General features: G+C 63.7%; 57 protein-coding genes. 21 read left to right on the top strand and 36 right to left on the bottom strand.

Features of this window, described 5'->3' with window-relative positions; translation table 11 throughout:
• Positions 1-368 precede the first annotated feature (368 nt).
• Positions 369-1664, top strand: coding sequence for a tyrosine-type recombinase/integrase (locus tag SKA58_RS13580; protein ID WP_050763048.1), 1296 nt, complete (start codon positions 369-371; stop codon positions 1662-1664).
• Between the two features lie 676 nt (positions 1665-2340).
• Here SKA58_RS13580 and SKA58_RS13575 read toward each other — a convergent pair.
• The 8 genes from SKA58_RS13575 to SKA58_RS13540 all read right to left on the bottom strand — a co-directional run bounded on the left by SKA58_RS13575 (position 2341) and on the right by SKA58_RS13540 (position 11334).
• Positions 2341-2733: a nuclear transport factor 2 family protein gene (locus SKA58_RS13575; RefSeq protein WP_009823020.1), complete on the bottom strand. Its 393-nt coding sequence runs from the start codon at positions 2731-2733 to the stop codon at positions 2341-2343.
• A gap of 98 nt (positions 2734-2831) precedes the next feature.
• Entirely contained in the window at positions 2832-4613 is a 1782-nt protein-coding gene (locus SKA58_RS13570) for a flavin-containing monooxygenase (RefSeq protein WP_009823019.1), read from the bottom strand.
• A gap of 649 nt (positions 4614-5262) precedes the next feature.
• Positions 5263-6165, bottom strand: coding sequence for an alpha/beta hydrolase family protein (locus tag SKA58_RS13565; RefSeq protein WP_009823017.1), 903 nt, complete (start codon positions 6163-6165; stop codon positions 5263-5265).
• Positions 6166-6295: 130 nt separating this feature from the next.
• Positions 6296-7327, bottom strand: coding sequence for an NAD(P)-dependent alcohol dehydrogenase (locus SKA58_RS13560; RefSeq protein WP_009823016.1), 1032 nt, complete (start codon positions 7325-7327; stop codon positions 6296-6298).
• Positions 7328-8866 (bottom strand): MFS transporter, encoded by a 1539-nt coding sequence (locus tag SKA58_RS13555; protein WP_198005967.1) that lies wholly within the window; start codon positions 8864-8866, stop codon positions 7328-7330.
• Positions 8863-9666: an SDR family oxidoreductase gene (locus SKA58_RS13550; protein WP_009823014.1), complete on the bottom strand. Its 804-nt coding sequence runs from the start codon at positions 9664-9666 to the stop codon at positions 8863-8865. Before SKA58_RS13550 ends, SKA58_RS13555 begins: the two co-directional genes overlap by 4 nt.
• A gap of 10 nt (positions 9667-9676) precedes the next feature.
• Complete coding sequence (locus SKA58_RS13545; RefSeq protein ID WP_198005966.1) at positions 9677-10489, bottom strand: SDR family NAD(P)-dependent oxidoreductase; 813 nt, start codon at positions 10487-10489, stop codon at positions 9677-9679.
• A gap of 5 nt (positions 10490-10494) precedes the next feature.
• Entirely contained in the window at positions 10495-11334 is an 840-nt protein-coding gene (locus SKA58_RS13540) for an SDR family NAD(P)-dependent oxidoreductase (RefSeq protein ID WP_156784237.1), read from the bottom strand.
• 265 nt (positions 11335-11599) lie between these two features.
• Between SKA58_RS13540 and SKA58_RS13535 the strand changes: the two genes are divergently transcribed.
• Positions 11600-12631, top strand: a complete 1032-nt coding sequence (locus SKA58_RS13535) for an MDR family NADP-dependent oxidoreductase (RefSeq protein ID WP_037543182.1) — start codon at positions 11600-11602, stop codon at positions 12629-12631.
• Between the two features lie 244 nt (positions 12632-12875).
• On the opposite strand, the gene SKA58_RS19180 is transcribed toward SKA58_RS13535, so the two are convergent.
• Positions 12876-13505, bottom strand: coding sequence for a TetR/AcrR family transcriptional regulator (locus SKA58_RS19180; RefSeq protein ID WP_161626753.1), 630 nt, complete (start codon positions 13503-13505; stop codon positions 12876-12878).
• Between the two features lie 618 nt (positions 13506-14123).
• Here SKA58_RS19180 and SKA58_RS13525 point away from each other — a divergent pair.
• The 8 genes from SKA58_RS13525 to SKA58_RS13490 all read left to right on the top strand — a co-directional run bounded on the left by SKA58_RS13525 (position 14124) and on the right by SKA58_RS13490 (position 22063).
• The gene (locus tag SKA58_RS13525) at positions 14124-16346 is read left to right on the top strand and encodes a TonB-dependent receptor (RefSeq protein ID WP_198005965.1); all 2223 of its coding nucleotides are present in this window, start codon (positions 14124-14126) and stop codon (positions 16344-16346) included.
• A gap of 85 nt (positions 16347-16431) precedes the next feature.
• Positions 16432-17196, top strand: a complete 765-nt coding sequence (locus SKA58_RS13520; RefSeq protein ID WP_009823008.1) for an SDR family NAD(P)-dependent oxidoreductase — start codon at positions 16432-16434, stop codon at positions 17194-17196.
• Between the two features lie 56 nt (positions 17197-17252).
• Positions 17253-18521 carry an LLM class flavin-dependent oxidoreductase gene (locus SKA58_RS13515; protein WP_009823007.1) on the top strand — a complete coding sequence of 423 codons (1269 nt, stop codon included), beginning with the start codon at positions 17253-17255 and terminating at the stop codon, positions 18519-18521.
• A gap of 12 nt (positions 18522-18533) precedes the next feature.
• The gene (locus tag SKA58_RS13510; protein ID WP_009823006.1) at positions 18534-19301 is read left to right on the top strand and encodes an alpha/beta fold hydrolase; all 768 of its coding nucleotides are present in this window, start codon (positions 18534-18536) and stop codon (positions 19299-19301) included.
• 57 nt (positions 19302-19358) lie between these two features.
• The gene (locus tag SKA58_RS13505) at positions 19359-20162 is read left to right on the top strand and encodes an alpha/beta fold hydrolase (RefSeq protein ID WP_009823005.1); all 804 of its coding nucleotides are present in this window, start codon (positions 19359-19361) and stop codon (positions 20160-20162) included.
• Positions 20159-20917 (top strand): SDR family NAD(P)-dependent oxidoreductase, encoded by a 759-nt coding sequence (locus SKA58_RS13500; protein WP_009823004.1) that lies wholly within the window; start codon positions 20159-20161, stop codon positions 20915-20917. The genes SKA58_RS13505 and SKA58_RS13500 overlap by 4 nt, the downstream gene beginning before the upstream one ends.
• Before the next feature lie 18 nt (positions 20918-20935).
• Positions 20936-21259: a DUF4286 family protein gene (locus tag SKA58_RS13495; protein ID WP_009823003.1), complete on the top strand. Its 324-nt coding sequence runs from the start codon at positions 20936-20938 to the stop codon at positions 21257-21259.
• Positions 21260-21286: 27 nt separating this feature from the next.
• A complete protein-coding gene (locus SKA58_RS13490) occupies positions 21287-22063 on the top strand; it encodes an SDR family NAD(P)-dependent oxidoreductase (RefSeq protein WP_009823002.1) in 777 nt (258 codons plus the stop codon).
• Between the two features lie 66 nt (positions 22064-22129).
• Here SKA58_RS13490 and SKA58_RS13485 read toward each other — a convergent pair whose 3' ends face one another.
• On the bottom strand, positions 22130-23200 hold the full coding sequence (locus SKA58_RS13485; RefSeq protein WP_009823001.1) for a zinc-dependent alcohol dehydrogenase: 1071 nt from the start codon (positions 23198-23200) through the stop codon (positions 22130-22132).
• A gap of 154 nt (positions 23201-23354) precedes the next feature.
• On the opposite strand from SKA58_RS13485, the gene SKA58_RS13480 reads away from it, so the two are divergent.
• From SKA58_RS13480 to SKA58_RS13435, 10 genes are all read left to right on the top strand, one after another.
• A complete protein-coding gene (locus SKA58_RS13480) occupies positions 23355-23951 on the top strand; it encodes an NADPH-dependent FMN reductase (RefSeq protein WP_009823000.1) in 597 nt (198 codons plus the stop codon).
• Positions 23952-23961: 10 nt separating this feature from the next.
• Positions 23962-24990: a 3,4-dihydroxy-2-butanone-4-phosphate synthase gene (locus tag SKA58_RS13475; protein ID WP_009822999.1), complete on the top strand. Its 1029-nt coding sequence runs from the start codon at positions 23962-23964 to the stop codon at positions 24988-24990.
• A complete protein-coding gene (locus SKA58_RS13470; RefSeq protein WP_009822998.1) occupies positions 24983-25747 on the top strand; it encodes an SDR family NAD(P)-dependent oxidoreductase in 765 nt (254 codons plus the stop codon). Before SKA58_RS13475 ends, SKA58_RS13470 begins: the two co-directional genes overlap by 8 nt.
• A gap of 16 nt (positions 25748-25763) precedes the next feature.
• Positions 25764-26471 (top strand): CoA transferase subunit A, encoded by a 708-nt coding sequence (locus SKA58_RS13465; protein WP_021227695.1) that lies wholly within the window; start codon positions 25764-25766, stop codon positions 26469-26471.
• The gene (locus SKA58_RS13460) at positions 26471-27127 is read left to right on the top strand and encodes a 3-oxoacid CoA-transferase subunit B (protein ID WP_009822996.1); all 657 of its coding nucleotides are present in this window, start codon (positions 26471-26473) and stop codon (positions 27125-27127) included. The genes SKA58_RS13465 and SKA58_RS13460 overlap by 1 nt, the downstream gene beginning before the upstream one ends.
• Entirely contained in the window at positions 27124-28284 is a 1161-nt protein-coding gene (locus tag SKA58_RS13455; protein ID WP_037543178.1) for an acyl-CoA dehydrogenase family protein, read from the top strand. The genes SKA58_RS13460 and SKA58_RS13455 overlap by 4 nt, the downstream gene beginning before the upstream one ends.
• On the top strand, positions 28281-29345 hold the full coding sequence (locus SKA58_RS13450; protein WP_037543599.1) for a phosphotransferase: 1065 nt from the start codon (positions 28281-28283) through the stop codon (positions 29343-29345). The genes SKA58_RS13455 and SKA58_RS13450 overlap by 4 nt, the downstream gene beginning before the upstream one ends.
• 136 nt (positions 29346-29481) lie before the next feature.
• The gene (bktB, locus tag SKA58_RS13445; RefSeq protein ID WP_009822993.1) at positions 29482-30675 is read left to right on the top strand and encodes a beta-ketothiolase BktB; all 1194 of its coding nucleotides are present in this window, start codon (positions 29482-29484) and stop codon (positions 30673-30675) included.
• Positions 30676-30790: 115 nt separating this feature from the next.
• Complete coding sequence (locus SKA58_RS13440; RefSeq protein ID WP_009822992.1) at positions 30791-31738, top strand: LysR family transcriptional regulator; 948 nt, start codon at positions 30791-30793, stop codon at positions 31736-31738.
• Entirely contained in the window at positions 31735-32043 is a 309-nt protein-coding gene (locus SKA58_RS13435) for a hypothetical protein (protein WP_009822991.1), read from the top strand. Before SKA58_RS13440 ends, SKA58_RS13435 begins: the two co-directional genes overlap by 4 nt.
• A gap of 17 nt (positions 32044-32060) precedes the next feature.
• On the opposite strand, the gene SKA58_RS13430 is transcribed toward SKA58_RS13435, so the two are convergent.
• The 13 genes from SKA58_RS13430 to SKA58_RS13370 all read right to left on the bottom strand — a co-directional run bounded on the left by SKA58_RS13430 (position 32061) and on the right by SKA58_RS13370 (position 44273).
• Positions 32061-32282 carry a DUF2274 domain-containing protein gene (locus tag SKA58_RS13430; protein WP_009822990.1) on the bottom strand — a complete coding sequence of 74 codons (222 nt, stop codon included), beginning with the start codon at positions 32280-32282 and terminating at the stop codon, positions 32061-32063.
• Positions 32279-33511 carry a TrbI/VirB10 family protein gene (locus SKA58_RS13425; RefSeq protein WP_009822989.1) on the bottom strand — a complete coding sequence of 411 codons (1233 nt, stop codon included), beginning with the start codon at positions 33509-33511 and terminating at the stop codon, positions 32279-32281. The genes SKA58_RS13430 and SKA58_RS13425 overlap by 4 nt, the downstream gene beginning before the upstream one ends.
• Positions 33508-34533, bottom strand: coding sequence for a P-type conjugative transfer protein TrbG (gene trbG, locus SKA58_RS13420; protein ID WP_009822988.1), 1026 nt, complete (start codon positions 34531-34533; stop codon positions 33508-33510). The genes SKA58_RS13425 and trbG overlap by 4 nt, the downstream gene beginning before the upstream one ends.
• Positions 34530-35213: a conjugal transfer protein TrbF gene (gene trbF, locus SKA58_RS13415; RefSeq protein WP_009822987.1), complete on the bottom strand. Its 684-nt coding sequence runs from the start codon at positions 35211-35213 to the stop codon at positions 34530-34532. The genes trbG and trbF overlap by 4 nt, the downstream gene beginning before the upstream one ends.
• A gap of 6 nt (positions 35214-35219) precedes the next feature.
• The gene (gene trbL, locus SKA58_RS13410; RefSeq protein ID WP_009822986.1) at positions 35220-36605 is read right to left on the bottom strand and encodes a P-type conjugative transfer protein TrbL; all 1386 of its coding nucleotides are present in this window, start codon (positions 36603-36605) and stop codon (positions 35220-35222) included.
• On the bottom strand, positions 36602-36913 hold the full coding sequence (gene trbK-alt, locus SKA58_RS13405; RefSeq protein ID WP_009822985.1) for a putative entry exclusion protein TrbK-alt: 312 nt from the start codon (positions 36911-36913) through the stop codon (positions 36602-36604). The genes trbL and trbK-alt overlap by 4 nt, the downstream gene beginning before the upstream one ends.
• Before the next feature lie 10 nt (positions 36914-36923).
• Complete coding sequence (trbJ, locus tag SKA58_RS13400) at positions 36924-37640, bottom strand: P-type conjugative transfer protein TrbJ (protein WP_009822984.1); 717 nt, start codon at positions 37638-37640, stop codon at positions 36924-36926.
• On the bottom strand, positions 37637-40093 hold the full coding sequence (gene trbE, locus SKA58_RS13395) for a conjugal transfer protein TrbE (RefSeq protein WP_037543596.1): 2457 nt from the start codon (positions 40091-40093) through the stop codon (positions 37637-37639). The genes trbJ and trbE overlap by 4 nt, the downstream gene beginning before the upstream one ends.
• On the bottom strand, positions 40090-40371 hold the full coding sequence (locus SKA58_RS13390; protein WP_009822982.1) for a VirB3 family type IV secretion system protein: 282 nt from the start codon (positions 40369-40371) through the stop codon (positions 40090-40092). Before SKA58_RS13390 ends, trbE begins: the two co-directional genes overlap by 4 nt.
• Complete coding sequence (locus SKA58_RS13385) at positions 40368-40703, bottom strand: TrbC/VirB2 family protein (RefSeq protein ID WP_009822981.1); 336 nt, start codon at positions 40701-40703, stop codon at positions 40368-40370. The genes SKA58_RS13390 and SKA58_RS13385 overlap by 4 nt, the downstream gene beginning before the upstream one ends.
• Positions 40700-41686, bottom strand: coding sequence for a P-type conjugative transfer ATPase TrbB (gene trbB / locus SKA58_RS13380; RefSeq protein WP_037543594.1), 987 nt, complete (start codon positions 41684-41686; stop codon positions 40700-40702). Before trbB ends, SKA58_RS13385 begins: the two co-directional genes overlap by 4 nt.
• 140 nt (positions 41687-41826) lie before the next feature.
• The gene (locus tag SKA58_RS13375; protein ID WP_009822979.1) at positions 41827-42246 is read right to left on the bottom strand and encodes a CopG family ribbon-helix-helix protein; all 420 of its coding nucleotides are present in this window, start codon (positions 42244-42246) and stop codon (positions 41827-41829) included.
• Entirely contained in the window at positions 42243-44273 is a 2031-nt protein-coding gene (locus SKA58_RS13370; RefSeq protein ID WP_037543591.1) for a conjugal transfer protein TraG, read from the bottom strand. Before SKA58_RS13370 ends, SKA58_RS13375 begins: the two co-directional genes overlap by 4 nt.
• 201 nt (positions 44274-44474) lie before the next feature.
• On the opposite strand from SKA58_RS13370, the gene SKA58_RS13365 reads away from it, so the two are divergent.
• Entirely contained in the window at positions 44475-45596 is a 1122-nt protein-coding gene (locus tag SKA58_RS13365) for a three-Cys-motif partner protein TcmP (protein WP_037543177.1), read from the top strand.
• A gap of 3 nt (positions 45597-45599) precedes the next feature.
• Here SKA58_RS13365 and tcmP read toward each other — a convergent pair whose 3' ends face one another.
• From tcmP to SKA58_RS13300, 13 genes are all read right to left on the bottom strand, one after another.
• A complete protein-coding gene (gene tcmP, locus SKA58_RS13360) occupies positions 45600-46523 on the bottom strand; it encodes a three-Cys-motif partner protein TcmP (protein ID WP_083784898.1) in 924 nt (307 codons plus the stop codon).
• A complete protein-coding gene (locus SKA58_RS13355) occupies positions 46490-47314 on the bottom strand; it encodes a DUF5131 family protein (RefSeq protein WP_037543585.1) in 825 nt (274 codons plus the stop codon). Before SKA58_RS13355 ends, tcmP begins: the two co-directional genes overlap by 34 nt.
• Before the next feature lie 171 nt (positions 47315-47485).
• Entirely contained in the window at positions 47486-49216 is a 1731-nt protein-coding gene (locus tag SKA58_RS13350; RefSeq protein ID WP_009822974.1) for a relaxase/mobilization nuclease domain-containing protein, read from the bottom strand.
• A 259-nt stretch (positions 49217-49475) separates the two neighbouring features.
• Positions 49476-50378, bottom strand: a complete 903-nt coding sequence (locus tag SKA58_RS13345; protein ID WP_037543175.1) for a lytic transglycosylase domain-containing protein — start codon at positions 50376-50378, stop codon at positions 49476-49478.
• Between the two features lie 3 nt (positions 50379-50381).
• A complete protein-coding gene (locus SKA58_RS13340) occupies positions 50382-50714 on the bottom strand; it encodes a DUF736 domain-containing protein (protein ID WP_009822972.1) in 333 nt (110 codons plus the stop codon).
• Positions 50695-51273: a S26 family signal peptidase gene (locus SKA58_RS13335; protein ID WP_009822971.1), complete on the bottom strand. Its 579-nt coding sequence runs from the start codon at positions 51271-51273 to the stop codon at positions 50695-50697. Before SKA58_RS13335 ends, SKA58_RS13340 begins: the two co-directional genes overlap by 20 nt.
• Positions 51270-51791, bottom strand: coding sequence for a DUF2840 domain-containing protein (locus tag SKA58_RS13330; protein ID WP_009822970.1), 522 nt, complete (start codon positions 51789-51791; stop codon positions 51270-51272). Before SKA58_RS13330 ends, SKA58_RS13335 begins: the two co-directional genes overlap by 4 nt.
• A 271-nt stretch (positions 51792-52062) precedes the next feature.
• Positions 52063-52956 (bottom strand): replication initiator protein A, encoded by an 894-nt coding sequence (locus tag SKA58_RS13325; protein WP_009822969.1) that lies wholly within the window; start codon positions 52954-52956, stop codon positions 52063-52065.
• 6 nt (positions 52957-52962) lie between these two features.
• A complete protein-coding gene (locus SKA58_RS13320; RefSeq protein WP_009822968.1) occupies positions 52963-53229 on the bottom strand; it encodes a helix-turn-helix transcriptional regulator in 267 nt (88 codons plus the stop codon).
• 119 nt (positions 53230-53348) lie between these two features.
• The gene (locus SKA58_RS13315; RefSeq protein ID WP_009822967.1) at positions 53349-54125 is read right to left on the bottom strand and encodes a DUF2285 domain-containing protein; all 777 of its coding nucleotides are present in this window, start codon (positions 54123-54125) and stop codon (positions 53349-53351) included.
• A gap of 158 nt (positions 54126-54283) precedes the next feature.
• Positions 54284-54547 (bottom strand): DNA -binding domain-containing protein, encoded by a 264-nt coding sequence (locus SKA58_RS13310; protein WP_009822966.1) that lies wholly within the window; start codon positions 54545-54547, stop codon positions 54284-54286.
• A 139-nt stretch (positions 54548-54686) separates the two neighbouring features.
• Positions 54687-54938, bottom strand: coding sequence for a helix-turn-helix domain-containing protein (locus SKA58_RS13305; RefSeq protein WP_009822965.1), 252 nt, complete (start codon positions 54936-54938; stop codon positions 54687-54689).
• A 247-nt stretch (positions 54939-55185) separates the two neighbouring features.
• Positions 55186-56031: a DUF932 domain-containing protein gene (locus tag SKA58_RS13300; protein ID WP_009822964.1), complete on the bottom strand. Its 846-nt coding sequence runs from the start codon at positions 56029-56031 to the stop codon at positions 55186-55188.
• Positions 56032-56356: the final 325 nt, after the last annotated feature.

Below are 56356 nucleotides of genomic sequence, written 5' to 3'. Positions count from 1 at the left end.
CACATTCCGCCTCTCGGCCAAACCTCGTCGCACGTACAATTTCGAATGGATACGAAATGGATATGGGCTTGCCAGATCAAAGCGCTCATATCTAACCGCAGGCCCGATCGCATGAGGCCAGAATATTGAAATTCGTCGAAAACTGGAGCGGGCGAAGGGATTCGAACCCTCGACCCCAACCTTGGCAACTTAAACGGCGGCCTACGCCAGGCTTGCCAGTTGTTGTATTTTACACGATTTTTCAGTCAGTTATTGACGTTATCCCTACGACATTGTACCCTTCGATTGGCTGCCAAACGGCGAATTCTGGAGACAATGTGGAGACAAGGCCGGCCACGTCTAGCTTTGTCTCCAATCGGAGGATGACCATGCCAACCGCGAAAGTGACCAAGCGTGCCGTCGATGCGCTGGAACTGCCAGCCGAGAAGCAAACAATCCTGTGGGACACCGAGATCAAGGGCTTCGGCGTGCGGGTGCTGCCGTCCGGACTCAAGACGTTCATCATCCAGTATCGCAACATCGAAGGCATCAAGCGCCGCCTCAATCTCGGCCGTTACGGGGTGCTGACTATCGAGCAAGCGCGCAACCAAGCGAAGATCAAGCTGGGCGCCGTGGCTCGGGGTGAAGACCCGGCCAAGGAGGTATATGAGGCTCGAAGAGACATGAACGTTGCCGAGATGTGCAACTGGTATCTTGTCGAGGCGCGCGCCGGCCGCATCCTTGGACGTAAGAATCTGCCGATCAAGGCGTCATCGCTCGATAAGGACGAGAGCCGGATCAAAACGCACATCAAACCGCTGCTCGGCAAGCGGATCGTGCGACACCTGACCCCCTCAGACATCGAACAGATGCAATCCGACGTAAAGGAGGGAAAGACCGCAAAGCCGCGCGGCCCTGGTCGTGGCGGCAGGGCGACGGGCGGCCCCTCCGCAGCCTCGGGATGCGTTGGAACGATCCAAGCGATCATCGGCCACGCCAAGCATAAGGGCCTGCTCGCCAAGCATCCTACGGAGGGCGCGAAGAAGCTCGCCGGCAGAAAGAAAACTCGGCGCTTGAGCGTCATCGAGATCGAAATGATGGGGAAGGCAATGGCCTATGCCGAGCGCAACGGCGAGAATCCAGTCGCTCTCGGTGCGCTTCGTGCGTTGCTGCTGACCGGATACCGGCGGGAGGAAGGCCAAGCCATGCAGCGCGCGTGGGTCAGTACAGCGGGCGGTTATGTAGCGTTCCCCGACACCAAGGGCGGCGCGCAGATTCGGGCGATCGGACCTGCGGCGGTCAGAGTCATCGAGAGCCAGCCGGAGATCGTCGGCAATCCCCATACCTTCCCTTCGGAACTAGGCTCAGGCGCTTTCACGGCGGTCAGCGCCTGTCTCCAGCGCGTCTGCAAGCTGGCGAGGATCGAGGGCGTTACACCTCACACGCTGCGCCATACTTTCGGCAGCGTGGCCGGCGACCTCGGCTTTTCAGAGTTAACGATCCGGGCCATGCTCGGCCATGCCTCCCAGAACGTCACGCAGGACTACATCCACATCGACGAAGCGCTGAAACTCGCCGTGCGGCGAACCTCCGATGAGATCGAGCGACTGCTCGCACTGGGTGCCGCGAGGCTGGAAACCTTGCAGATACGTCACATGAAAGAACATGAGTGTCTCGCTGCTTGAACAAGAGCGGGACCGCCACCCCGCCCTCGCCGTGGACCAAGCGACTTGCTCGAGAAGCTGTCAGGCCGCCGCTGCGGCGTTGGCACTTACGGATTGGACCGCGAAGCGCGGATGCCGAGATAGAGCAGCTACTCGGCACCGGCGATGCGCCGCGCATTGTGGAAGGCCTCGGAGCGCCTCCACACCTCGTTCCTGACGTGACCGCCAGCCCCATGCGAGGAAAGAACGTGTTATCCATCTAGGCTTCGCCGCGAAGCAGGTGAAATTCGATAAAGCCTGAGAGGCCGTCGAGATAGGGACAAGACGCCGACAGGGGAATGCCCTGGCCGGATTGTTGAAGCGCACCTTCTTTGATGCGCCGAAAGGTGCTTGGCATCAGCCAGCAGGCCTTTGCCTATGATATCGAGATAGAGGGGTTATATTTCCGTATTGTCGAGTGCGTGACCGCGAAGGAAGGATTGTGATTTCCAATCATGACTTTGAGTTGGGGGCATCCTGACGACTCCTCGCTTGTCTCAGCTTGCGGATAGGCAGGACCGCGCACAATAGATGACACCCGTCCATCTACACGCACGAGTTGGCTGATTATAGAGGCTGTACATTTGGTTGGTTGAGGATCAGCGGTTTGACACGATCCGTCTAGAAATCGGCGAGTTACTCCCAATCCTTAGCCAGACTATAGATTGTCAAAGAGCTGACCCCAGACCGCATGAGCATGTGCCGTGTCGTTATATTCCTTCATGACTCTGATCTTGCTGTCCTCAAGGTAAAAAATGAATACATATTTATTATTATATTTCTTCCCGTCTTTCAGGGTAGCGAAGCATTCAGCCTCAACGGCTACCCGATTGTCCGAACCCGTAAAGGTATTGCGATCCAGTCGCAGACCGTCCTGATCAAGGTTCTCCGCCATGATCTGGCCGATCCGCCCGACCTTGTCCTGGATTTCGCCAAGTCCCGCCGCCCACCAGGTGAAATCCTTCGCGCCGAACTTGGCGATGGCAGCTTCAAATCCTTCCGTTTGCATGACGTCAAAGAAGGAACGAATTACGTCAATGTCATTGGTCATCGTCGCTATTTCCGTAAAATTATGAGATTCACCGGGTCAGTCGATAGCTGCATCCTGGACGAGGCAGCAGAGGCCGACAGGTGCGTTCCGCAAATCGGCTACTCGATCGCAAGACCTTCTAGGTCGCCTTTGGCGCGCCACTGCTCCAGAATGGTGAGAAACGCATTCACGCCCCCACCATAGGCCCCCCCGCGTGCGGTGCGGATCGAGAGATTGCCCTCATTGTTGACCCAGCCTGGCGTGCAGTTTTCCACGTTTGCCATCCTTGTCGCGAGGCTCTCGTGGTGCGCAACCCAGGCGGCCTCCGCCGTGACGGTCACTTCAGCGCGATTGGCACCGCGACGTTCGAGTTCGCCGATCAAGTAGCCGATGTGCTTGCCCTGTTCGAGCAGCATCTGCATGAAGTTGAAACCCCATGCGCTTTGCGCGATGGAAACCATGAAGAAATTCGGGAAGCCGTGAATGTGGAAACCATGCATCGTGGTTGCCCCATCGCGCCATTTGTCTTTCAGCGTCAGTCCGTCCTTCCCAAAGACCGGAAGGGTGACGGGCGTCTCGGCATAAGGGCCGAGTTCAAAGCCTGTGGAATAGATGATGCAATCGACATCATACTGCTTGCCGTTGACGCTGAACCCTTCGGGGGTAATGCTTTCCACACCCCGCCCTCCGGTGTCGACCAGCGTCACGTTATCGCGGTTGTAGACATCGAGATAGCCATCATGGAAGCAGGGGCGCTTGCACATCCGCGGATACCATGCCTTCAGCCTTTCCGCGACGGCCGGGTCGTGAACGACTTCGCTGACCCGAGCGCGAATCCGCTCGGTGGTTTCGAGGTCGACGGCGTCCAGCACCGCCTGGACTTCCCCACTGGCCATATCCGGGCGAATCCGGCGCGCCGCCTCTACCGCTGGCCTGGTCCAGCCATCATCGACCAGATCAACAGTGAACGGCTCCATCGCGGTAACCGTATTGAAGTTGCGAATTCGCTCCATCTGCCAGCCCGGCGGTTGGGATATATACCAGTTCTTATCGGTCGGGTGTTCGTTGCGCACGTCAATGGTCGAAGGCGTGCGTTGCACGACGTAAAGATGGCCTGCGGACTGCGCGAGATGCGGTATGCACTGGATCGCGGTGGCGCCCGTCCCAATGATCGCCACCCGCTTGCCGGCCAGCCTGGACAGGCCGCCAGATGAGTCGCCGCCGGTATATTCATAGTCCCACCGACTGGTGTGGAAGCAATGCCCCGCAAAATCTTCGACCCCGTCGATGCGGGGAAGTTTCGGCGTCTGCAACGCGCCTGCGGTCACGACGAAATATTTCGTCGTGATGGCATCGCCACGGTCGGTGGTTAACCGCCAGCGATTGGCTTTCTCGTCCCAGCGCGCCTCGGTGACGCCTGTCTGCAACAGGGCATTTTCATACAGGCCGTATTTGCGCGCGATCGCCTGGGCATGGGCAAGGATTTCCGCACCGCTGGCATAGTTCGCCTTCGGCATCACGCCCATCTCTTCGAGCATCGGCATATAGATATAGGATTCCGTGTCACAGGCGACGCCCGGATAGCGGTTCCAATACCATACGCCGCCGAAATCACCGGCCTTGTCGATCACGCAGACGTCGTCGATTCCCGCAAGCTTGATATTCAATCCAGAATGAATGCCGGCCCAACCGGAACCGAGGACCACGGCTGTCACTTCCCGCTCGACGCTGGAGCGTTCGTGGTAAGGTGTGTGCGGATCGATCTGGAAGTGGGAAAATTTGCCTTCGAGCCGGGTATAGTGCCGGTCGCTCACATCGCCGCTACGCTTTGCTTTTTCAAGAGCGTAGCGCTCCAGGATTTCATCCTTGTCCAGCGCAGTGCTATTTGACCCGTCGCCCATCTCATCCACTTCCCTAGCTCAGCGGTTCGACATGACTGAGGTCACATTCTTTGGTCATGCGCATAGGCATCGGTGTCGACGCCGGCCACGCACGCCTTAAATCTACCCAATAAAGTGATCATCTTTTTGGATGATAACTTGAATTATACTTCATCAATGGTTGGATTATCGTTGATGGCGATGCCATCATCAAAAACGAACCTTTGATGCCGCATAAATCGACATTGTCGAACCGCGACTGTTTTTACTGAAACGTGTTAAAGTTTTCTATCCCCGCTTTGATGGTGCTGTCAAGTGGATGATTCGGCTCTTGTTGGATCTTTCAGCCAGCGCATCGGCGATCTGGAACGCCCAGGGATCTCCAGTGCCCCCACCTCACAGCGGAAGGGGGCATGACATGGCTGCCAACAGGATCGCGCCCATTTCGCGAGCGGCGGTGAAAACGGTGCTGAGCGGCGAAGTCGGTGCTCAGCCTACAGGTCGTTCGAGGGAATGCGGAGGGCAAAGGCCGATGGTGAATAGTGACCCAAGCAAACCTGATGCCACTTCAGGCCAGCAGCCCACCCGCGAGAGGAGCCGAGGGGCTAGGAGTCCTGTCTTCCGATTGGCGGCGCGGGCGCTATGGAACAGGCCGCATCAATGGGTCCACTCAGCAGGTGGCCAGCACATTGTTCGGCCAGGGAAGCTTGCGGTCCTTCAGCCAGTCAAGCGTATCCTTCCAGAAGCCGCTCTCATGATATGCGCGGAAGAGGTCGAAATGACCGATGGTCGCGCGCCCCAGATCGTGGGGCGAGAGCAGGACCGCGGTGCGCTCAGCGTTTCGATAGTAAGAGAGCGTTCGGCATATGGCAGGCACCGTGCCCAACGGATCGTCAGAAACGGCGACTGCCAGGATGCGTCCCCTGACCGCCGCCATTCGTTCAAGCACCGCTTCCCGATCTCCTCTGGGATGGCTGCGCTCAAAGCGCGCCCCCCGGAAACTCCATTCATTGGCGACGCCGGCGGGGAGATCCTCGAGCCAGCCGAGGCGCTTGCCCGGAAAGTAACCGAGGAGGGCCGTCAGGACGGGCATGACCAGATGCCATTTGAGAAGCAGTCCGGCGCGTTGGCGAGGGGCATAGTCGCCCCACCAGGCATATTGAGCGCCTACCGTCAGCATTCGCTCGATCTGATCGCCGGATTCTGCCAGGCCGGGGATAAAGCCGCCAATGCTGTGGCCGACAACCTTGAGGGGACTTTCCGGACGGCGCGCTCGCGTGAAGCGGAGGACGGCATCGAAGTCCAGTTCACCCCAGTCTCGCCAGCGATAACCGCAATCCTGCAACCGTTGAGGCCGTGATAGACCAATACCGCGATAATCGTAGGTAATGACGTCGAACCCATGGGATGCGAGGAACCGGGCGTATCGGTGATAATAGCGAGCCACCACGCCCGTTGCGGGATTGATGATAACGCTACCTCCTTCCTGCCGCCCCCCTGCGGTCCAGAGGTGACCGGCAATCCTGGTATCGTCCTTGCAGAGGATCTCGATGCGTTCTTCAACAGGGGTCATTCGGGCCGAATAATGTGATCGCTCGGCAATGTATATTCGACCTCGGTTGGGTGAGCCTCGCAAAATTGATACCGGCCTGAGGATGACGAGCGACAGGCGATCGCACGTCCGATGCCGCCTCCAGCCGCTTTCAGGGCAGGAGAACAGCCCGGCCTTCGATGCGGCCTTCGCGCAGCCGTTGATAGACATCCACCGCATTCTCCAGCGGGAACGTTTCGACCGCCGCCCTGATGTGGCCCGATTCGGCCAAGGCGATGACTTCGATCAGTTCCGTCCGCGAACCCCAATAGGGGATGCTGACCTCACAGCCGAAGGGCGGCATGTTAGGGGAATAATGCAGCGTCCCGCCTGCCAAGCCGACCACTGAGATCCGGCTCGCCCTTCCCACGATACGGCTGCATAGATCGATTGTCGGTTGCGCCCCTACAAAATCAAGTGCGACGGTAACGCCACGTTCCCCAACCAGGTCAGCGATCTCCTCGGCAGCGAGAGCCCCATCCTGCGTGTTTATGGTCCGCTCGACTCCCAACTGTCGTGCATGAGCGAGTTTAGCTTCATCAATGTCGCACGCGATCAAACGGGCCGACGTCAGTGCTTTCAAGATCTGAACGGCTATATGACCGAGACCGCCAATACCCAGCACGACCACGGTTGCATCGGGCGTGAGCAGTGGCAGCGCAGCCTTGATTGCATGATAGGGTGTAAGGGCAGCATCGCTTAGTGGCGCTGCCATGGCAGGGTTCAGCTTACCCAGGGGAACAAGCAGGCGGGGGGAGGGGACGATCATATATTCGGCCATGCCGCCGTCCGAACCCAGCCCTCCGCCGTAGGAGGGAATGCTGGCGTGACGCTCACAATAATTTTCGGCGGACGTCTGGCATTGGTGGCAGAGACCGCATCCCCACGGCCCATAGACTGCAACCGGCTCACCTTCCTTCCAGCCCGTCACGCCCTGGCCGAGCGCGGCCACCCATCCGGCATTCTCGTGACCCAGCGTGAAAGGACCGGGGATGCCGATGCCGTGATCCAGAACATGCAAGTCGGAATGGCACACACCGGCTCCCGCTATTTTGACGAGGATCTCTCCAGGCCCGGGCGCGGGCTTCGGCACGTCGAGAATTTCAGGCGGGCGTCCTTCCTCGATAAAGCGGACAGCTTTCATTTATCGTTCCTTGATGGAATCCAGGGATAGCGCATGGTCGATCGCCGTCGCCGGCTGCCGCAGATCCTGCGCTGTCCGATCAGCGTCCCCTCTACGGGCAATTGCATAGGCGAGAATCGTCGTCAGGCCGGACAGGATGATCATGACCAGGAACGTGAGCGAAAAGGCCGCGCCGCTTGGGAAATGCGTGGTCGGGTCCGTTGGGCTGCTGACGGTGTCACTCGCGAGCAGCACCGCTACCATTTGGGCGCCGGCCGCCGTCGCCAGAGCGCGAAGAACAGTCATCATCCCCAGCGCTTCGCTGGTGCGGTCGGTAGGCACGGCAGCAATCAGGATGGGTGGCCCGGCCGCATAGAGCATGGTGGTGCCGATGGTGATGAAGCTGAAGCCGAACGTGACGATGGCGAGGCTGTCATGCCATCGCGCCGTGAACAGAAAGCCGGCGGTCATCACAAGACCAGAAAGGATCATAACCGCTCGTCCGCCAATACGTTGAACCAGCATGCCACCTAACGGCGCTGCCGCTAGCGACAGGATTGCGGCGGGTATGGTGGCCAAGCCCGCCGCCTTGGCGGACACGCCGAGGCCGATCCCCGTGAAGGCAGGGGTCTGCATGAGCATCGACATGAGCAATATGACCTGGAATGCTCCGAACGAAGCGCAGATATAGACGATATTGATGATCAGCACCTGCTTGCGCGCGAAAAGGCGCAGGTCGATCAATGGCTGTGGCGTGCGCAAGCTGTGCCGCACCCAAAACAGGGCGAGGAGGATGCTGCCGGCCAAAATTCCGATCAGCGCGGGGTTTGTCCAACCCCAGCTCCGCAGATTGCTGACCACGAACAGCGTGCCGGCGATGGATGGAACGCTCAGCCAGATGCTGATCATGTCCACCGGGCCGCTATCCTTGCCGCGAGGCCCCGCTGGCACGAAGAGCGCCAGCGCAGACCAGGCCAGGGCGGTTCCGATCACGCCAAGGGCAAATACCGCGCGCCATCCATATAGGTCGGCGGCCCAGCCTCCCAGCAGCATGGCCGACAAGGTGCCCGATGCCACGGCTGACAAGACGATCCCTATCGACAGCGGCAGGCGCGCGGGACTGACACATTCGCGCAGGATGCCGAAGGAGAGCGCCATGGCGGCCAGGTGAAGGCCCTGGAGCGCGCGGCCCAGTAGAACGAGCGGATAGAAATCCGTCGCGGCGCCGATGGCCAACCCCAGACCGCCAATGCCCAAAACGACGAGCAGTACTCGCTTGCGACCGAACATATCGCCGAAGCGAGCGGCGACAGGGGTCGCGGCAGCACCCACCAGCAGGAACAGCGTCACCAGCCAACCGATCGAGACCGGATCGCCAAAGGCGGCGATCAACGAGCGTGTCGCCGCATAGGTCATCGAGGAGCCAAAGGCTGCGATCGTTTCCGAAAGCCAAAGGGCGCCAATGAGGGGAATGAGCGGAACACGCTTCACGGGTTCCGCTGTTCCGGTCGGTAGTGAACCTGCGTCCATGACCGTGCTGGCGTCATCTTGCGCCGTCACCACGCCGTCCATCCACCATCGACGATCAGTTCCGATCCGGTCATGAAGCTGGAATCCTCGGATGCCAGAAAGGCGGCGACGCCGGCGACTTCCTCGGGCTCCCCAAGCCGACCCATGGGGGTCTTGCCCTCGAGCGTCGCCATCAGGTCGGTGAGCGCTCCGGATTCGCCGGCTGTTTCGCGTGTTCGAGCCTCCCCCAGAGCCATTTCCGTGCGGATGAAGCCCGGATGGATGGAATTGACCCGGACCGGCCGTTGCGCGGTCGCGAATTCGACCGCGGTTGCCTTCGCGAGCAGCCGGACGGCGCCCTTGCTCGCATTGTAGGCGGCTGTCTCGGCATAGCCTACCAGCCCAAGGATCGAGGACAGGACAACGATGCTTGATCCACCGCGCCGCCCCGCTCCGCTTTCCGCAAGCAGGTTCGTCATTGACCGGATGCCAAGGAACACGCCATCCGCGTTCACCGCCATGATGCGACGCCATTCGGCCAGCTCGACGTCGGTCGTCGCGCCGCCGCTGGCGACGCCGGCGTTAAGGACAAGGATATCCAGGCCTTGCCCTGCCTCGCGCAGGCGTTGCTCGGCCGCCCGCCATTCCGTCTCGTCGGTGACGTCGAGATGGAAATAGCGCAGCTCGTTGCCGAGCCGGCCCAGGGCGGAGAGCACAGGCGGCGTGCCCTCCTGCGCGATATCCGTTACCCATACCGTGGCTCCCTCGGCGACATAGCGCTGCGCAATCGCAAGGCCGATGCCCCCTAGGCCTCCGGTGACTAGCGCGACGCGCCCTTCCAGATTTCCCATCGAATGTCCCTCAGCCGGTGAACTGGCCGCCGGCCGGGTGCAGGGTCTGGCCCGTCATGAAGCTGCTCTCATCGCAGGCAAGATACAGGCAGGCGTCGGCCTGCTCGCGGGGGGTGCCATTGCGGTTCATCGGCGTGATGCTCATGGCCCAGCGATAGGCGTCGCTGTCCTGGGGGACGTCCCACATCGGCGTTGTCGTGAAACCCGGCCCGACGGCGTTGATGCGGATGCCCGTCTGGGCAAGTTCCAGCGCCATCACCTTGGTTAGCATGATCACGCCGGCTTTGGAGACGCAGTAGGCGGAGGCCCCGGCCACCGGAATCCTCCCTGCGGTCGAGGCGATGTTGACGATCGAGCCGCCTGTGCCCTGCTTGAGGAGCTGCCGCGCGAGCGCGCGGGCACTCAGCATGACGCCGGTGACATTAATGTCGATCACCTTCTGGAACTTCGCCGTGGTGACATGGATGACATGGCCGGAATCATGGGGGTCCACGCCTTCCCTCTCATCTTCCGGGAAGGAGGCGACACCCGCGCACATCACGCCGACGTCGACATGACCGAACTGGCGCACAGCTTCGGCGATCATGTTGTCGCAGTCGGCTTCGGACGTCGTGTCGACCTTTACGGCGATGGCCTTGCGGCCAAGCTCTTCCACCAGCCGGACCGTTGCATCGCCAGGCTGGAGGTCGGCCACGACGATGTCGGCGCCTTCCTCCGCGAAGCGCACCGCACAGGCCTGGCCAATGCCGCTCGCGCCGCCGGTAATCACCGCGACCTTGCCCTTCAATCTGTCTCCAATCATTCCTCGATCCTCTTCCATCATGTTGGTTAGTCGGTGAATTGCCCCCCTGCCGGGTGCAGGATCTGGCCGGTGACAAAGCTGGACTCATCGCTCGCGAGATAGAGGCAGGCGTCGGCCACCTCTTCAGGGAGGCCCAGGCGCTTCATCGGCGTAATCGCCATGGCCATCCCGAGGGCATGGGGATCGTCTTCGATACCGGCGATAAGCGGTGTTGCCGTGTAGCCCGGACCAACCGCATTGACGCGGATACCCGTCTGCACAAGTTCGAGAGCCACGACCTTGGTCAGCATCCAGACGCCGGCTTTGGATACGCAATAGGGTGCTGCGCCGGCCAGAGGGATGCGGCCCGCGGTCGAGGCGACGAGGACGATGGCGCCGCCCGAGCCCTGGCGCAGCATCTGGCGCGCACCGGCGCGGGCAGTCTGCATCACGCCCGTAACATTGACCTCGATGACGCGACGGAAATCGGCTGCCGCGAGCCTGACCACGTCGCTGGCGCCTGATGATGCGGCGCGAGCCTGCACGTTACTGCGTCCGGCGGCGGTCGCGATGCCGGCGGACGCGACGATGATATCGACCTGGCCGAAAATCTCCGTTGCCTGGTCGATCATCGCTTCGCATTGCTCGGCGTTCGTGGTGTCGGTCGACACCGAATGGGCTGTGCCACCGATTTCCTCGACAAGGGCAACGGTTCGACGCGCATCGGCAAAGTCGGCAATAACGATGGCTGCGCCCTCGCGGGCGAAACGCACCGCGCAGGCCTGCCCGATGCCGCTCGCTCCGCCGGTGATGACGGCTACCTTTCCGGCCAATCGCCCGCCAACGCGCGCGAACCCATTGGGCCGCGCACGCACTGCGCCTTCCATGCTCATCGGCACCTCTCAGTTCCCGATCGGGCATAGCCAACGGGATACCATGCTATACTTTGACTTTAACGTGTTAAAGTTTAGTATCGAGTCTCGCCGGCCGGATCAACCCCTTTTGAGCCGCACCGGCTGCGTGGCGCGTATCCCTGATCTAAGACATGGCCGATAAGCGCGATTTCTGAAGCGTCCACGATTGGAGCCGAAAAAAATCTGAACCACGTTACAGATAAGGGCAGGAGGGTTGACCTTGAGGGATCAAATTGACGTGATAAATCGTCGTTGGCGGCTGGCGCGCCGCCCGGAGGGGACAGTCCGGCGCGAAGATTTCATTCTGGATGAGACGCCACTGGCACCGCCACTCGGGCAGGGAAAGTTGCTGTTGCGGCACGAGTTGCTGCTTTGCGCGCCTACGATCCGCAATTGGATCAGTGGCAGGCGTGAAAGCTATTATCCCACCATCGAGATCGGTGATCCCATACTCGCGCCCGCGGCAAGCCGGATCCTCTTTTCAGACGATCCAGCCTGGCCGGTTGGCGCGCTGGTCGTTGGCCTCGGCACCTGGCAGGATTATGAATGGGTAAGCCCGGAAGGCCGGGGCCTCCGGGTCATTCCCGACGGCATATCTTCGCGCGCAGCAATGGGCTTGTTCGGTATGAACGCCCTGACGGCCTATTTTGGTGTGATCGCCGTTGGGAGGGCCAGAAAGGGGGAGACGCTGCTTGTTTCCGGCGCCGCCGGATCAGTGGGGGCGATGGCGGCGCAGTTCGGCCGCATATTGGGCTGTCGCGTCGTGGGCCTGTGTGGGTCGGTTGAGAAGGCTCGCTGGCTGCGCGAGGACTGCGGTATTACTTCAGTGATCGACTATGTGCGCGAGGATGTTCCCGATCGCTTGGCGGCGCTTTGCCCCGATGGGGTGGATGTCGTGTTCGACAATGTCGGAGGTGAATTCCTTCATCAGGCTTTGGCGCGCACCAACCGTCATGGACGAATCGTTCTTTGCGGCCAGATCGCCACCTATGATGTAGCCGATCCCGATGCGGGGCGTCCCCTCGACATGATGCGGATCATCTACGGCAGCATAACCCTGAGTGGCTTTTTGTTGAACGACTTTTCGACCGATATCCCGGATGCGCAGAAGAAGATCGCGGAATGGGCGAAGCAGGGTTTGCTCGCTCACCGAGAGGATTTGCGGGATGGATTCGATAGCCTGCCGGAGACATTCATGGCGCTGTTCAACGGCGGCAACCAAGGCACGTTGCTGGGGCGAATCGCCGACAAGCAAGGGAGGGCGTTGTAGGCAAGGGTCAAAGGCGGAACGCCATCCTCCCGAAAAGATCCCGGTGGCTCACCGTCTCAAAGGCAGAGGCAACTTTTGCAAGGTCGCGCCATGCAGACAAGCCAGGACGATGCACACCGGGTTGGGCGGCATATCGTCGGGAATAACGATGGGCGCTCAATCGACTGTCCCGCCGCCAATATTGGCGTTCGGTGCTCCGATGGCCCTCCCTCTCACGCCGGTGTCCGAGCAGGATGGGCGACGCTCAAACATCCCGATCTTCTGGTGTCCCATCCGTTGCTTGCGCCAGTCTCCTCAACGTCGCATCATGTTCGGCGAAGCGAGCGAACAATCCCGGCACGGACTTCTTGGTGGCGACGGGAATCAGGATCAGGCTGAGACCATAGGCGACCTCGGCATGCATCTGCTCGAGCGTGATGTTGTCCCGGACCCAATCCAGAATCGAGCCGATCAGCATATGGATGATGTTTTTCGCCATGGCGTTGACGTTCACGTCGCTATCAAGGAGCCCGGTCGCAGCAGCCTCTGCGACGAGCTTTTCCCATGAGCGGATACGCGGCGTGATGAAGCCGTCGCTCAACGCAGAATCGGCACTTCCGTAGATGGCGCGAAACATCGCCTGATTGAAGGCCGGGCTTTCCTTAAAATGGTGCGCGGCCAAGCTTAGCGCCGCGAACATCCGTTCGATCGCGTCGACGCCAAGCGCATCCAACTCATCCTCAAAGACGGCCAGATCCTCCTGGTAGATGGCGGAAATGATATTCTGCCGCGATCCGAAGAGACTGTAGGCCGTGACCACGCTGACCCCGGCCTTTTCGGCCAGCGTGCGCATGGAGAAGGAATCCTCGTGGATCATGCTGCGCGCGGCGGCCACGACCCGCGCTCGGCGCTCCCTTTTGTTGGCTTCTCGCTTGTTCATCCCACAGTCTTATGGGGTTTTGCACAAAAATGAAACGTGTGCATTGTCCTGGCGTGAACGCGAGGGCGGCCACGGAACGAAAAAAATCGCATGCCCCCTGCTTGACAGCTTTCCCCGAGCGGCGGTATGTCGAACCTGTAACGTGTTTAAGAAAAACTCTGCAACATGTTAGGGAAATCGGCCCGGCCGGTTCCATGGTTTGCCCTTTGGGATTGAGATTCACCGATATCTTGAACTCATGGAGGAAGCGTAACCGCCAACAAGATAATGACGGTACCGATAGCAATACCAATAGGTGAGGATGAATTGAAAGCCAGAAACACAGGTCTTCAAAACGGACCAAATCTAGTTGTTCTGGCATAAACCTGGGAGGAGGATGTTATGAAGAGCATGGGGATTTCTATATCGCGTGGGGTTTCCCTCTTGGCATTGGCATTTTCAACATCGCCACTTTATGCACAAGATGCGCCCGTTTCCGCAGCGCCCCCTCCGACTAGTGAAGCAACACAGTCGGGGATCGAAGACATCGTTGTCACTGCGCAAAAGCGTGCGCAGTCGATCAACAATGTCGGCATGTCGATCGCCGCGATCTCGGGGGATGCCCTGATCGAGCGCGGTGTTTCGACGGCGGCCGATCTGGTCAAGACGGTTCCCGGCTTCGCCTATGCGGAAACCGCGCTGGGCGTTCCCATCTATACGTTGCGCGGCGTCGGTTTCGTCGATCAGAGCCTGTCGGCCGGGCCGACCGTCAGCGTGTATGTCGATGAAGTCCCGCTACCCTACAGCTTCATGACCAAGGGTTCGATCTTCGATCTGGAACGGGTCGAGGTACTCAAGGGGCCACAGGGTACGCTTTACGGTCAGAACTCCACGGGCGGCGCGTTCAACTATATCGCGGCCAAACCCACCAACGAATTCTCTGCTGGCGTAGATGCCGAATATGGCCGGTTCAACACGCTCGACGCAACCGGGTTCGTCAGTGGTCCTCTAAGCAGCACCTTGAAAGGGCGTCTTGCCGTTCGGACGGTCCAGGGCGGCGACTGGCAGAAAAGCTACACGCGCAACGACACGTTGGGCCGCCAGGAACAATGGCAGGGAAGGGCATTGCTCGACTGGGAGCCGACCGAGCGTTTGACTGTGCAAATCAACGCCACAGGTTGGATCGACAAGTCCGACACTATTGCTCCTCAGGTCCGCAAGATCGATCCCCAGGTGCCTGCCGGCGTGATTTCGGGGGTCGCGAACTATCCGCTGCCGCCTGACGATCCGCGTGCGGCGGATTGGACGCCTGACCGGGATTATGCGCGTGATGACTGGTTCTGGATGACCGCTGGCCGTATCAACTATGAACTGAGCGATGATCTGCGGTTGGTTTCCATCACGGCCTACCAGAAGTTCAGCACCAAGGCATTCTATGACAATGACGGCTACACCTATCTGACGGGTGATCGCTACGGCACCGGCACTGTCAAAACCTTCAACCAGGAATTGCGTCTCGAAGGGGAGAATGGGCCGATCCAGTGGATTCTGGGCGGCAACTATTCGCACCATAAGGTGCATCAGCTCTTCACATATTATTTGAAGGACGCTTCCAACGCGCATGGCGTGTTCGCCGGCCTTGGGCCGATCGGACCGAATGGCGAACTGGGCTTTATCGGGCCGGATGGCTTGGACTTTGCGACTGCCAACGGGCTGAGTGACAATACGATCAAATCCTATGCGGTGTTTGGCAACGCCGAATGGGAGATCGTGCCGAGCCTCACCCTGCAAGGCGGTATTCGCTACACCAAAACCAATCGCGACGGCCGGAGCTGCGCCGTAGCGACGGATGCGGCGGGTGCGGCTCTCAGTTTGGGAACGCAGCAATTCTATGCCAATATAGGCACCAAGACCACGCCGGTCATGCCTGTTTCACCGGGCGACTGCACCACCCTGGACGAAAATTTCAACCCGGCGCCATCGTTCGGTCGCCTGCGAGAAGACAATGTTTCCTGGCGCGTGGGCCTGAACTACAAGACGCCAGGCGCAACGCTCCTCTACGCGAATGTCAGCCGAGGCTATAAGGCGGGTAGCATCCCGGCCTTCTCCGCTTCGACATTCACTTCAAATCTTCCGGTCAAGCAAGAATCGCTGCTTGCCTACGAAGTCGGCTTCAAGGCGCCACTGTTCGAGCACACCATGCAGATCAATGGTGCCGCCTTCTATTATGACTATAGTGACAAGCAGATCTATGTGCTGCTTCAGGATCTGGTGTTCGGCGGCATCCAGCAACTCGTCAACATCCCGAAATCCCGTCTCCAGGGTGCTGAACTGGAACTGGTGTGGCAACCGACACGCGGCCTGAACATCAGCGCTTCGGGAACCTATCTCGACAGTAAGATCAAGCAGTATACGGGCTATAATGCCGGTGGCATTTTCGCCGATTATTCGGGCGAAAGCTTCCCCTATGCGGCCAAATGGCAATTGGCTGGCGACGCTCAGTATGACTTCCCCATCTCCAGCAGCATGGAAGCCTATGTCGGCGGCGCGGTGAACTATCACAGCCGCACGACTGCCGCGTTCGGCAACGATCTTCTGATCGCCGGGGGTAAGGGCAATTATGACCTCAATCCCTATGTCCTGGTCGATCTCCGGGCAGGGGTGAAGTCGCCGGATGGCAATTGGCGCGTGGGCCTCTTCGGCCGAAACATTTTCAACAAATATTACTGGACCACGGTGGAGAAGCAGCAGGACGCGGTGATCCGCTACGCCGGCAAGCCCGCCACTTACGGCATCCAGTTGAGCACGCGGTTCTGATCAGGCGGGCGCGCATGGCGTCTCACGCCGGCGCGCCCCACTAAATATTTCCAGAGAGGGCGATATGCGGAGAGTCGAAGGAAAAGTGGCCATCATCACCGGCGGCGCCGGTGGTCTGGGCAGCGCGGCGGCGCGGAGGCTGGCGTCGGAGGGCGCGACCGTGCTGATCGCCGACATAGCGGTCGATGCAGCGGAAAAGGTGGCAAATGAGATCGGCGGCGGCGCGTCGGCGGTCCACCTCGATGCCTTCGATCCGGCTTCCATCAAGGCGATGGTGGATACCGCGATCGAACGATACGGCCGACTGGACATCCTCAACAATAATGTGGCCCATACGGGGGGAACTGGCGCGGATACTACCGTTCTGGAAACGTCCATCGAAACCTGGGATCAGTCCTTTGCGGTCAACGTCCGCAGCTATTTCATCGCCACCAAATATGCGCTCCCGCACATGCTCAAAAATGGCAGCGGGTCGATCGTCAACATTGCCTCGGATTCAGGGCTGGGCGGCGATTGCGCGTTGGTTGCCTATGGATCGTCGAAGGCGGCCGTCGTCAACTTCAGCCGCTATGTCGCCGCGCAATATGGCCGTCAGGGCATTCGCTGCAACACGATCTGTCCTGGTCCCATCGCCACGCAGGCGCTTCGCGAGCATGCGCCGGAAACCCTGAAATCCACGCTCAATGCCGTCTATGTGCCGCAACTCGGTGAACCGCAGCACATAGCCGCGCTCGTCGCCTATTTCTCCAGTGACGAGGCCGCCTACACCAACGGCGCGATGATAAGCTGCGACGGCGGCCTGGATGCCGTGATCACGCCGTGGATGGCGCAAGGGAAGCTCATGAACTGAGAATGTCGTCGCGACGGATGTCGCCGCGGTCCGCTAGTTGAAGGAAGGATAGTCCCATGAAATTTCATTGGTTTGCGGAGGTAACATATCCGAATGTTCCGAAAGATTTCGTCGAAAGCGGGGAGCTGAACTGGGTCAAGCCCACTCCATCGCTCTTCGATCCGCGCGAGAGCGGCGAAATGTATCGCATGTTCATTCGCCTCATGCAGGGGGCAGACAAGGTCGGGTTCGATGGGCTTGCCGTAAACGAGCACCATGCCACTGGTTTCGCGATGACGCCCTCGCCGAACCTGCTTGCGGCAAGCCTAGCCAGCACGACGGAAAATGCCGCGATCCTGGTGATCGGCAATTCGCTCGCATTGTATAATCCGCCCGTCCGGATTGCGGAGGAAATGGCCTATCTGGACTGCGTTTCGGATGGGCGCCTCATTGCCGGCTTCGTGTTCGGCACGCCGATGGACTCGGCCTTTGCCTATGGCAATCCGCCGATCGAGGTGCGTGACCGCTTCCATGAGGCGCGAAACCTCATCCTGCGCGCCTGGGAGGAGCAGGAGCCGTTCGCCTTCAACGGCAAATATACCAAACTGCGCTATGTCGATATCTTGCCGCGGCCCGTTCAGAAACGTCCTCCCGTGTGGGTTCCTGGCTCGGGCAGCGTGGAAACCTGGGATCTCGTGATCGACGAGAACTATTGCTACGGGCATTTGAGCTTTTCGGGTCTATATTCGGCCAAGCCGACCGTCGACGCCTATTGGGAATATTGCGACAAGCGCGGCGGTGATATGAATCCGAACCGCATGGCGTTCACGCAGATCGTTTGCTGTGCGGAAACGGATGCGGAAGCCGAAGCCAAATATTATGATGCGGTGAGATATTTCTATCGCACCAACACGGTCGACCCGAACTTTGCCATGCCTCCCGGCTATTCCACGGCAAAGTCCATGCGCTCGCAGAACACCTTGATGAAGGTCGGCGAGAGCAAGCTGACCCCCGAGGACAAGGCGCGCGCGGCGAGCGGGGAAATGTCGTTCTGGGAATATGATGAAAAGGGCTTCATCATCGCCGGCTCTCCCGAGCGCGTGAGCCAGCGGCTGCGCGAGCTTGCCAAGGATCTGCGTATCGGTCAGCTCATCGCTTGCTGCCATGTCGGCGACCTTGCCGAAGAGGTGGCCGCCGAGAATACCCGCCTCATGGGTGAGCGCGTTATCCCCACTTTGCGTGATCTGTGGTCTGAATATCCCGACCACTGGACCCCGGAAACCAGCCAGAAGCGCGTGGCGACGATCTCGCCGGGCATCGCGCGCGCGCCTGAATTCGCGAAATAAGGAGTAACGCCCATGACCATGACCATGTCGAAGGTCGGCGCCTATGACATCCGCCGCTGGAGCGGCGGCAGTGGCGCTCCCCTGCTCTATCTCCACGGCTTCGAGCAGCATCCCGGCAACGCACCCTATTTGCAGAAGCTGGCCAGCAAACACAGCGTGATCGCGCCCGAGCATCCCGGTTATGGGGAATCCACCGGGATCGAGGATCTTCAGCATATTCTCGATGTCGCCCTGCACTATCGCCAACTGGTCGAGGACTGGGGCCAGGGGCCGGTCGACGTAATCGGCCACTCGCTTGGCGGCATGTTCGCGGCCGAGTTCGCCGCCGTGTCGCCGCATCTGGTGCGCAAGCTGGTGCTGGTTTCGCCCTATGGGCTGTGGCTCGACGCGGAGCCCGCGCCAGACCCGTTCGTCCTGCCCGCCGACGCAATGGCGAGCGCCAAATGGCATGATCCCTCGAGCGCGGGAGCAGAGACGTCTGCCTTCACCGACAATGACAAGCTGGAATTGGCGGTCTTCCGGGTGAAGAATCTGGGATCGGCGACCAAGTTCATGTGGCCCATCCCGGATCGCGGACTGGGCCGCCGCCTCCGCTATATCAAGGCACCGACGCTCGTGGTGCGGGGTGAGGCCGATGGTCTGGTGCCTGCTTCCTATACGGAAGCGTTCGCCGCCGGCATTGGCGGCGCCAACACCAAGAGTATCGCGGCGGCGGGGCACCTGCCGATGGTCGAGCAGGAAGCGGCGTTCCTCAAGGTCGTCGAAGACTTCCTGGCTTGATTGACCTGCGCCGGGCCGGATCATCCGGCTCGGCGCTCTTGTTTTCGGGAGTAGAACATGGCGACCATAAACGCCAACGGCATCCAGCTTCATTATGAGATCGAAGGCGAGGGTCCGCCGCTGCTGCTTATCAGTGGCCTCGGGGGACATTCGGGCGTGTGGGCGACAGTCAAGCCCCTGTTGACCCCGCATTACAAGGTGATCACTTTCGATAATCGCGGAACGGGACAGAGTGACGTGCCGCCAGGGCCTTACACCATCGATCAGATGGGAGATGACGCGGCAGCCCTTATCGAGGGGCTGGGGCTGGGACCAGTCCATGTGGTGGGTTGGTCGCTCGGCGGATCGGTGCTTCAATCGCTTTTGATTCGGCATGGACGTCTTTTGCGCCGTGCCGTGCTCTTGAGTGCGTTTCCCTCCTATACCGCCGTTCAGGATGGTTGGCTGGATTGCCTCCTTTCCCTCAAGCGCAGCGATGTATCGCCGATCGCCCAGGCCATAATCGGCATGGCGTGGGGCTTCACACCACGCTTCCTCTTCGACCACGACTTTGTGGAAGCGGCTGCCCGCGTCGGGGTCGAGCAAGATCCCACGCCTGTTACGACCGAAGGATTTGAGGCGCAGGCGCATGGATTGCGGCGCTATGACAGTCGGGTCGATCTGCCTACGGTCGCCACGCCTACGCTGGTCCTGATCGGGGCGGAGGATACGCTTACCCCGCCGGCGCAGTCGGTCGAGATGGCGGCGCTGATCCCCGGTGCAAAGCTGCAAATCCTGCCGCGTGGCGGGCACGGTATGGTCCTAGAATATACCCAGGACACCGTTGGGGCGATCCTCGCTTTTCTAGGCGACGCTGCGTGAGCCGTTTCCAAGGCAAGGTCGTACTCGTTACCGGGGGAGGATCGGGACAGGGCGCGGAGACTTGCCGCCTGTTTGCCGCGGAAGGCGCGGATGTCGCGGTAGCCGACTGGAACGGAGATGCCGCCCGTGCCGTTGCCGACGAAATTGGCGGGCGCGCGATCGTTGTGGACGTATCACGCGAGGCGGAAGTCAAACAAATGGTCGAGTCCGCAGCGCAACCCGCGGGCCGCCTCGACATCCTCGTCAACAATGCCGGCGTCGGCTATTCCGAGAGCGGACGCTTCAAGATGGCAGGCGTCGTCGATACGCCGGAAGAGGCATGGGACGCGATCCTGGCGATCAATCTCAAGGGAGTCGCGATGGGCTGCAAGCACGCGCTCCCCATCATGGCCGCCCAGGGCGGTGGCGCCATCGTCAATATCGCGTCGATCAATGCCCTCGTCGCGATGCCGGGCGCGGACGCCTATACCGCCTCGAAAGGCGGGATAGTCGCGCTGACCCGTGTGCTTGCGCGAGACTGGGCGCCTAAGGGGATTCGCGTCAACTGCATCTGCCCTGGCGGCGTCGACACGCCGATGATCGCGGGCGTGGTCGAGCAGCTCGCGTCGGAGAACAGGGAGCTGCATCCGATTCCGTTGGGGCGCATCGCGCAGCCCGCAGAGATCGCGCGGATGACGCTGGCGCTGGCTTCGGAGGATGCCTCTTATGTCACAGGGGTCATCCTGCCGGTCGATGGCGGCGCGACCGCACAATAGCACAGCAGGAGAGCATATATGACCACGAAATATCTGATTGCGTTCACCAATCCGGTCTCGGTGGAGCAGGAGCAGGCCTATAATGACTGGTATAACGGTACGCATTTGCCGGAAGTGACGGCGTTGCCGGGTTTCAGGAGCGCCAAGCGCTTCAAGGCGAGCGCAAGCCAGCTCGCCGGCGATCCGCAGTTTCAATATGTCGCGCTGTATGAACTCGACGACGTCGAGACCGCTGTGGCCGCGCTCGGCAAGTCCGCGCCCGACCTTACCCAGACCGACACCACCGCACCCGAAATGCAGCTTATCGTGGTCGAGGAAGTATTCGAGCACGTCCCGGCCTGAACGGTCAACGCAAGGAAGGAGAGGATAATGGGAAGATTGGACGGAAAGGTCGCGATCGTAACTGGAGGGGCGGCGGGTATCGGCGCTGGAACGGCCGAACGCCTTGGTCAGGAAGGCGCGAAGGTCGTCATTGCGGATCGTAATATTGCCGGTGCCGAGCAGGTCGCGCACGGCATCAGCAATGGCCAGGCGCTGGCGGTGCAGTTCGATGCCACCGACGAAGGCTCGATCCAGAAGCTCATCGCGACCGCCAAGGATCATTTTGGCCGCATCGACATATTGCACAACAATGTGGCGATGACGGCCGAAGCCTGGTCGCGCGATACCAATCTGCTCGACACTACTGTCGAGACGCTGGATCTGAGCTACGCCATCAACCTGCGGAGCATGTTCATCGCTTGCAAGGCGGCCCTGCCGATCATGATCGACCAGGGTGGCGGTTCCATCATCAACATGTCCTCCGGTTCGGGAGAGGCAGGGGCACCGACCCTCATCGCCTATGGCACCACCAAGGGCGGCGTCATCACGCTCACCAAATACCTTGCCGTGCAATATGGCCGCGCGAACGTGCGCAGCAATTGCATCCTGCCCGGCCTGATCATGACCGAGCAGATCAAGCAGAATGTCCCGGATGCCGACCGCATCTATCGCCGCACGACCCCGTTCGATCGCGCCGGCACGCCCGCCGACATCGCGGGTATGGTGGTGTTCTTCGCTTCCGATGACGCCGTGTTCGTCAACGGCCAGATCGTTCATTGTGACGGCGGCGGCTCCGCTGGCGCTGCCGAACCGCTCGACTTCTGACAGCAAGAGCTTGACAAGAAAAAGGGGGCCGCGCCAGTAGCGCCGCCCCCTTTCCTGTGTGGTCGGTCAACCGTGGATCATGACCTTGAAGCTGTCGAGCGCGTCGAGCTGGGTATCGAACGCCTTGCGGCTCTCCTCCAGCGGGAATTGATGGCTGATTAGGTGGGCGGTGCGGATTTCTTCCGCCGCCAGTGCCGTGATCGCCTGCATGAAGTCACCGCCGAGTGATCCGATGATGGTCGGCAATTTGTGAACGATCTTGGTCGTGTCGACAGGTGCTGCTTCCTCGGGCAAACCGACGATGCAGATGGTGCCGCCGGGCCTGACCATCTCGAGTGATTGACGGATGGTGATGGGATTTCCGGCCGCCTCGAACACGACATCGGCCGATCCACCGCGCCCGAAATGATACCGGCTCACGCCGAAGCGGTCCATGACCCATTCCAGCGCATCGCCCGTTCGGGCGTCGAATACGCCGTCTGCGCCACTTTCCTCGGCGAGAGCTAGGCGACGCGGTGAAACCTCGACCAGCACCGCCTCGGCCCCCACGCGGCGCGCGGCTTGCAGGCAGGCATTGCCGATCATGCCGCCGCCCAGCACGACCACCTTGTCGCCACGCTTGACGCCCGACTTCGCAACGGCCGTGATGCCGATCGAAACCGGCTCGACGGTCGCGGCGATGACGTCCGGCAGATGATCGGGCAAGCGATGGACGTTGACGCCAGGCGCGGCGTTCTCGATCCGCACATAGTCGGCGAAGGCACCGGGGCGGCCATAGCCTGTCGAATTCTCGAACAGATCGGCACAGAGAATATGCTCGCCATCGTCGCAGGCGCGGCAGCGACCGCAAACCCCGGCCGAGAAGCCGGTGACGCGATCGCCGAGCCCGATTCCCTTGACGTCCTCGCCGACGGCCACGACCCGGCCCATGAATTCATGGCCCATTATCTGGCCACGCTGGACATAGAGCCCGGTCTTGTAGCTATGGACGTCGGACCCGCAGATTCCGCAGGTCGTCACCTGAATGAGAATGTCCGCAGCGCCTACACGAGGCGTTTCCACCTCCTTCAGGCTGATATCGTGGGGGCCGTTATAGACTGCCGCGCGCATGCGTTGGGGTAGTGCCAGATCGATCATTTTCCTCTCCCTTCAAAAATATGAAACTTGTTACATTTTAACGCGAATGGCATGGAAATCCATTCGATGGTTGACTTTTGGCACAGCCTCAATCAAGAACCTGAAACACGTTAAAGATTTTAGTGAGTCCGGTCAAACCGGCTGGAGGGATGAAATGAAAGTGTCGCTTGGTGCGCATCGGCCCGTCGTTGTGGCGGTCGGAGGCACTCTTAGAGAGCATAGTTCGACCGAAAAGGCATTGAAGCTCGTTCTGCGGCGCTGTGTCGAGCTAGGCGCGGATACTGTCCTGATAAGCGGCGCGGATCTCGATCTGCCGGCTTATGCGCCCGAGCGGGCGGAGCGCACCGAACGGGCGCAACTCCTTGTCGATTCATTGCGGCGGGCGGATGCGATCCTTATCGGCTCGCCTGGCTATCATGGCGGCATTTCAGGTCTGGTGAAGAATGCGCTCGACTATACGGAAGACATGCGAGGCGACGCGCGCTGCTATTTCGACGGTCGGCCCGTCGGCTGTGTCGCCACGGGTGCGGGCTGGCAGGGTGCTGTAGCGACGCTGGGGGCACTGCGCGCCGTTGTCCATGCTCTGCGCGGCTGGCCGACGCCATTGGGCGTTGCGATCAACACCATCGAGCCGGTCTTTGCTCCCGATGGAGAGTGTCTTTCGCCCGATCTCGCCCGAACGCTTGATGCGATGGCCGAGCAATTGCTGGAATTCGTTGCCGCGCGCTCCGCGCTGGCGACCGCGGTTTAAGGAATTCCTTATGGCGACCCAGCCTCATTTCGATCCCGATTATGTATCGCCGCCGTTGCGCCGGCGTGTGCGTCCGTCGCTTGTGTCCGTCCCCACCTTCGACGCCGACGCGGCCGTCACGGCCATCGCGGCGGGAGGTGTTGCGATCCTGGCTGAAGGTGTCTCCGGTGATGCTCCAATGAGCCTGATTGCTGCGGCGCGCGACGTCGACGCCCATGTCGTGAACTTCATGGCTCGCAATGGTCGGGGCCTTATCTGCATGCCGATCGCACCGGAGCAGGCGCGCCAGATCGGCCTGACGGCCATGGCAGGTGCGGTGGACAATAATCCTCGCTGTCCCGGCTTTGCCCGATCTATCGAGGCCTGCAGCGGTGTTTCGACGGGTATATCGGCGGATGATCGTGCGAGAACGATGTCGGTGGCGGCTGCGGTCGGCGCCGGCCCCCACGACATTGTCAGTCCCGGTCACGTATTCCCCATTATCGGCCATGAGAATGGCTTGATCGGCCGCTGCGGCGCCACCGAGGCGGCGATCGAGCTTGTGCGGTTGGCGAACCGGGGCTTTGCAGCCGTACTGTGCCGGATATTGCGGGATGATGGGGAAGTCGCGACTTTGGCCGACGTGCCCGGTCTGGGCTGGATGCAGTCGCTTGAGGCCGTCGATATCGGAACGCTGCTCGCTGCGCAATGTGCGCGGACCCGCCTGGTTCACCGTGACGATGCGCCTCGCTTCGTGGGGGCGAACGCCTCGATTCAATTGCGGATCTATCGCGAGCAGGAAGGGGGACGGGAGCATTATGCGCTGCTGCACGGATCGCGGCCCGATCGTGAGCGCAGTGTGATCCGCATCTGCCGCGACAATGATGCGGGACAGAATATTCATACGGTCGCAGCGCTGGCCGCCGCAATCTGCGAAAGCGTGTCCGAACCGGGCGCGAGCCTCATTCTCATCTCCGGAAGTGAGCAGGGATTGGCTGGCGACATCGTCAACGAGGCGATCGGCGGACAGATACTTGAGGATATGGTGCTTAATGGCTGACGGAATCACTCCACTTTTTTCGCTGGCCGGCAAGCACGCGCTGGTGACGGGCGCGTCCAGCGGGCTTGGCGCGCATTTCGCGATGATCCTTGCCGAAGCAGGTGCCGCGGTGACACTTGCGGCGCGGCGGAAGGAGGCTCTGGCGGATGTTGCTGAACGCATCGCACGCCTCGGCGGAAGCGCGAAAGTCGTGACGCTCGACGTCACCGACGCTGCGTCGCTTGACGCGCTCCCCGCTGCCATGGCCGATATCGACATATTGGTTAACAATGCGGGGATCGTCCGCGATGGCCCCGCGCTCGACCAGACCGAAGCCGATTGGGATGCGGTGATCGATACCAATCTCAAGGGCATGTTCCTGGTCGCGCAGGCCGCCGGACGGGCCATGAAGGCGCGCGGAGGCGGATCGATCATCAATATCGCCTCCATTCTTGGCTTGCGGCAGGCGGGAGCCGTGCTTCCCTATGCGGTTTCCAAGGCCGGCGTGGTGCAGATGACCAAGGTGATGGCGCTCGAACTGGCGCGTCATGGCATCCGAGTGAACGCCCTCGCGCCCGGCTATCTCGACACGGAACTCAACCGGGCCTTCTGGGAAACGGACGCGGGGCGTGCGTTGATTCGCAGGGTGCCCCAGCGACGCCTGGGCCAACTGGAGGATCTGGACGGACCGCTGCTCCTGCTTGCCTCGGATGGCTCGCGGTTCATGACAGGCGCGGTGATCGCCGTGGACGGGGGACATCTCGTTAGCAGCCTGTAAAATGAAGGAGAAGCAGATGGCTGAAAAGCTCCAGGTGGATGCGAACATCGCCCTTGAAGGGCTCTTGTTCGATGGGATGACGATCGCGGCGGGTGGCTTTGGGCTTTGCGGCATTCCCGAGACCTTGATCTATGCAGTGCTCGAAAGCGGCGTGCGTGACCTGACATTGGTGTCGAACAATGCGGGCGTCGACGATTTCGGCCTCGGCATCCTCCTCGCCGAGAAGCGGGTTCGCAAAATGATCTCCAGCTATGTCGGCGAGAACAAGGAATTCGAGCGCCAGTTTCTGGCTGGAGAGCTGGAGGTGGAGTTCAATCCGCAAGGCACCTTGGCCGAGCGGATGCGGGCGGGGGGCGCGGGCATCCCGGCTTTCTACACACGCACCGGCGTCGGCACGATGATTGCCGAAGGCAAGGAAGTCCGTCGCTTTGGCGATAGCGATTATGTGATGGAAACCGGGATCGTCGCCGATCTGGCCCTGGTGAAAGCCTGGAAGGCCGATCCCTACGGCAACCTCGTCTACCGCAAATCCGCCCGGAACTTCAATCCGATGGTCGCGACATGCGGACAGGTGACGGTGGCCGAGGCGGAAATACTGGTGCCAGCGGGTAGCCTTGACCCGGACAGCATCCATACGCCGGCCGTCTTTGTCCAACGCTTCATTCGCGCAACCAGCAACGAAAAGCGCATCGAACGGCGCACGATCAGGGCGGAGGCGGCGTGATGGCGACCGACACGTCCGTAAAGGGCTGGACTCGCGATCAAATGGCTGCCCGCGCGGCGCTCGAGATGCGTGACGGCTTCACCGCCAATCTGGGCATCGGGATTCCGACGCTGGTCGGCAATTTCATTCCACCTGGCGTCGATGTCACGCTTCAATCGGAGAACGGCATCCTGGGGCTGGGTCCGTTCCCGACCGAGCGGGAGGTGGACCCGGACATCATCAACGCGGGCAAGCAGACGATCACCGAGCTGGACCGGACCAGCTATGTTTCCTCAGCCGACAGCTTCGCAATGATTCGCGGGGGCCATATCGACCTGTCGGTGCTGGGCGCTATGGAAGTGGCCGAGAATGGCGATCTGGCAAACTGGATGATCCCCGGTCAGATGATCAAGGGACCGGGCGGTGCCATGGACCTTGTGGCCGGCGTCCGGCGCATCATCGTGCTGATGGATCATGTGTCGAAAAGCGGCAGTCCCAAGTTTCGCACCCACTGCACTCTGCCGCTGACCGGCGCCAATGTCGTCGATATGCTGATTACTGATCTGGCGGTGTTCGACCGCAAATCCCGTAACGCCGCCTTCCGCCTGATCGAACTCGCTCCTGGCGTGACGATCGAGGAAGTCCGCGCCAAAACCGAAGCGAGTTTCGAGGCATGACGGATAGAGCGCACGCCATGGCCGCGCGGGTGGAAACATTCGTCCGTGAGGTCGTGATCCCCTATGAGAAGGATAGCCGCCGGGACCATCATGGGCCGACCGACGAGCTTGTGATGGAGATGCGCGGGAAGGCGCGGGAGGCCGGGGTGCTGACGCCGCATATCCTGGCGGACGGCTCGCATCTGACACAGGGCGAGACAGCGATCGTCCTGCGCAAGACGGGCCTGTCGCCGCTTGGACCGCTTGCCTGCAACACGGCCGCCCCAGACGAGGGCAACATGTATCTGCTGGGCAAGGTCGCGAGCCCCGAGCAGAAATCGCGCTTCCTAGAACCGCTTGTCAGGGGTGAAGCGCGATCGGCCTTTTTCATGACCGAACCGGCCGAGGAGGATGGCGCTGGCTCCGATCCTTCGATGATGCGGACGACCTGCCGGCTCGATGGCAATCACTGGGTCATCAACGGGCGCAAGAAGTTCATCACCGGCGCGCAGGGCGCCAAGGTCGGCATCGTCATGGCGAAGTCGGGCGACGGCGCCTGCATGTTCCTGGTGGAGCTGCCCGATCCCGCCATCCGCATCGCGCGCGTGCTCGATACGATCGACAGTTCGATGCCGGGAGGGCATGCCGAGATCGATCTTGTCGACTTGCGTGTCCCTGCCGACCAGATGCTGGGAGCCTCGGGCGAAGGCTTCAAATATGCCCAGGTGCGTCTCTCGCCCGCGCGCCTCTCGCACTGCATGCGCTGGCATGGCGTGGCGACACGCGCCCATGAGATCGCCACCGACTATGCCAATCGGCGCCATGCATTCGGCAAACCGCTTGTCGACCATGAAGGTGTGGGCTTCATGCTGGCCGACAACCTCATCGAACTGAAGCAGGCCGAATTGATGATCGACTGGTGCGCCGGGGTACTCGACACGGGGTCGCTGGCCACGGTGGAAAGCTCGATGACGAAGGCGGCCGTGGCGGACGCCCTGTTCCGGGTAGCGGATCGCTGCGTGCAGGTGATGGGCGGCAATGGCGTCAGCGGCGACACCATCGTCGAGCAGGCGTTCCGAGAAATCCGCGCCTTCCGCATCTACGACGGTCCGACCGAGGTTCATAAATGGTCGCTCGCCAAGAAGATCAAGCGCGACTGGAAGGCGGCTCAGGCATGACGGTCGCGCAGGATGGCAATGTCGGCACGGCTCCCGTTCGCGAGGGCTATGGTTTCGATATCGATGCGCTCGACCTCTGGATGCGGACGAATGTCGACGGCTATGCCGGACCGCTTCATGTCGAACAGTTCAAGGGCGGGCAGTCCAATCCGACCTACAAGCTGGTGACGCCTGACCGATCCTATGTCCTGCGGCGCAAGCCACCGGGCCAGCTCCTGAAGGGCGCGCATGCCATCGAACGGGAGGCCAAGGTGCTGACCGGGCTTGCCAGGGCGGGCTTTCCAGTGGCCCATGTTTATGGGCTATGCACAGAGGATGCGGTGATCGGCACCTGGTTCTACGTCATGGAGATGGTCGAAGGCCGCATTTTCTGGGACGCGACCTTCCCCGACGTGCCAAGGTCCGAGCGCGCCCTTTATTTCGATGCCATGAACGCCACGATCGCCGCCCTCCACAATGTCGACTATCAGGCTGTCGGCTTAGGCGATTATGGCAGGCCCGGCAATTATTTCGAGCGGCAGATCGCGCGCTGGTCCAGGCAATATCTGGAAGATGAGGCGGCCGGGCGCGACCCGAACATGGACCTTCTGGTCGATTGGCTGCCGGCAAACATCCCGGCCGGGGATGAGACCAGCATCGTCCATGGCGACTTTCGATGCGACAATATGATCTTCCATCCCAGTGAGCCGCGCGTGCTCGCCGTGCTGGACTGGGAGTTGTCAACGCTTGGCCATCCGGGCGCAGACTTCGCCTATCATGCGATGATGTATCGCATGCCCCCACATATCGTCGCGGGGCTTGCGAATGCCGATCTCGCAGCGCTCGGTATTCCTGACGAGCAAGACTATCTTGCGGCCTATTGCCGCAGACGCGGCCTGGGAGCCATGCCCGGCTACGACTTCTATATCGCATTTAATTTTTTCCGCCTGGCAGCGATCTTTCATGGGATCAAGGGGCGCGTGATCCGGGGGACCGCGGCATCCGCCCAGGCTCGCGAACGGGTTGCGGTATTACCTGAACTCGCGGCGCTTGCCTGGACGCAAGCCAAGCGATGCGTGTGAAGCGGCGATAATCGAACAGAAATACGCTTGGCTCGCAGCGTGGCGGATGGAAGGCCAGGCAAGACTCTTCGATGCTTTCCGGCAGGAAGGGAAGCGGTGTGTCCGGCAAGGCCGGCTTCAACATTGAGGAACGGAAATGAGCGATGATATTCTGATCTTGTCCGGCGTCCGAACGGCGATCGGCACCTTCGGCGGAGCACTCAAAGACGTTCCACCCGCAAAGCTCGGCAGCATTGTTATCGCCGAAGCCATGGCGCGGGCCGGGATCGAGCCTGCCGATGTTGATCACGTCTTCATGGGACAGGTTATCCCAACGATCGCTCAGGATGCGTATCTCGCAAGAGTGGCCGCGCTCGGTGCGGACATCCCTGTGTCGGCGCCGGCGCTAACCATGAACCGGCTTTGCGGTTCCGGCGTTCAAGCCATCATTTCCGCGGCACAGACATTGCGTCTTGGCGAGGCTGAATTCGTGGTCGCGGGCGGCGCCGAGAACATGAGTCGCGCACCCCATCTCGTGGCATCCGCCCGGTTCGGTCAGAAGATGGGACCGATCGAGATGGTCGATGCGCTCACCACAACCTTGAGCGATCCGCTGGACGGTTATCATATGGGGGTGACGGCGGAGAATATTGCCGCACAGTGCAAGATCAGTCGCGAGGATCAGGATGCCCTCGCACTGGAGAGTCAGAGGCGCGCGGCCCGAGCCATTGCGGAAGGCCGATTCAACGAGCAGATCGTGCCGGTTGAAGTTTCGACCCGCAAAGGTGTGATCGTCTTCGACACGGATGAGCATGTTCGTGGCGATACAACGGCCGAAGGCCTCACCAAGCTGCGCCCGGCCTTCCAGAAGGAAGGAACGGTAACGGCCGGCAATGCCTCTGGGGTCAACGATGGCGCCGCCGCCCTGGTTCTCGCCACGGCGGCGGCAGCCGCTGCCAAGGGACTGGTTCCGCGCGCCCGCATCCTGGGGTGGGGGCATGCCGGAGTCGATCCATCCGTGATGGGGCTAGGCCCCGTGAAAGCCGTTCCGATCGCGCTTCAGCGCGCGGGCATCGGGCTTGAGGAGATCGACGTCATCGAAGCGAACGAAGCGTTCGCGGCTCAAGCCTGCGCGGTTGCGCGCGAACTGGAATTTGATCCGGAGAAGACCAACGTCAACGGTTCGGGCATTTCGCTTGGGCATCCGATCGGCGCCACCGGTGCGATTCTCGTCGTGAAAGCGATTCATGAACTCGAACGATCCGAAGGTTGGTATGGCTTGATCACGATGTGCATTGGCGGGGGACAAGGCATCGCACTGGTAATTGAGCGGTTTAAGAGCGGCACTTAGTAATCCATCGTGGACGACGTAGAAGAACATAGTGCCGCTTCGCTCACGCAATATCCGCAGCATCACCTCCAATCATGGCTGCATACCGCTCGATACTATCCTGAAGAGGTAGCGAGTGATCGAACTCCGTCAACTTCGCTACCTCGTTGCGGCGGCTGAAGCGGGCAGCTTCAGCCGGGCTGCGCGGAACCTCAACATCAAGCAACCGACGCTAAGCCGCTACATTCTCGAAACCGAGAAGCGGCTGGGCATGGCGCTGTTCGACCGGAAGACGCGCGGCGCGACCCTGACGCCGGACGGCGCCACCTATCTGCGGATCGCGAGGCGCATCATGAAAGAGTGGGACGAGCTGGACGCTTGGGTCAGCGCGACGACCAACGGCCATGCCGGCAAACTGGCGGTGGGCTTCTACACGTCCTTCTCGGCGGGAAACCTGCGCGCGACACTGAGCGAGTTCGGCGCGCGCCATCCCGAGGTGAAGCTGCGCGGGTTCGAGCGCGACCGTGACATGCTGCTGGCCGGCATCGAGAACGGGCTGCTCGATATCGCCATCATGATCGGCGACACGCCTTATCCTGGGCTGATGAGCCGCTCGTTCTGGAGCGAGCGCGTTCTGGTGGCGATGCCGGCGAGTCATGCGCTGGCCGCCCGCGAGCGTATCCACTGGCCCGACCTGACCGGGGAACGCTTCCTGCTGACCGAGCGTGATCCCGGCCCGGAGACGCGCAACATGCTTCTGGGCAAGCTGGGGATGCCGGGCTATTCGCCAGAGATCGACATGGACGACATCAGGCGGGATACCGCGCTGAGCGTCATCGCACTCGGCGGGCATATTTCGATCGTCGCGGAATCGGCGCTCGGCATCCACGTCCCCGGCGTGGTCTTCCGCGAGGTCCACGAGACCAACGGGCACACGCGCATCGGCTTCTCGGGCTATTGGCGCGAGGACAATGAGAATCCGGTGCTGCGCCGGTTCCTTGAGTTCGTCACCGCCCGCTATTCGATGCCGTCCATGCCTGGGCCGCAGCCACTCTCTCCGCAAGCGGGAAAGAAGCCGTCATGACGCAAGGAAAGACACTCATCATCGTGCTGGTTACGCTCATCGTCGGGTTCGGGGCGGGCTTCGTCCTTCGCCCGGTGATCGTCCCCGTCGAGCGGACGGCGATCGTCGCCGGCCCGCCTGCCGCCGCCCCGACGCCGGCCGAGCCGCGCGGGATGCAATATTTCGCGGCGCATCTCGATGAGGCGCGGCAGGTCGTGGCGCAATGCGCGGAAGGCTCGGTGCGAGGCGGCGAGTGCGCCAACGCTGAGCAGGCCGTGATCGAGGCGGAAGGCCGGGAGCGCTTCAAGAAGTTCATGGGTAACTGACGGAAGGCAACGAGCCTTCAATTCCCCTGCGCGCGGTGCCGGCGAAAGGCCCGGTCGGTTTCCATGAACCGGGTGAGCATCGGCGCGACCAGCTTGTCGGGCGGGACCGGCGCTCCCCCGGTCTCGGCCGCGAGCGCCGCGGCATAGGCTTGCAGGTCACGATGCACGGCGGCGGGCAGCTCCACCGAGAGCTTGACCGGCCGATCGTCGGCGAGAGGCCCCAGCTTCAATTTGCTCATCGCGCGCCTCCGATCGGCTCCAATATGAGGTCGCGCGTGATAACCACGCGCAACGGATGGCCCGGCCGGATGGTGAGCGTCGGCTGCACATTCAATTGCCGCCGCACGATCTGCTGGCCGGTCTGGTTGATGGTGTCCTGGCTTCCGCGCCGCAACGCGCGGGTCAGGTCGTCCTCGCTGTCCGCGCCCAGCTCGGCCCCGACGCCAAGCAAGGTCGAGACGGCGGCGGCTTTGAGCAGATTGCCCCAATGCTGGTTCACGCGGTCCTGTAGGCCAGCATAGCCGGCCGCATCGGCGCCGGGCTGGCGATCGAGAACGATCGAGCGGCCGTCCGGCATGATGAGGCGATCCCAGGCGAGCAGCACGCGGGTCTGTCCGGCGGCGATCTCGCTGTCATATTCTCCGATCAGCCGGGCGCCTTGCGGAATGAGCAGGATGCGGCCGGTGATGCTGTCATAGACGTTGGCCGTCACCTGGGCGGTGATTTGCCCCGGAAGGTCGGAACGGATGCCGGTGATAAGCGCTGCGGGCACGACGCTGCCGGCCTGAACGATGTTGGGCGAGGCCGGCGCGGTCAGGCGCTCGACGCTCACCGTGCGCGCATTGGACGCCTGGGCCATGAACGCCCGCTTTCCGGCCTGATCGCTCTGCGCCGCCGCGTCATTTGGCTGTGCTGGGGGCTGCGGCGCGGCGGCGTCCGGCGCAGCGGTTGCGAGATTCGGCACGGACGGCATCGCAGCGGCCCCGGCGCTGCTGCCGCCGAGAAACACGCCGCTGGTGCGCGCGGCGTCCCGTTCCTGCGCGACGCGCTGGCGAGCGGCTTCCGCGGCCTGGGCGCGCGGATCGGGCTGGGCGCCGACCGGCGGGACCGGGACATCCTGCCCACGCTGCTGGGCGGAAACGATCGGACCGCCGAGGTCGCCGGGAAGCGGCGCCCCAAGTTTCGGAACCTGGCCATAATCCTTCGGCCCTGAATTGATCGTCTCGGCCGTGGCGCGGCTGTCGGTGCTGTAGAGTTCCTTGGCCTCCTTCTCGCCCGGCGGCTTGAGCGCGTAGATCAGCGAGCCTCCGATGCCGAGACCGGCCACGACGCCCATGACGGCGAGCGCCTTGCGCGACAGCCGCATGACGCGCGGCGGATCGCCGCGAAGCTGGAAGGCTTGCGGGTCGGGGCGCGGCGTCTGCGGTGCGGTTGCCTCAGGCGGAGAAGTGTCGGCGGGATCGGTCACGGCCGCCCCCTGCGGCGCGATTCCGCGCCGTCCCGCACGATGCGGACGCGCTGCTCGCTGCGCCGGTCGCCCAGTCGCAGCTCGGCGGCGGCGAACAGCCGATCCACCACCATATAGCGGCCCTGCACGCGGTAATTGACCAATTCGGCGTCGCCGGCCGCGCCGGTCACGAACAGCGGCGGCATCTCGCCCTGCGAGATCCCGGCCGGAAACTCGATGAAGACCTGCGCGGAATCGTCGAAGGCGCGAATGGGCTTCCACGGAACGCGGTCGCCTTCGATGCGGTAACGGAAGTTGAGAGCGGCGAGGTCGATGCCGGCGAAGACCGGCGCGGCGGACGCGGCGGCGGCGTTCGCGCCGCGCAAGGCGATCAGCGCGTCCTGCGGATAGGTCCACGATACCGAGGCCATGTAGGTCGCGGACGTGGCGCTTAGCTCCACATGATAGGTGCGCCGGTCGGTGTTGATGACGAGGTTCGTCGCGATGTCGGGGCGGGTGGGCTTCACGAGGATATGCACGCGGGCCATGGCGCCGCTGCCGCTCACCGTGTCACCGATGATCCAACGCACGGTGTCGCCGGCCGCGACCGGCCCCGGACCCACGAGCTGCTCCCCTTCCTGCAAGGCGATGTCCGTCACCTGGCCGGGCGTGGTATAGACCTGATAGAGCGCGCCGTCGGCCCAGGGATATTGCTGGATGGCGTTCATATAGCCGTCGCGGGTGGGCTGCACGCGGGCGGCCGCATTGGCGGCCCCGACGCGGCGGCGCGGATCGGCGGGCTCGGACGTCGTCGCCCCGGCCGCGAGCGGCTTCAATTGGCCGGGGAGCGGCAGCGGCTCGGGGATCGTCACCACCTCGACCGCGCGCGGCGGCTGTGCGGCCGGCGTCGCCGCGATCTCGCGCGGCGGATCGTCATAGGCGATGGCGGGCGGCTTCGCCGATGTGGTGGCACAGCCGGCGAGCGCGGTTGCGGAGACAAGCAGGACCGCCGAAGCGGAGCGACGGAAAGGCGTGCGCGTCATTGCGACATCTCCTTGGACCAGTTGAGGGCGTTGACGAACACGCCGAGCGGGTTCTTGCGCAGGGCGTCGGGCGTGCGCGGCGGTTGCACGACAACCGTGAGGATGGCCGACCAGCGTTCGGTGGCGGCGAGGCCTCCGTCCTGATAGCGGCGCTCGGTCCAGGCGACGCGGAAGCTGTCGGGCGATGCCCGGATCACGCTGGAGACGTCCACCGCGACCTGCACCTTGCCGACCTGTGTGAACGGGTCGTTGGCGCGGGCGTAGTCGTTGAGCGTCATCGCCCCCTTGTCGGTCGTGAAGTCGTAGGCGCGCAGCCAGTTCTGACGGACGATCACCGGATCGGCCGGGATCGCCCTGACCTGTTCGATGAAGCGGGCGAGATGGAACGCGATCTGCGGGTCGGTCGGTCGATAGCCGGCTTCGGCGGGCGCAACCGCCTGCGCTTCGCCCAGCCGATCGACCTGCACCACCCACGGCACGATATGGCCGCGCGCCGTTTGCCAGACGATACCAGCGGCAAGGCCGCCGGAGAGCGCCAGCGCGCCGAAGAAGGCGAGCCGCCAGTTCTTCGCCTGCACGCGGGCCGAGCCGATGCGGTCGTCCCAGACCTGCGCGGCGCGCTGATAGGGTGTGGCGGGTTCGGGGGTCTGGCCGTAGCGGATCGTGGGGCGTCGGAACATGGTGGGTCAGTCCTTCTCTTTGATGTCGGGACCGGCTCCGCCGCCGTGGCTGTCGCCGGCCTTCATGGTGTGGGCGAGGACAGTCGCGCCGTGGCTGACGGCCTGGCGGCGTTTCATCGCGGCCGCCCATGCAGGCTGGGCCGAAGCGCCGGCTGGCGCGGAACCGCCAGTGGTCGCGGCGGCCGGGGCGGCGGATGCGGGTCCGCCGGTGATCGTGCCGCCGGTTGCGGTGAACCCGGCGCGAGCGCCCGAACGGAAGTTGGCCTTCATCGCCGCGCCGCTCTTGGCGGCCGCCTTACGCAGCGGCGAGAGGACGGCGCTCGCCGCACTACCCGCTGCCGCCTGGCCGACCGCGGCCATGCCGCCCGCGACAGCGCCCGCTCCGCTCTTGCCGAGCGACCCGAGGCTGTAGGCGCTGGCGGCGCCGCCCGCCATCTGCGCGCCGCCACGCGCGGCGGCGGCGGTCATCCGGCCGGCCGCGCCGAGCGCGGAACCGGCGGCGCCGACACCAAGCCGTGCCGCGGCCGCGCCGCCGACCAGTGCTCCGCCTGCGGCCAGCGCGGTGCCCGCCGCCGCACCCGCGCCGAGCTGCGGGCCGCCCGAGACGATGCCGTTGGCGATCGAAGGGCCGAAGATCGACAGGCCGAGGAGCGATAGCGCGGCGAGCGCGATGGCCATGACCTGATTGATGTCGGGCGCGGGGCCGAGCGCCGCGCCGGTGAACTGGCTGAACAGGGTGGTGCCGATGCCGGTGATGATGGCGAGCACCAGCACCTTGATGCCGGTCGAGACGACATGTCCCAGCACCTTCTCGGCCATGAAGGCGGTCTTGTTGAAGAAGGCGAAGGGCAGCAGGACGAAGCCGGCCAGCGTCACCAGCTTGTACTCGATCAGCGTGATAAAGACCTGCACGGCGATGATGAAGAAGGCGAGCACCACGATCACCCAGGCGAGCAGCAGCACGAGGATCAGCGCGAGGTTGGAGAACACGGCCCAGAGGCTGGAGAACTGCCCCGCCGCATCGAGCAGCGGCTTGGCCGCTTCGAGCCCCTTCGCCGCGATCGTGCCGGGCTTCATGAACTCGTCGATCGTCATGGCGCCGCCGCTGGCCTGGAGACCCAGCCCAGCGAAGCTCTCGAATACGATGGTCGCGAGCAGCGCGAAATTGCCGATGATGAAGGCGAAGGTGCCGATGTAGAGCGTCTTCTTGACGAGCCGCTGAAGCACGTCCTCGTCCGCGCCCCAGGCCCAGAACAGGCCGGCGAGTGTCACGTCGATGGCGATCAGCGTGGTCGAGAGGAACGCGACCTCGCCGCCGAGCAGACCGAAGCCGCTGTCGATGTAGCCGGTGAAGACATCCAGGAAATTGTCGATAACGCCGGTGTCGTTCATGGCCGGGCGCCTTCATCCGGCGCCATGTCGCCACTGCGCTTCGTCGCGGGCGCGGGCTCGTCCTGGCGGAAGAAGCGGCGGCGATTGGCGGCCCAAGCCGCTTCGCAGCCGCTGTCCGGCATGGTCAGAGAGGCGCAGCGGTCCAGCTCGCGGGCGAGCCTGGCCTGGCCTTCGTCCGCCGGCAGGACGAGCGGCGGCGCGGGCGCAGGCTCATCGGGCTGGACGGCGGCGACGATCGCCACCGTCATCATCAACCCGGCCAGCGCCGCCACTCCCGCGATTTTCGCCGTGCGCGAGGAACCGTGCATGGGAGCCGCCTCAGTTGCCCATGAAGCGGCGGAACCGCTCGCGGCCTTCGGCCTCCTCGGCCGCCTGTCGGGCGGATTGCAGCGCCTGCGCCCGGCCCTGCGCCGCGACGGCGGCGGTGAGGTCCGCAAGTTGCTGCGATTGCAGCGCGAGAAGCTGGTTGCCCGCCTGCGCCGCCTGGAGCGCGCCGGTCGCCGACTGGCTGGCCGAGACCAGATTGTCCATCGTGGTGCGCGTGCCGTCGATGTTGCCGACGACGCCGGCCTGCACCTGCAAGGCATCCTGAAAGGCGCCGACGCTATCCTCCCAGCGAGCGTTCGCATTGGCGACCATCTGCGCGTGATCGCCGGTCAACGCCGCGCCCTTGTAGCGGGCGCCAAACGCCTGCTGGATGTCCTGCACGTCGTAGGCGATGCGCTGGGCTTCGGAGAGAAGCTGCTGGGTTCGCTGCACCTGTTGCTGGAGCTGCTGGAGCGAGGAGAAGGGCAGCGAGGTGAGGTTGCGGGCCTCGTTGATGAGGCTCGTCGCACCCTGCTGGATTTGCTGGATTTGATTGTTGATCTGCTGGAGCGACCGGGCGGCCGTCAGCACGTTCTGCGCATAGTTGGTCGGGTCATAGACGATCCCGCCGAACTGCGCGTAGGCCGGCATCGGCTGGGCGATCGGCACGACGGCCGCGCTGGCGAGCGCGCCGGCCAGGATGGCGCGGCGCAGGGGGAATCCGGTCATAGAGGTAGCTCCTGCTGGTTGTGGTGCCGGGGATCGGGGGGAAGAAGCTCGACGGCCCAGGCGCAGCCGCGATGGCGCAGCCATTCGGCCGCGAAGGCGGGCGCCCCGTGAGTTTCGATGATGTCGGCGATGGCGAGCTGGTCGGTCTTCGACGACGCGGCGGTAAAGGTCAGCGCCACCTCGCCCAGCCCCAGCTCGAACAGGCGATTGCCGCGCCGGGACTGGCAGTAATAATCCCGCTTCGGCGTTGCCCGGCTGAGGATTTCGATCTGGCGGGCGTTCAAGCCGAACCGCTCGTAGATGGCCGCGATCTGCGGTTCGGCGGCGCGCTCGTTCGGCAGGAAGATGCGCGTCGGGCAGCTTTCGATGATGGCCGGCGCGATGCTCGACGTTTCGATGTCGGCGAGGCTCTGCGTCGCGAAGACGACGCTGGCATTGCGCTTGCGCAGGGTCTTGAGCCACTCGCGGAGCTGCGCGGCGAAGTCGGGGCTGTCGAGGACCAGCCAGCCCTCGTCGATGATGATGAGGGTTGGCGAGCCGTCGAGGCGACCTTCGATCCGGTGGAACAGATAGGACAGCACGGCGGCCGCCGATCCCGCGCCGACCAGGCCCTCGGTCTCGAAGGCTTGCATGTCGGCTTCGCCCAGCCGCTCGGCCTCCGCGTCGAGCAGCCGGCCCCACGGCCCGCCGATGCAATAGGGCGCGAGCGCCTGTTTGAGCTGCTGGCTCTGCAACAGGACCGCGAGCCCTGTCAGTGTCCGTTCCGGCATCGGCGCGGACGCCAGCGAGCCCAGCGCCGACCAGATATGCTCCTTGGCCTGGGGATCGACCGCGACGCCTTCCGACGCGAGGATCGCCGCCAGCCACTCGGCCGCCCAGGCGCGCTCGGCCGGATCGTCGATAGCGCTAAGCGGCTGCAACTGGACGCCGCCATCGCTGTCATCGGAGAGGCTTCCGCCGAGATCCTGCCAGTCTCCGCCGCAGGCGATGGCGGCCGCTCGGATCGAGCCGCCGAAGTCGAAGGCGAAGACCTGGGCGTTCTCGTAGCGGCGGAACTGCATCGCCATCAGCGCGAGCAGCACGGACTTGCCCGCGCCGGTCGGGCCGACGATCAGCGTGTGCCCGACATCGCTGCCATCGGGGTGAAGGGAAAACCGGAACGGGGTCGAGCCTTCGGTCCTGCCGTAGAGCAAGGGGGGTTCACCGAAATGCTCGTCCCGTTCCGGCCCCGCCCATACTGCTGACAGGGGGATCAGGTGGGCGAGATTGATGGTGGAGATCGGCGGTTGCCGGACGTTAGCGTAGGTATGGCCGGGGAGCGAGCCGAGCCACGCTTCCACGGCGTTCATCCCTTCGGGAATGACCGTGAAGTCGCGGCCCTGGATGACCTTCTCGACCAGCCGCAGCTTCTCGGCGGCAATGGCAGGATCGCAGTCCCACACCGTCACCGTCGCGGTGACATAGGCCATGCCCGCATAGTCGGCGCCCAGTTCCTGCAAGGCGGTGTCGGCGTCGGCGGCCTTGTTCGAGGCGTCGCTGTCAAGCAGCGTGGATGCCTCGTTGGTCAAGACTTCCTTGAGGATCGCCGCGACCGATTTGCGCTTCGCGAACCACTGGCGGCGGATGCGGGTCAGCAGCTTGGTCGCGTCGGTCTTGTCGAGCATGATCGCGCGGGTCGCCCAGCGATACTCGAAGGCGAGCCGGTTCAGCTCGTCGAGCAGGCCGGGGAACGTGACGCTCGGGAATCCCGTGATCGTCAGCGTGCGGAGATGATGGTCGCCCAGGCGCGGTTCGAGTCCGCCGGTGAGCGGCTCATCAGCGAGCAGCGCATCGAGGTGCATCGGCGTTTCCGGCACGCGCACGCGCTGGCGCCGGGTCGAGATGGTGCTGTGCAGATAGGTCAGGGTCTCGCTGTCATCGAGCCAGCGGACCTCGGGCACAAAGCCTTCGACCAGATTGAGCACGCGGTCGCTGCGGTCGGTGAAGCCCTTGAGCAGCTCCCACGGATCGACGCCGGTGGTGGACCGGCCCTCGTAGAGCCAGCCTTCGGCGCGCGCGGCTTCCTCGGCCGGGGGCATCCACAGCAGCGTCAGATAATAGGCGCTCTCGAAATGCGCGCCTTCCTCGCGGAACTGTTCGCGCCGCTCTATATCGACCAGCGCCGACACCGGGTCGGGAAAGTCGGACTCGGGATAATCGAGCGCGGGCGTGCGCTGCGCCTCGACGAAGATCGCCCAGCCCGAACCGAGACGCCGCAGCGCGTTGTTGAGCCGCGCGGTGGTGGCGACCAGCTCGGCGGGCGTGGCGCTGTCGAGATCGGGACCACGGAAACGGGCCGTGCGCTGAAAGCTGCCGTCCTTGTTGAGAGCGACACCCTCGCCGACCAGCGCCGCCCAGGGCAGGAAGTCGGCCAGGTGAGCGGCGCGATTCCTGTATTCGCGTAACGACATCATGGCCGCATCCACGCCGGATAGCGAAGGTGCCGGCGGGCCACGTCCACGAATTGCGGATCGCGGCGCGCGGCCCAGACCGACAGCGCATGGCCGATGGCCCAGATGACGAGACCGGCGACCCAGAGCCGCAGGCCGAGCCCAATCGCGCCCGCCAGCGTCCCGTTGACGATGGCGAGCGAGCGCGGGGCGCCGCCGAGCAATATCGGCTCGGTCAGCGCCCGATGCACCGGGGCATAGAAGCCCGCGATCGGCTCGACGGGATCGGCCGCGCCGGTCATGCGATCAGCGCTCCGCCGCCGAAGCTGAAGAACGACAGGAAGAAGCTCGACGCGGCGAAGGCGATCGACAGGCCGAACACGATCTGGATCAGCCGACGGAAGCCGCCGGACGTATCGCCGAACGCGAGGGTCAGCCCGGTCACGATGATGATGATGACCGCGACGATCTTCGCCACCGGCCCCTCGATGCTTTCGAGGATAGACTGAAGCGGCGCTTCCCACGGCATTGACGAGCCGCCGGCATGGGCCGGAACGGCGAAGGTCAGCGCGATCACGCTGGCGGTGGCGGTGAGCATGGCGCGGCGTGCGCCATGCCGCAGGGCATGGATCATGGCAGGTCTCCGGGCTGAGGGTTGGCAAGCGGGGTGAGGCGGTAGTCGCCGGTGGCGGCGTCGATCCCCTCGACGCGGGCCAGTTCGGCGAGGCGGCGGCCGTGGCCGTCTCGGACCAGAACGGCGATCAGGTCGATGGTCTCGGCCAGCAGCGCGCGCGGGACCGTGACGACGGCCTCCTGGATGAGCTGCTCCATGCGGCGCAGCGCGCCGAGCGCGGTCCCGGCGTGGATGGTGCCGACGCCGCCGGGGTGGCCGGTGCCCCAGGCTTTGAGCAGGTCGAGCGCCTCGGCGCCGCGCACCTCGCCGATGGGGATGCGATCAGGACGCAGCCGCAGCGAGGACCGGACGAGATCGGACAGCGAAACGACGCCATCCTTCGTCCGCATGGCGACGAGGTTCGGCGCGGCGCACTGAAGCTCGCGCGTGTCTTCGATCAGGACAATGCGGTCGGAGGTCTTGGCGACTTCGGCCAGGAGCGCGTTGACCAGCGTGGTCTTGCCGCTGCCGGTCCCGCCCGCGACGAGGATGTTGGCGCGTGTCTCGACGCCATCGCGCAGCGCCGCCGCCTCGGCCGCCGACATGATCCCGGCCGCCGCATAGTCGTCGAGCGTGAACACGGCGACGGCGGGCTTGCGGATCGCGAAGGCCGGCGCGGCGACGACGGGAGGCAGCAGCCCCTCGAACCGCTCGCCCCCTTCGGGCAACTCGGCTGAGACGCGCGGGGACCGGGCGTGGACCTCGACGCCGACATGGTGCGCGACCAGACGGACGATGCGCTCGCCGTCCGCGGCGGCCAGCGTCATGCCGGTGTCGCTGATGCCCTCGCCGAGCCGATCGACCCAAAGCCGGCCGTCCGGGTTCAGCATCACTTCGATAACGGTAGTGTCGTCGAGCCAGGCCGCGATCGACGGACCCAGCGCCGTGCGCAGCATCCGCGCGCCGCGTGACTTCGCCTCGGAACGGATAGGGTGGACGGTCAAGAACAAGCCCCTGATGAGGGCCGGGCGAACCGCCGCCCGGCGTCAGGGGCACATCAAGAGAGACAGAAAAGGCCGTGCTTCAACACGTAAATGCGGTCGTCGTATTCTGGCGTAGAGAGACAAGAACTGGCGTAGTCAGCTCATTCTTCTTGGGTCGGAAAGTCCTCGCCGATTTCTTGTCTGACCTTCGGACCCTTCGCGAGTCGGCGGCCCAGCGCCTCCATGAAGGCGTCGTAGCGGTCGTTCCCCAAGCGACGCATCGCGGCGCGCTCCGTTTCGGGTGGCGGCGGGGTGTTCGACAGCCAGAAGCGCACGAACAGCGCGATCATCTCGACGCCGATCCCTGTGTCGCGTTCCAGCCGGGTGATGCGCCGGTCCAGCTTGTCGAGCCGCTTGGCGATGGCGGCCTCGCGCTGCTCATCGGCGTCGGGCGACAGGAAGGATGCGATGGCGGCCTCGGCGATCAGCGAGCGGGACTTGTCCCTCCGGTCGGCGTAGGCGGCGAGCGCGCGCATCAACTCCGGGTCGAGATAGACCGACAGGGGCGTCTTAGTCGTCATAGCTCGATGCCATCCTCGGGATCGAGCGACGCCTGCCGGGCCACGCGCTGCATCTGGCGGCGCACCGTCGCCTGCCGCGCCGCGTCGCCATCGGGGTCAGGCTCGTCCAGCTCGAACTCGTTGGCGGGCGCGGTCCGGGGCGTCGGCACAATGTCGATATGGCGCTCCAGCGCCGGCTCGCGGCGCAGGTCCGCATTGGCGGCATCGTCCTCGGCATCCGCCTTCTTGGCCGCCTTTTTCTTCTTCGGCTTCTTCGGCGCATCATGCTCGATCGGTTCGGGCATCGGCGGCGCCTCGATCGGCGCCAGGCCGCTCCAGTCGTCCGGGCGCGGCGGTCCGCCTCCGACATTGCTGTCGGGCGGCGACATCACCCGCTGCGTGAACCGCCGGTCCTTGAAGTAGCGGACCTTCTTCGCCCGGATCGGCGGGATGCCCGCGACCATGACGATCTCGTCGTCGGGCGGGAGCTGCATGATCTCGCCGGGGGTGAGAAGCTGGCGGGCCGTCTCGGAGCGCGAGACCATCAAATGCCCGAGCCAGGGCGAGAGGCGATGCCCGGCGTAATTCTTCATCGCCCGCATCTCGGTCGCGGTGCCGAGTGCGTCCGATATGCGCTTGGCGGTGCGCTCGTCGTTGGTGGCGAAAGACACGCGCACATGGCAATTGTCGAGGATCGCGTTGTTCGGCCCATAAGCCTTCTCGATCTGGTTGAGGCTTTGCGCGATAAGGAAGCTCTGGATGCCGTAGCCGGCCATGAACGCCAGCGCGCTCTCGAAGAAGTCGAGCCGCCCCAGCGCGGGAAACTCGTCGAGCATGAGCAGCAGCCGGTGGCGCGACTGCCGCGCTTTCAAATCCTCGGTCAGCCGGCGCCCGATCTGGTTGAGGATGAGGCGGATGAGCGGCTTGGTGCGCGAGATGTCGGAGGGCGGCACGACGAGGTAGAGCGTCACCGGCAGCTCGCCCTCGACCAGATCCTTGATGCGCCACTCGCAGGTGCGCGTGACCTGGGCCACGACGGGATCGCGATAGAGACCGAGGAACGACATGGCGGTCGAGAGTACGCCCGATCGTTCGTTGGCCGATTTGTTGAGCAGCTCGCGCGCGGCCGAGGCGACGACGGGATGGACGCCGGCCTCGCCCAGATGCGGCGTCGTCATCATCGCCCATAGCGTGCTTTCGATCGGGCGGCGGGGATCGGACAGGAAAGCGGCGACGCCGGCCAGCGTCTTGTCGGCCTCGGCGTAGAGCACATGGAGAATCGTGCCGACCAGCAAGGCGTGGGAGGTTTTTTCCCAATGGTTGCGCTTCTCCAGCGAACCTTCCGGGTCCACCAGCACGTCGGCGACGTTCTGCACGTCGCGCACTTCCCAGGCGCCCTTGCGGATTTCGAGCAGGGGGTTGTAGGCGGCCGACGCGCCGTTGGTCGGATCGAACAGCAGCACCCGCGCGTGCTGGGCGCGAAAGCCGGCGGTGAGCTGCCAATTCTCGCCCTTGATGTCATGGACGATCGCCGAGCCGGGCCAGGTGAGCAGCGTGGGCACGACGAGGCCGACGCCCTTGCCGCTCCGTGTCGGCGCGAAGCACAGCACATGCTCGGGGCCGTCGTGCCGCAGATAGTCGCGGCCGAGCCGACCGAGCATGACGCCGTTCGGCCCTAGCAATCCTGCGGCCGCGATCTCCCCGCGCGTCGCCCAGCGGGCCGAGCCATAGGTCTCGGCGTTCTTCAGCTCGCGCGCACGCCAGACCGACATGCCGATGGCGACGACGATCGCGGCGAACCCGCCCGACACGGCGATGAACGCGCCGGTCTGGAATATCTCCGGCGCATAGGCGTCGAAGGAGAACCACCACCAGAAGAAGGCCGGCGGCGGATAGATCGGCCAGTCGCCGAGCATGAACCACGGCGACCCAAGCTCGGGCTGATAGGCGAGCGCCGCGGCCGTCCATTGGGTCGCGGTCCACAGGGCGGCGAGCACAATCAGGAAGACCGCGAAGACCTGACCCCAAAGGATTTTGGTTGCCGACATGGCACCGAAGTCGATGCGTGCCGGATACCAAATCAAGTCGCTGTTATTGTGGAGGAAAGTCTAGCGTAGAAAGACAGGGCGTAGCGTAGTTTGGCCTACGCCGTGTTGAACAACTCGGGCCGCATATCCACCGTTGTTCCCTCTTTGTATCGCCGACACTTTCAGGCTAACGTGTCGTTCCCCATCTTCTGAGGATTCGCGGTGGCACACGGTTTTTTTGAAGAGCAACGCGAGCAGTCTGCTGTGAAAGCAGAAATCGTCGCGAAGTATTTCAACGCATGGGCGGATGTCATGATCGGCAATGCTCAAAGATATGATCAGATCGAGAAGATCGCCTATATCGACCTTTTTGCAGGGCCAGGGCGTTACAAAGATGGCGCAAAATCGACCCCGCTGCTGGTTCTGGAACGCGCTATTCAAAAACCAGAGTTGGCTCGCCTGCTTGTGACCATGTTCAACGATTCCGACCCCGGAAACGTGCAATCGCTTCGCCAAGCAATAGAAGAACTATCCGGTAGGGAATCGCTGGCACATCAGCCACAAGCGTTCTGTTCCGAGGTGGGCGACGATGCGCAGCAGATGTTCGAGCGTTCTCGGCTCTGTCCTACCTTCTCTTTCATCGACCCGTTTGGTTACAAAGGATTATCGCGCGGTATCATCCAATCGGTGGTGAAGGATTGGGGCTGTGACTGTGTTTTCTTCTTCAACTATTCTCGTATCAATGCGGGCATCAACAACGATACCGTGCGCTCGCATATGAATGCACTTTTTGGCGAGCAGCGGATCGACAAGATGAGGACAATCCTGACTGGTATGGGACCGGCCGACCGTGAGGCATTCGTGCTGGAAGAATTGTCGCAGGCGCTCAAGGAGCTTGGAGCCCAATACATTTTGCCATTCCGCTTCAGGCGCGCAGACGGAAGCCGGACATCCCATGCGCTCATTTTCGTGACGAAGAATATCCTAGGCTATGAGATCATGAAGGACATCATGGCGCGCGCCAGTTCGACCGAAGATCAGGGTGTGCCATCCTTCGAATATTCACCTGCCGATGAATGCTGCCCGTTGCTCTTTTCTCTAGCCCGCCCTCTGGAATCGTTGGCCGATGATCTTGCCGAGCGGTTTCGCGGCCGCCAGATGCGCATGGTTGATGCTTATCGCGAACACCATGTCGGGACGCGTTATATCTCGCGGAACTATAAAAAGGTATTGAGCGATATGGAAGCGGAGGGCCGAATCATTGCCGACCCGCCGGCCGAGAAGCGGCGCATGGTCAAAGGGGAACGATCTTTTGCCGACAAAGTGCTCGTATCCTTTCCTTAATCACTATTCGCCTTCTGTGAGTTCCGACCAGTGAGCATCCAGATCGAGTTGCGTGGTCGGCCTATCCCAATCGCTCCGTCCAGAAACCTTCCGGTATGCCCGGAGCATGAGCGGTGAGGCTTCGGGATGATCGGTCGCATGGACCATGTGATACATGGTGCGACCGCCTTGCCGTGAATCGTGAATCGCATAGGGGTAGGCGAAAGCATAACCAAGCTCGGTCTTGAACCGCTGAACAAGGAGGTTGGCACGTTCAACGCCTTGCAATCCTCGAAGCGTTCGCCAATCTGAACGCCCCCACCAGCGTTCGACCCGCGCAGCCGTGGCCTCCCGTCGAACGGCAGCAATCGATCGATCAATCCAGCCGGTGGCAAGGAAGTAGAATATCTCGATCTTCGTGCCCTTCTTGTGTTGAGCGATTGCCTCCACAGTTGACCAAGCGCATTCGAAGGTGCGCTGATCGAGCAATGCGAAGGTTGCCGTTCGCTCAGTTATCCGCCCGGATGCAAGAATTGTGGAGATGGTGGCGTTAAAGTCACCCTCCATCACATGGATGCGGCGTCTTTTGCTTTCATGCGCAGCCTTGATCTCATGCAGCAATGCGATCCCTTTCGGATCGATGTCGCACAACCATAGCTCCCGGACGCGCTGCGGTTCGGCTTCCAGAACAAGCTTAGCAGAACAGAGGTCGCTGCGTTCCCGCCTCTGCGGAGCTGCGAAACCATCGATATAAGCTCCGTGTTTGGTCACATAAGTAAAGAGCTTGATGTATTCCTGGATCAGCCGAGCCTTGTTCTCCGTCCAGAGTGGATGCCGGAGGGATTGGAAGTTCTTCTCGGGCGCGACTTTGATCGTCGGAATTTCCGACGCGTCAAATAGCATCGGTGACGAGCTCAGGCTGACCTCGACTTCGGCAAGCCGTCCCATATCGCCCCGTCGAGGACACGACCTGCGGCTTTTTTGCCCACGCGAAGCATCATCGTGCCATCAGCAGCGTGGCTCGCCCGTGCTTTAGCGAGATTCAAACCTTGTCCTGGCGCCCAATCGCCCCATTGCTTGAAATGGAACGGCACTTCGGATGCCATGCACTGATTGAGAAGATCCAAAAACCAACTCGGGCTGGACGGCCGCGCTTTCGGCCCACTCTCGCCGCCTGTGATGACCCAATCGATATGTTCGCCAAGCCAACGAGATATGTTCAATGACCCCAGTAACGGCTCAGCAGAGATGAATCTCACGGCAGCGGGAATCTCGGCAAGGTGTGGCAATCGTTCCTCAGCCCATTCCTGATCCTCGACCGTTGTTCCAAGCCAAATGTTTGCCGGCCAACTTTGCCCCCAAGGAACCATCTTTCGAACCAGCTCAGGTCGTTTGGTTAGCAGAAGCCAGTCGAGATTTGGCGTTGCCTCAATTAGCTTCCATAGCCGTATGCGGGCGTCATCCAAATCGCGCCGGTCCTCGAAGACGTCTGCCATCGATGCGCAGAATACCCGTGGACGTTCCCCGGCCTCAGCGGCGACGGCATCCCATTTTATCGGTTCCGACCAATGCTTGTCGCCGAAAAAGCGTCGTTCTGCTTTGATACCCCATACGCGACTGCCCACGCGCTTTGCCCATGCTTCAGCATAGCAATGCTTGCACGCGGGAGACACTTTCACACACCCCCACCAGGGGTTAAAGGTGTGCGTTGTCCACTCTATTCGAGAATTCTTGGCCAAATTAGATACTCCCGCTTTAGTCCTATAGCGGAACAAAGACGGAGCCAAGCGCTCCTTCATTGTTCAATGGGTCGGCCAATCGGACCGGGATACCCCTGCAAAAACACTCGTCGGCTGTGACTGAGAGGAGTAGAACAAAAAAGGAACAAATAGTCAATCCGTCCGGCTCCGTTACAGTCCCAGCCCCCGGCCGCGCCCGAACGACCAATCGACGCCGCCGCCCGCACGCATGACGCCGGAGATGTGCTTGCCGATCTGGCGGTCGAGCGAGGGAGACCAGGGCACGAGCTGGAAGCTGAGGCCGTTGTCGATCATGGCGAAGCGCCCCGAAGCGAGGGTGATGCGTTGGCGGACCGTGCCCGCGACATACTCCCCGGCCTTGGACGGCGCGTGCGGCAGGCCGATCTCGGCCGACAAGTCCTTGGCCGCTTCGTCCAGTTCGCGCCGCCGCAGCGTGTCGAGCAGGTTGCGCGCGAAGATGATGCGCTGGCCCTGCCGACGCGCGAGTCCCTCGTCGGCGAGATGCTCGGCGCGGGCCTCCATCGCGGCGCGCACCTCGGTTCCGAAGCCGCCACCAAGATCATGGCCGTCGTTCGACAGGTTGCGCCGGTCGAGCCAGGTCGCCCCCGGCGCGCGGACCTGTGCCGCAAGGTCCATGTCGGAGCGCACGGCCAGCGCCACCCGCTGCCGGCCTTTGCGGTCCTCGAAGCGGCGCAGCTCGACGATCGCGCCGGGTCGGCAATCGCCGGTCGCCTCGATGTCGGGAAGCTGGACATGGTGGGTGCGGCCGTCGATCCCGTCCACGATCGCATAGGCTTTGCCGGTCAGCTCGTCGTGAAGGCCGCGATCGACCAGTTTGCCGATGACGGGCTGGGACGGGTCGGCGTCGAGCACGTAGCTGCCGGCGCCCCGGTCGATACCGCGGTCGCTCATCGCCTTGTGCATCCGCTTGATGATGTCGTCGCGCTCGCCCAGCTCGCGCAAGGCGGCCTGGGCGTTGTCCGCCAGCGTCCATTGGCCGGGCGCGATCTCGCTGGCGAGACCGAGCCGCTCCAGCTTGCGCAGTCGTCCCATCCTCAGCACATGGTCGCCGTCCGGCCGGACGCCGGGCGCGGGCGCCATGTCGATCAGCCCGTCGCGCTGCATCGTCCGTGACAGGTCGCGGTCGATCTCGGTCCAGCGTTCGGCCTCGACCTGCCGCTCCAGCGACTGCCGGATTTCGAGGTCGGTGCGCGGGCCGAGTTCCTGGGTGACGATCTCGCGGGCCTGCGCGCGCATCCCCTCGCGGATATAGTCGCGCGAGATGACGAGGTTCTGCCCGTCCTCGGCGACGCCGCGCACGATGATGTGGACGTGCGGGTTGTCGGTGTTCCAATGCTCGACCGCGCGCCAGTCCAGGCGCGTGCCGAGATCCTTTTCCATCCGCGTCATCAGATCGCGGGTGAAGCCCTTGAGGTCGCGCATCTGCTCGGCGTCCTCGGGCGACACGATGAACCGGAAATGGTGGCGGTCGTCCTCGCAGCGCGCCGCAAACTCGTTACGGTCGAGGCCCTCTGCCTCCGAGCCGAACAGCACGCCCTTCTCGCCGTCGCGGGTGACGCCATCGCGTTGCAGGTAATTGAGATGGGCGGCGAGCGAGGCGCGGCCGCCATGCCGAACCACGCGCGCCTTCACGATCACTTGGCGCGAGCGGTGGCCGAGCCGGTGGGTCGCGCGGACACTCGCCACGCGGCCCCGGCCGAAGGTCGAGCGGCCCGGCGCGACGATGCGGCCACGGCGCGAGACATGCCCGCCGGCACGCTGGGCCGCGGCGAGCGCCTGGACGATGATCGGCAATGCCCGCTGGCTTCCCCGCGAGCGGATGCGACCAGGCCGGACGCGGAAATCGTCGTCGCCGCTCATGGGGCGACAGGCCGCAATGTGCGGCAAACCCTGATGGCGGCGGGCGTTCGCCCTGCGCCGCACAGTGCGGGATTTCCGCACACATTGCGCAGCAATGCCCGAAAGCCTTGAGAATCAAGACCACGACCGAGGCGCAAGGGCTCCGCACATTGCCGCCCTTTATCTTGCCCTCGAGCCTTCCCCTTCAAAAACAGAGCCTTGCACCCTTCCGACGCTGCGAGAGGCTGCGAGGGAACACGCCAGAGCGCGCGGGAGCCGCTCATGGTGGAGGCCGCCCGGAAAGCGGGACGAACAGGCCGTTGGAAGGCGCGGGCGCGTCGGCCAGCACAAGCTCGGGGCGGTCGGCGGTAGGCCGCTCCGGCTGCGCGTCGGACGCCGTTCGGTCGGCGGCCGGTTGCGCGGTCGAAAGCGCCCCCGGCCGCACCGCGAACAGCGCGGCACGACGCCATGCGAAGGGATCAGACGGCGGCGCGGCGGCAAGCTGACTGTCGCCCGCGTTGCCGGTAATCGCCGCCAGCTTTGCGAGATAGGCGAGCGTTTCGGTGGGCAGCGGGCGACCGCGCGAGAGATATTCGTCGTAGCGGCCCGGCCCCGCATTGTAGGCCGCCAGCATCGCCGTCGCATTGCCGTAGCGGTCGTGCATCGCCCGCAGATAGGCCGCGCCCGCCATGATGTTGTCGCGGACGTCATAGGGATCATTCCCCAGACCGTAACGTGCGCGGAGGCCCGCCCAGGTGCCGGGCATGATCTGCATCAGGCCCATCGCTCCGGCGGTCGAGACGGCGCGGACATCGCCGTTGCTCTCGACGCGCATGACGGCCCATATCCAGCGTTCGGGGATGCCGAAACGCCGAGCCGCATCGGCGACATGGCCGGCATGGGGATGGCGCGCGGCCGATCGCTCAGGCGGCGCGTCCTGCGCCAGCGCGGCGACGGGCGCAGCGCCCGGCGCGAGCAGCAGCAGGATCGCGAGCATGGCGGCCGACCCGCCCCCGCTCCGCCGCCAGCCTGCCAGCGTGCTCGCTCCGGTAAAGGGTGCGCGCGATGCGCCGGCCGGGGGCCGCCCTTGACCTTCGCTGCGCGCGCCGGCCGGCCTGCGACCGAGCGGGACGGAGGGATGAGACGGCCTTTCCGCGAACAGAGGGATGATCGGGGACGGCACCGATCAACTCCGATCATCGCGCGGCCGGGGGCGTTTCCACGACAGCCGGAACGTCCGCCCATCGTCGTCGGCGCGGAACAGCACCGGCCGGAACGGCGAGCCGAATAGCGGGCTGTCGATCTCCAGCGCGATGTAATCACCGGCGCGCTCGCCGACCCGCTTCCACGCGCCGCCGACCTCGGGGCCGTCCTCGCCGTCGAGGTGGACGCGGTAGTCGGGCGCGTTCTCGGTGTCGCTCGGATCGAGCGCGACAAGCACGATTGCCTCGTTGATGCCGAACAGCCGAACGCGGCCGGCATAGCCGTCGGCGGTGGGTTCAAAGATATTGGTCGGCATGGCCGATCTCCTTTTCGCTGGGGGGTGAAGGCGATGGGGACGGCGCGCGCAGCCAGAGCGGCGTGGCGCGTCCGATGACGGCGGAGGCCGGCAGCGGGCCGAAATAGCGGCCGTCCAGACTGTCGGGGTGGGCGGGATTGAGCAGCAGCAGCTCGCCCGGTCGCAGGGTGCGGCACCCCTGCCAGACCGGCAGCGGACGGCCCTGGCCGTCGCGCGCGCGGGCGATGGCGACGCGCCGGGCATCGACGCTCACCGCGTCGCCGATCCGGCAAACCCGCTGCCCGGCCTTGGCCGCGACATGCTTCAGGAGCGGCACGCCTTCGGGCAGATAGCCGCGCGCCGAAAGCCAATGCGCCAGCCGTTCGGGCGGCGCGAGGGCGACCAGCGCGCCGGTGGGTGGATCGCTCTCCGGCCGTATCCGGTAGAGCCCGATCGGCGCGCTGGCGCTGGCGTTCCAGATGACGCGCGGAAGTGGATCGGCGACGGCGATGGCGACGAAGGCCGCGGCGAAGGCGGATGCGGCGATGGCCGTCGCCATGACATAGCGGTGGCGCCTCATCCCTCGATCTCCCGGCGCTTGAGCCAGGCGCGATGACGCTCGATCGTATAGAGGCGCGGCTGATGGCCGGCGGCGATGCGGTTGTGGACGTGCCGCCAATGGTCGGCCGCCGCGTCGCAGGGATCGACGCCGGCCGCTTCCATCGCGTCGATCGCGGCGAGCACCTGCTGGACCTTGGGCCAGCCCTCGATCCTGAGCAGGATGTCGCCGCCCGGCCGCACGAACGGCAGCGTCGTATAGGGCTCGTTGGCTGCGACCGCGCGCACCACGTCGATGCGCGAGACGATCGTGCCGAAGTCGTTGGCCGCCCAGCGCACGAACGCGAAGACTGCGCCCGGACGGAAGCCGACGACGCGGGTGCGGCGGGTCAGGATGCGGTCCTGGGCGATGCGGCCGAAGCGTATCCAATGCTCCAGCTTCTTCTCGATCCAGGTCAGCTCGACATGGGTGAGGCCGTCGCGGGCGAGCGCGCTGAACGCGCCGCCACCGCGCACGGCGGGGGGCCGATCGTCGATCATGGGAGGTCTCCGGGAATGGGGATCGCGATGGGCGCGAGGCGAGGTTGGCGACTTGTCTGGCGACCGAACGCCAAGCCGGCGAACGGGGCCGCGCTGTCCACAGCCGCGCGCGCCGTTAGCAAGAATCCGAAGGATTCTTTTCTATTAGCACTGTTAGAGGGGGCTCGATTCCGCGAGGATTTCTGCGGCTTTGCGCGAGCCGAGCGTTCCCGAAAGTCCGAGTCTCGCGTTCCCGATCGTCCGAATCCGGCCGTTCCCGATAGTCCGAACCTCATGGCCAGTTCTCCACAGGCTTGAGGCCGACGCGGCGCATGGCGGCGTCGAACGGATCTTGCGCGACGGGTGTGAAATTCAGCCGGTCACGGCCGAGCGCATGTTCGAGCGTGAGGACGTAACCGGGAAGCGGTTGGCGCGCGACGATGGCGCGCAGCTCGAACGCGAACCGGCGCAGCGGCGAGAGCACGCCGGACTTGAGGTAGACGTGGGGAACGTCGAAGCTCCAGCCGCCCTGCTGGCGGCCGCCATGCTTGCGCACGATGCGGTAGAGCCAGCGTTCGAGGCCGCCGGTGAGGTCGAAATAGGCGCGGTCGATGGTCAGCACGAGCGCGCGGTCGAGCACGCCGGCATAGAACCAGTCGGGCAGGATCAGCTCGATGCCGAGCGCGCGGCCGTTGCCGTCCGCCAGCTCGCGCCATTCGTTGATCCATGAGAAACGATGGCGGCGGCGCTGGTGCTCTTGCCGGATCGACGTGGCGACGGTGGTGGATTGCAGGCGGTCGAGCGCGGCCTTCAACCGCTCATAGCTCGCCTTGCCGGTGCCGCGCCGGGTGAATGCCAATATCTCGTGCGGCGTCGTCACCATCAGGCGCGAGGTCGGCCGTCCGGCGTCGCGCGCCTCGATGAGCTGGCTCGCCGCCCAGATCAGCACGTCGGCGTCCCAAATAGTCGCCATGCCGTGCTCGGGCACGGCCTCGACCGAGATCCATGTCGCGCCCATGCGGAAGTCGATGGGCGCGGTGCGACGGGCCTTGGCGAGCGAGAAGAACGGCCAGGCCATCAAGTCCTGCGCGTCGCGGGCCGCGAGGTCGCCGGGGACCGAGCGGAACAGCTCAAGCTGGGTGCGCTCGGCGCTCGACCGGCCGGAAAGGGAGCGTGCGGAGGGCATCGGCGCTCAGCGGCGCACGCTATCGGTGGGCAGGCGCTTGGCGGGATGGACCACGCCGTTGCCCGGATCGGACGTGGACCGGCGGGTGCCGAGGGCGGCCCAGGCGTCGAGATCGTCGATCGCATAGACGATGCGGCCGCCGAGCCTGCGGAACACCGGGCCGGTGCCGAAGCAGCGATGCTTTTCCAGCGTGCGGGCCGAGAGACCGAGATGGATCGCCGCATCGGGCGTCTTGAGATAGCGTGGCGTTGTGGCGGCGACAGGCTCGGCCATGATGATCCTCCGGGTGGCGGCCGGCCCCGAAAAAGGGGTCCGGCGGACAGGAGGGAATGGTGGCGAAATGCCCCCTATGCGGAGAAGGGGACGCGGGAGACCGGGTCGCCAATGTCCCCTCAGCCGCCCCGCAGCAACCGGATGTAACCGCCGTCGCGCAGCTCGACGGCTTCCTTGAGCCAGCGCCGGATGCACTTGCGTTCCGCGCTGTCCGTCCACTCGGTGGGCGTGTAGTGGCGGACCTTGGGGTGGATCAGCGAGGCGGCCAGCTCGCGCTGGCTGGCGCCCGCGCGGCGGCCGTCGAGCACTTGCAGCAGGGTGAGGAGATGTTCGCGCCGGAAGGGCGGCGGACGCAGCGCCGGCGGCCCGGCCGCCATGCCGCTGAGGCGGCGGCACAGGCGCTCGGCCGATGCGAGGCGCGCGAAGGGGGCGGGTTCGATCGGCACCACCAAGGCCATCGGGTCGTGACATGATCCGCACACGCACAGATGTTCGTCGCCATCGGGATCGGCGAGGATGACATGCAGGACGTCGCCCATCCTGATCCGGGCGCGAATGTCGCCCAGTGCCGCCATGTCGAGCGGGCCGGCGCCGATGCCGGCGACCGCGGGCGCGACGATGATGCTGGCCGGCGAGAGATCGGGGCGCGCGACCGCCAGCTTGCGGTCGAAGGCCGCGCCGGGCGCGGCGTGGTAGCTGATCCCCCAGCGGTCCACCAGGGCGGCGGTCGCGTCGTCGGCGGAGATCGCACCGCGTTTCACGCGGCCGAGCGCGCGGCGGTAGTCGGAACGATAGCGGGCATTGCGGCCGAGATAGCCGATGGCGATGTCCGAATATTGCAGCGCGTCGTCCCCGGCCTCGTCCGGGGGCGCGCGCCAGTCCTTCTCAGGCGGCATCGAAATCCTCCCAAGCATGGCTCTCTGCGGAGCGCGTTGGAAGATGTTCTCACCTTCGCCATCGCCGAGAAGCCCTGCCGGGCAGGCGGCCGCATAGCGGATTCACATCAGCATTTTGAAAGGATAATCAGCGCCGCCGCGCGGGTTTCAGGCCGCTCTCAGTTCGGCGGCCGCCGCAGATAATGCCGATAGCCGGTCTCGGTCATCCAGCGGGCGCGGGCGAGATGCGAGTCATAGACGCAGCGGGCGCGTTCCGGCTCGGCGGCGGGGTCGATCCCGAAGATGATGCGAACGGCCTCGCGCCAGTCGGCATTTTCGTCGGCCGCATCGAGCAGCCGCCAATAGGTGCGATGATGGCGCTCATCATAGGCGGTGACATGGTTCGCGTCCGGGGCGCGATCCTCGAAAGCGGCTATCGCCATCGCCTTGTTCCGCTTTCAGCCATAGCCCCCTGCGCCTGCTGATTCATGGTCTATACACCATAATGGACCGAAGTAATCGCACCGTCTTTGCTATGGCCGTCTGATGCTATGCGAACAGTCGGACCCGCGCCGTTGCCGGTTACTTGCGCTGTTCGGGACCGGAATCAGTCACGAGCAGCACGCCTCGACCGCGATCCGAATCGAGGAAGACGATCCCCGCCGCCTCAAGCGCCTTCATCACCTGATGCCGAGTATTGTCGTTCACCGGCTTATAACTCTCCGATTCCAGCCGCTTGAGCGCGGTCAGAGCAATGATGGCCTTCTCGGCGAGCGTCTCCTGTGTCCAGCCAAGAAGTGCGCGAGCGGCCCGCACCTGGCGGGAAGTGATCATGCACGATCACCTCCACAACCTTCGGGTCATTCGCTACGAAAACGACTATTATAGTCGTCGTGGGAGAATGGGAATATCCCAATCGCGAGCCGGGCGAACGCCCGGCGAGCGCGCCCCGTTCAGCGGCCGCGCGGACTATCGGGACGCGCGGCCGCCGCCGATCCGGGGAGCGGGTCGGCGGCGTTCTGCGATGTCGGAAATGGAGAGCCGCAGGGCCGGACGGTCCAGCCCGGCGGCGCGCGAAGGGTCAACCCGTCTTGAGGCGCTGCATCCCCTCGGCCAGCGTCCAGAGCGCGCGATTGAGCGTCACATTCTGGTCGATGCCGTTGATCGGGCGCGAACGGCTGCGGCGGATACGGCCCTCGGCATTGCGCTTGCGGCCATGCAGTCCGCCCCGAATGACGTTCTCCTGAATGACGTTGAATGTGGTCCACAGGCTATCGCCCCGATCCTCGTAGCGGCGCGGCTCGATAATCTGCTCCGGGGTGAGCGGACTTTCATCCTCGCCATATCGGGCGACAAGGCTGACCTCGCCGAGCAAGCGCTGTTCATCCTCGGACAGCCGGACGCCCTTCATCGTCTCGCTGGCGTCGATCAGCCGGGGAAAGTCCTCGGCAACCGTGTAAACGCCTTCGATGATGTCGTGTTCGATATTGCCCTTATGGGGAACGCGGACCTCCTCGAACCGCTCGCCCGCGATCATGCTGTTGGTGCAGACGAAGCGCAGCATACCCGCAAATAGCTGGAACGCGGACGTGCCATCGTGCGAATTGACGATGATTGCCTCGGCGGCCTCGGACTTGCCGACGCCGTCCTCCCGGCGCAGGCGCAGCATATGCTTGGCGTGGCCGTGGCGGTTGCCGTCGCGGGGAACCGACTGGACGGCGAAGAACGGGAACCATCCTTCCCGGCGCAATCCTTCCACGATGTCGATGGTGGGGACATAGACATAGCGCTCGGAACGGCTGTCGTGCGCCTCGCGGGCGAAGATAGACGGGACGTGGCGATACAGCGCCTCGTTGTCGAGCGGCTCATAGCCGCCGATCTGATGGCTGTTGCGGCCGAACCGGGTAGCAAGGTGATGGATGCTCATGGGTCTTTCCTTTCCTTGGGTCTGGGTTTCCGCGCAGCGGGAAGCGCCGCGCTGAAACCCTGCCCGTCGGCGAGACCGGGGGTGCAACCGGAGCGGGCGGCTTCGCGGGGAACCGGCTGCACGGAACGCGAAGCGTGGAGGAAGCTGGGCGGAAGCCGCTCCGAAGGGCGCCGGGGGCAGAGCCCCAAGCCTCCCGCCGCGCCCAGCGCGGCGGATTGCGGGTCAATGCGCCATCCTTCCCCAAGGGAGGGGGGATAGGGGTTTGGGGAAAGGGGTGGAGGGAACCGTCTCCCTTTCCTCATGGGTCGGGGAGTTTGAGGGGGCG

Source organism: Sphingomonas sp. SKA58 (genome assembly GCF_000153545.1).
Classification (GTDB): domain Bacteria; phylum Pseudomonadota; class Alphaproteobacteria; order Sphingomonadales; family Sphingomonadaceae; genus Sphingobium; species Sphingobium soli.
Note: the sequence above shows the minus strand (reverse complement) of the source record. Positions and strands in the feature narration are given on the sequence as shown.

Excerpts from the sequence above, each read along its gene's own strand:
- SKA58_RS13310 (WP_009822966.1), bottom strand. The coding sequence starts at position 54,547 with ATGGCGATAGCCGCTTTCGAGGATCGCGCCCCGGACGCGAACCATGTC.
- SKA58_RS13460 (WP_009822996.1), top strand. The coding sequence starts at position 26,471 with ATGGCGACCGACACGTCCGTAAAGGGCTGGACTCGCGATCAAATGGCT.
- SKA58_RS13320 (WP_009822968.1), bottom strand. The coding sequence starts at position 53,229 with ATGGCCGAGCCTGTCGCCGCCACAACGCCACGCTATCTCAAGACGCCC.
- SKA58_RS13565 (WP_009823017.1), bottom strand. The coding sequence starts at position 6,165 with ATGACCCCTGTTGAAGAACGCATCGAGATCCTCTGCAAGGACGATACC.
- SKA58_RS13475 (WP_009822999.1), top strand. The coding sequence starts at position 23,962 with ATGGCGACCCAGCCTCATTTCGATCCCGATTATGTATCGCCGCCGTTG.
- SKA58_RS13390 (WP_009822982.1), bottom strand. The coding sequence starts at position 40,371 with ATGACCGGCGCGGCCGATCCCGTCGAGCCGATCGCGGGCTTCTATGCC.
- SKA58_RS13490 (WP_009823002.1), top strand. The coding sequence starts at position 21,287 with ATGGGAAGATTGGACGGAAAGGTCGCGATCGTAACTGGAGGGGCGGCG.
- SKA58_RS13430 (WP_009822990.1), bottom strand. The coding sequence starts at position 32,282 with ATGAGCAAATTGAAGCTGGGGCCTCTCGCCGACGATCGGCCGGTCAAG.
- SKA58_RS13325 (WP_009822969.1), bottom strand. The coding sequence starts at position 52,956 with ATGCCCTCCGCACGCTCCCTTTCCGGCCGGTCGAGCGCCGAGCGCACC.
- SKA58_RS13450 (WP_037543599.1), top strand. The coding sequence starts at position 28,281 with ATGACGGTCGCGCAGGATGGCAATGTCGGCACGGCTCCCGTTCGCGAG.
- SKA58_RS13550 (WP_009823014.1), bottom strand. The coding sequence starts at position 9,666 with ATGGGAAATCTGGAAGGGCGCGTCGCGCTAGTCACCGGAGGCCTAGGG.
- SKA58_RS13470 (WP_009822998.1), top strand. The coding sequence starts at position 24,983 with ATGGCTGACGGAATCACTCCACTTTTTTCGCTGGCCGGCAAGCACGCG.
- SKA58_RS13465 (WP_021227695.1), top strand. The coding sequence starts at position 25,764 with ATGGCTGAAAAGCTCCAGGTGGATGCGAACATCGCCCTTGAAGGGCTC.
- SKA58_RS13570 (WP_009823019.1), bottom strand. The coding sequence starts at position 4,613 with ATGGGCGACGGGTCAAATAGCACTGCGCTGGACAAGGATGAAATCCTG.
- SKA58_RS13560 (WP_009823016.1), bottom strand. The coding sequence starts at position 7,327 with ATGAAAGCTGTCCGCTTTATCGAGGAAGGACGCCCGCCTGAAATTCTC.
- SKA58_RS13580 (WP_050763048.1), top strand. The coding sequence starts at position 369 with ATGCCAACCGCGAAAGTGACCAAGCGTGCCGTCGATGCGCTGGAACTG.
- SKA58_RS13485 (WP_009823001.1), bottom strand. The coding sequence starts at position 23,200 with ATGATCGATCTGGCACTACCCCAACGCATGCGCGCGGCAGTCTATAAC.
- bktB (WP_009822993.1), top strand. The coding sequence starts at position 29,482 with ATGAGCGATGATATTCTGATCTTGTCCGGCGTCCGAACGGCGATCGGC.
- SKA58_RS13305 (WP_009822965.1), bottom strand. The coding sequence starts at position 54,938 with ATGATCACTTCCCGCCAGGTGCGGGCCGCTCGCGCACTTCTTGGCTGG.
- SKA58_RS13540 (WP_156784237.1), bottom strand. The coding sequence starts at position 11,334 with ATGGAAGGCGCAGTGCGTGCGCGGCCCAATGGGTTCGCGCGCGTTGGC.
- trbL (WP_009822986.1), bottom strand. The coding sequence starts at position 36,605 with ATGAACGACACCGGCGTTATCGACAATTTCCTGGATGTCTTCACCGGC.
- trbE (WP_037543596.1), bottom strand. The coding sequence starts at position 40,093 with ATGATGTCGTTACGCGAATACAGGAATCGCGCCGCTCACCTGGCCGAC.
- SKA58_RS13340 (WP_009822972.1), bottom strand. The coding sequence starts at position 50,714 with ATGCCGACCAATATCTTTGAACCCACCGCCGACGGCTATGCCGGCCGC.
- SKA58_RS13330 (WP_009822970.1), bottom strand. The coding sequence starts at position 51,791 with ATGATCGACGATCGGCCCCCCGCCGTGCGCGGTGGCGGCGCGTTCAGC.
- SKA58_RS13350 (WP_009822974.1), bottom strand. The coding sequence starts at position 49,216 with ATGAGCGGCGACGACGATTTCCGCGTCCGGCCTGGTCGCATCCGCTCG.
- SKA58_RS13335 (WP_009822971.1), bottom strand. The coding sequence starts at position 51,273 with ATGAGGCGCCACCGCTATGTCATGGCGACGGCCATCGCCGCATCCGCC.
- SKA58_RS13370 (WP_037543591.1), bottom strand. The coding sequence starts at position 44,273 with ATGTCGGCAACCAAAATCCTTTGGGGTCAGGTCTTCGCGGTCTTCCTG.
- SKA58_RS13455 (WP_037543178.1), top strand. The coding sequence starts at position 27,124 with ATGACGGATAGAGCGCACGCCATGGCCGCGCGGGTGGAAACATTCGTC.
- SKA58_RS13525 (WP_198005965.1), top strand. The coding sequence starts at position 14,124 with ATGTCGATCGCCGCGATCTCGGGGGATGCCCTGATCGAGCGCGGTGTT.
- tcmP (WP_083784898.1), bottom strand. The coding sequence starts at position 46,523 with ATGGGACGGCTTGCCGAAGTCGAGGTCAGCCTGAGCTCGTCACCGATG.
- SKA58_RS13495 (WP_009823003.1), top strand. The coding sequence starts at position 20,936 with ATGACCACGAAATATCTGATTGCGTTCACCAATCCGGTCTCGGTGGAG.
- SKA58_RS13515 (WP_009823007.1), top strand. The coding sequence starts at position 17,253 with ATGAAATTTCATTGGTTTGCGGAGGTAACATATCCGAATGTTCCGAAA.
- SKA58_RS13300 (WP_009822964.1), bottom strand. The coding sequence starts at position 56,031 with ATGAGCATCCATCACCTTGCTACCCGGTTCGGCCGCAACAGCCATCAG.
- SKA58_RS13505 (WP_009823005.1), top strand. The coding sequence starts at position 19,359 with ATGGCGACCATAAACGCCAACGGCATCCAGCTTCATTATGAGATCGAA.
- trbK-alt (WP_009822985.1), bottom strand. The coding sequence starts at position 36,913 with ATGCACGGTTCCTCGCGCACGGCGAAAATCGCGGGAGTGGCGGCGCTG.
- SKA58_RS13480 (WP_009823000.1), top strand. The coding sequence starts at position 23,355 with ATGAAAGTGTCGCTTGGTGCGCATCGGCCCGTCGTTGTGGCGGTCGGA.
- SKA58_RS13545 (WP_198005966.1), bottom strand. The coding sequence starts at position 10,489 with ATGATGGAAGAGGATCGAGGAATGATTGGAGACAGATTGAAGGGCAAG.
- SKA58_RS13510 (WP_009823006.1), top strand. The coding sequence starts at position 18,534 with ATGACCATGACCATGTCGAAGGTCGGCGCCTATGACATCCGCCGCTGG.
- trbJ (WP_009822984.1), bottom strand. The coding sequence starts at position 37,640 with ATGACCGGATTCCCCCTGCGCCGCGCCATCCTGGCCGGCGCGCTCGCC.
- SKA58_RS13385 (WP_009822981.1), bottom strand. The coding sequence starts at position 40,703 with ATGATCCATGCCCTGCGGCATGGCGCACGCCGCGCCATGCTCACCGCC.
- SKA58_RS13575 (WP_009823020.1), bottom strand. The coding sequence starts at position 2,733 with ATGACCAATGACATTGACGTAATTCGTTCCTTCTTTGACGTCATGCAA.
- trbF (WP_009822987.1), bottom strand. The coding sequence starts at position 35,213 with ATGTTCCGACGCCCCACGATCCGCTACGGCCAGACCCCCGAACCCGCC.
- SKA58_RS13315 (WP_009822967.1), bottom strand. The coding sequence starts at position 54,125 with ATGCCGCCTGAGAAGGACTGGCGCGCGCCCCCGGACGAGGCCGGGGAC.
- SKA58_RS13375 (WP_009822979.1), bottom strand. The coding sequence starts at position 42,246 with ATGACGACTAAGACGCCCCTGTCGGTCTATCTCGACCCGGAGTTGATG.
- trbG (WP_009822988.1), bottom strand. The coding sequence starts at position 34,533 with ATGACGCGCACGCCTTTCCGTCGCTCCGCTTCGGCGGTCCTGCTTGTC.
- SKA58_RS13435 (WP_009822991.1), top strand. The coding sequence starts at position 31,735 with ATGACGCAAGGAAAGACACTCATCATCGTGCTGGTTACGCTCATCGTC.